59 protein-coding genes and 1 other annotated feature (1 of these 60 cut by a window edge) are annotated in these 57,671 nt (G+C 28.4%); of the genes, 46 read left to right on the forward strand and 13 right to left on the reverse strand.

Features of this window, described 5'->3' with window-relative positions:
• Nucleotides 1–316 precede the first annotated feature (316 nt).
• From helD to BR69_RS0113820, 16 genes are all read left to right on the forward strand, one after another.
• The gene (gene helD, locus BR69_RS0113745; protein ID WP_027633687.1) at nt 317–2,593 is read left to right on the forward strand and encodes an RNA polymerase recycling motor HelD; all 2,277 of its coding nucleotides are present in this window, start codon (nt 317–319) and stop codon (nt 2,591–2,593) included.
• A 124-nt stretch (nt 2,594–2,717) separates the two neighbouring features.
• Entirely contained in the window at nt 2,718–3,278 is a 561-nt protein-coding gene (locus BR69_RS20585) for a histidine phosphatase family protein (protein ID WP_051623625.1), read from the forward strand.
• A gap of 223 nt (nt 3,279–3,501) precedes the next feature.
• Nucleotides 3,502–3,879, forward strand: a complete 378-nt coding sequence (locus BR69_RS0113755; protein ID WP_027633688.1) for a PH domain-containing protein — start codon at nt 3,502–3,504, stop codon at nt 3,877–3,879.
• Between the two features lie 263 nt (nt 3,880–4,142).
• Nucleotides 4,143–4,568, forward strand: coding sequence for a hypothetical protein (locus BR69_RS0113760; protein WP_027633689.1), 426 nt, complete (start codon nt 4,143–4,145; stop codon nt 4,566–4,568).
• Between the two features lie 247 nt (nt 4,569–4,815).
• Entirely contained in the window at nt 4,816–5,157 is a 342-nt protein-coding gene (locus BR69_RS0113765) for a PadR family transcriptional regulator (protein ID WP_027633690.1), read from the forward strand.
• Nucleotides 5,141–6,319: a DUF2812 domain-containing protein gene (locus BR69_RS0113770; RefSeq protein ID WP_027633691.1), complete on the forward strand. Its 1,179-nt coding sequence runs from the start codon at nt 5,141–5,143 to the stop codon at nt 6,317–6,319. Before BR69_RS0113765 ends, BR69_RS0113770 begins: the two co-directional genes overlap by 17 nt.
• Nucleotides 6,320–6,615: 296 nt before the next feature.
• Nucleotides 6,616–8,106, forward strand: a complete 1,491-nt coding sequence (locus tag BR69_RS0113775; protein ID WP_027633692.1) for a DUF1538 domain-containing protein — start codon at nt 6,616–6,618, stop codon at nt 8,104–8,106.
• A complete protein-coding gene (locus BR69_RS0113780; protein ID WP_027633693.1) occupies nt 8,096–8,794 on the forward strand; it encodes a P-II family nitrogen regulator in 699 nt (232 codons plus the stop codon). Before BR69_RS0113775 ends, BR69_RS0113780 begins: the two co-directional genes overlap by 11 nt.
• A gap of 89 nt (nt 8,795–8,883) precedes the next feature.
• Nucleotides 8,884–9,477, forward strand: a complete 594-nt coding sequence (locus tag BR69_RS0113785) for a GNAT family N-acetyltransferase (RefSeq protein WP_027633694.1) — start codon at nt 8,884–8,886, stop codon at nt 9,475–9,477.
• 503 nt (nt 9,478–9,980) lie between these two features.
• On the forward strand, nt 9,981–11,489 hold the full coding sequence (locus BR69_RS0113790; RefSeq protein ID WP_027633695.1) for a DUF1846 domain-containing protein: 1,509 nt from the start codon (nt 9,981–9,983) through the stop codon (nt 11,487–11,489).
• A gap of 482 nt (nt 11,490–11,971) precedes the next feature.
• Complete coding sequence (locus BR69_RS0113795; protein ID WP_027633696.1) at nt 11,972–12,502, forward strand: GNAT family N-acetyltransferase; 531 nt, start codon at nt 11,972–11,974, stop codon at nt 12,500–12,502.
• A 203-nt stretch (nt 12,503–12,705) separates the two neighbouring features.
• Nucleotides 12,706–13,272, forward strand: coding sequence for a GNAT family N-acetyltransferase (locus BR69_RS0113800; protein WP_027633697.1), 567 nt, complete (start codon nt 12,706–12,708; stop codon nt 13,270–13,272).
• A gap of 42 nt (nt 13,273–13,314) precedes the next feature.
• Nucleotides 13,315–14,016, forward strand: a complete 702-nt coding sequence (locus tag BR69_RS0113805) for a cadmium resistance transporter (RefSeq protein ID WP_027633698.1) — start codon at nt 13,315–13,317, stop codon at nt 14,014–14,016.
• A 167-nt stretch (nt 14,017–14,183) separates the two neighbouring features.
• Nucleotides 14,184–15,035, forward strand: coding sequence for a GNAT family N-acetyltransferase (locus BR69_RS0113810; RefSeq protein WP_027633699.1), 852 nt, complete (start codon nt 14,184–14,186; stop codon nt 15,033–15,035).
• 84 nt (nt 15,036–15,119) lie between these two features.
• Nucleotides 15,120–16,040 carry a helix-turn-helix transcriptional regulator gene (locus BR69_RS0113815; protein ID WP_027633700.1) on the forward strand — a complete coding sequence of 307 codons (921 nt, stop codon included), beginning with the start codon at nt 15,120–15,122 and terminating at the stop codon, nt 16,038–16,040.
• Nucleotides 16,041–16,095: 55 nt separating this feature from the next.
• Nucleotides 16,096–16,563, forward strand: coding sequence for a GyrI-like domain-containing protein (locus tag BR69_RS0113820; protein ID WP_027633701.1), 468 nt, complete (start codon nt 16,096–16,098; stop codon nt 16,561–16,563).
• 188 nt (nt 16,564–16,751) lie between these two features.
• On the opposite strand, the gene BR69_RS0113825 is transcribed toward BR69_RS0113820, so the two are convergent.
• The gene (locus BR69_RS0113825; protein WP_027633702.1) at nt 16,752–17,621 is read right to left on the reverse strand and encodes an AraC family transcriptional regulator; all 870 of its coding nucleotides are present in this window, start codon (nt 17,619–17,621) and stop codon (nt 16,752–16,754) included.
• A gap of 252 nt (nt 17,622–17,873) precedes the next feature.
• On the opposite strand from BR69_RS0113825, the gene BR69_RS21725 reads away from it, so the two are divergent.
• Entirely contained in the window at nt 17,874–18,062 is a 189-nt protein-coding gene (locus BR69_RS21725; RefSeq protein ID WP_278246104.1) for an effector binding domain-containing protein, read from the forward strand.
• 400 nt (nt 18,063–18,462) lie between these two features.
• On the opposite strand, the gene BR69_RS0113835 is transcribed toward BR69_RS21725, so the two are convergent.
• The gene (locus BR69_RS0113835) at nt 18,463–18,885 is read right to left on the reverse strand and encodes a VOC family protein (RefSeq protein WP_027633703.1); all 423 of its coding nucleotides are present in this window, start codon (nt 18,883–18,885) and stop codon (nt 18,463–18,465) included.
• Between the two features lie 401 nt (nt 18,886–19,286).
• Here BR69_RS0113835 and BR69_RS20590 point away from each other — a divergent pair, with 401 nt between their 5' ends.
• The 5 genes from BR69_RS20590 to BR69_RS20595 all read left to right on the forward strand — a co-directional run bounded on the left by BR69_RS20590 (nt 19,287) and on the right by BR69_RS20595 (nt 24,294).
• Nucleotides 19,287–20,099 (forward strand): creatininase family protein, encoded by an 813-nt coding sequence (locus BR69_RS20590; RefSeq protein WP_051623626.1) that lies wholly within the window; start codon nt 19,287–19,289, stop codon nt 20,097–20,099.
• 383 nt (nt 20,100–20,482) lie between these two features.
• Complete coding sequence (locus BR69_RS0113845) at nt 20,483–21,298, forward strand: TrmB family transcriptional regulator (protein ID WP_027633704.1); 816 nt, start codon at nt 20,483–20,485, stop codon at nt 21,296–21,298.
• A gap of 174 nt (nt 21,299–21,472) precedes the next feature.
• Entirely contained in the window at nt 21,473–22,462 is a 990-nt protein-coding gene (locus BR69_RS0113850; protein WP_027633705.1) for an ornithine cyclodeaminase family protein, read from the forward strand.
• A 417-nt stretch (nt 22,463–22,879) separates the two neighbouring features.
• Nucleotides 22,880–23,821 carry a hypothetical protein gene (locus tag BR69_RS0113855; protein WP_027633706.1) on the forward strand — a complete coding sequence of 314 codons (942 nt, stop codon included), beginning with the start codon at nt 22,880–22,882 and terminating at the stop codon, nt 23,819–23,821.
• A gap of 176 nt (nt 23,822–23,997) precedes the next feature.
• On the forward strand, nt 23,998–24,294 hold the full coding sequence (locus BR69_RS20595) for a hypothetical protein (RefSeq protein ID WP_051623627.1): 297 nt from the start codon (nt 23,998–24,000) through the stop codon (nt 24,292–24,294).
• Between the two features lie 45 nt (nt 24,295–24,339).
• Nucleotides 24,340–24,593: a binding site (T-box leader), on the forward strand.
• Between the two features lie 36 nt (nt 24,594–24,629).
• On the opposite strand, the gene BR69_RS0113865 is transcribed toward BR69_RS20595, so the two are convergent.
• The gene (locus BR69_RS0113865; protein WP_027633707.1) at nt 24,630–25,544 is read right to left on the reverse strand and encodes a DMT family transporter; all 915 of its coding nucleotides are present in this window, start codon (nt 25,542–25,544) and stop codon (nt 24,630–24,632) included.
• 133 nt (nt 25,545–25,677) lie between these two features.
• Between BR69_RS0113865 and BR69_RS0113870 the strand changes: the two genes are divergently transcribed.
• The 3 genes from BR69_RS0113870 to BR69_RS0113880 all read left to right on the forward strand — a co-directional run bounded on the left by BR69_RS0113870 (nt 25,678) and on the right by BR69_RS0113880 (nt 30,023).
• A complete protein-coding gene (locus BR69_RS0113870) occupies nt 25,678–27,024 on the forward strand; it encodes an aminotransferase-like domain-containing protein (protein ID WP_027633708.1) in 1,347 nt (448 codons plus the stop codon).
• 390 nt (nt 27,025–27,414) lie between these two features.
• On the forward strand, nt 27,415–27,918 hold the full coding sequence (locus BR69_RS0113875) for a GNAT family N-acetyltransferase (protein WP_027633709.1): 504 nt from the start codon (nt 27,415–27,417) through the stop codon (nt 27,916–27,918).
• Between the two features lie 449 nt (nt 27,919–28,367).
• Complete coding sequence (locus BR69_RS0113880) at nt 28,368–30,023, forward strand: glutamine--tRNA ligase/YqeY domain fusion protein (RefSeq protein WP_027633710.1); 1,656 nt, start codon at nt 28,368–28,370, stop codon at nt 30,021–30,023.
• 138 nt (nt 30,024–30,161) lie between these two features.
• Here BR69_RS0113880 and BR69_RS0113885 read toward each other — a convergent pair whose 3' ends face one another.
• Complete coding sequence (locus BR69_RS0113885) at nt 30,162–30,416, reverse strand: TfoX/Sxy family protein (RefSeq protein ID WP_027633711.1); 255 nt, start codon at nt 30,414–30,416, stop codon at nt 30,162–30,164.
• A 23-nt stretch (nt 30,417–30,439) separates the two neighbouring features.
• The gene (locus BR69_RS0113890) at nt 30,440–31,057 is read right to left on the reverse strand and encodes a lactate utilization protein (protein WP_027633712.1); all 618 of its coding nucleotides are present in this window, start codon (nt 31,055–31,057) and stop codon (nt 30,440–30,442) included.
• Nucleotides 31,058–31,347: 290 nt separating this feature from the next.
• On the opposite strand from BR69_RS0113890, the gene BR69_RS22080 reads away from it, so the two are divergent.
• Both BR69_RS22080 and BR69_RS0113900 read left to right on the forward strand, forming a co-directional pair.
• Nucleotides 31,348–31,509, forward strand: coding sequence for an HIT domain-containing protein (locus BR69_RS22080; RefSeq protein ID WP_207640775.1), 162 nt, complete (start codon nt 31,348–31,350; stop codon nt 31,507–31,509).
• A gap of 303 nt (nt 31,510–31,812) precedes the next feature.
• Nucleotides 31,813–32,328 carry a GNAT family N-acetyltransferase gene (locus tag BR69_RS0113900; protein WP_034849941.1) on the forward strand — a complete coding sequence of 172 codons (516 nt, stop codon included), beginning with the start codon at nt 31,813–31,815 and terminating at the stop codon, nt 32,326–32,328.
• A gap of 106 nt (nt 32,329–32,434) precedes the next feature.
• Here the strand turns inward: BR69_RS0113900 and BR69_RS20605 are convergent, their stop codons facing one another.
• Nucleotides 32,435–33,277 carry a tetratricopeptide repeat protein gene (locus BR69_RS20605; RefSeq protein WP_051623628.1) on the reverse strand — a complete coding sequence of 281 codons (843 nt, stop codon included), beginning with the start codon at nt 33,275–33,277 and terminating at the stop codon, nt 32,435–32,437.
• A 593-nt stretch (nt 33,278–33,870) separates the two neighbouring features.
• Between BR69_RS20605 and BR69_RS21860 the strand changes: the two genes are divergently transcribed.
• The 6 genes from BR69_RS21860 to BR69_RS0113935 all read left to right on the forward strand — a co-directional run bounded on the left by BR69_RS21860 (nt 33,871) and on the right by BR69_RS0113935 (nt 37,755).
• Nucleotides 33,871–34,029, forward strand: coding sequence for a hypothetical protein (locus tag BR69_RS21860; RefSeq protein WP_160169955.1), 159 nt, complete (start codon nt 33,871–33,873; stop codon nt 34,027–34,029).
• 55 nt (nt 34,030–34,084) lie between these two features.
• A complete protein-coding gene (locus tag BR69_RS0113915) occupies nt 34,085–34,276 on the forward strand; it encodes a hypothetical protein (protein WP_027633714.1) in 192 nt (63 codons plus the stop codon).
• A gap of 252 nt (nt 34,277–34,528) precedes the next feature.
• On the forward strand, nt 34,529–35,035 hold the full coding sequence (locus tag BR69_RS0113920; RefSeq protein WP_027633715.1) for a GNAT family N-acetyltransferase: 507 nt from the start codon (nt 34,529–34,531) through the stop codon (nt 35,033–35,035).
• Nucleotides 35,036–35,096: 61 nt separating this feature from the next.
• Nucleotides 35,097–35,792, forward strand: a complete 696-nt coding sequence (locus tag BR69_RS0113925; RefSeq protein WP_027633716.1) for a class I SAM-dependent methyltransferase — start codon at nt 35,097–35,099, stop codon at nt 35,790–35,792.
• A 167-nt stretch (nt 35,793–35,959) separates the two neighbouring features.
• Complete coding sequence (locus tag BR69_RS21245; protein ID WP_051623629.1) at nt 35,960–37,132, forward strand: GNAT family N-acetyltransferase; 1,173 nt, start codon at nt 35,960–35,962, stop codon at nt 37,130–37,132.
• 101 nt (nt 37,133–37,233) lie between these two features.
• Nucleotides 37,234–37,755, forward strand: coding sequence for a GNAT family N-acetyltransferase (locus BR69_RS0113935; RefSeq protein WP_027633717.1), 522 nt, complete (start codon nt 37,234–37,236; stop codon nt 37,753–37,755).
• Between the two features lie 207 nt (nt 37,756–37,962).
• On the opposite strand, the gene BR69_RS0113940 is transcribed toward BR69_RS0113935, so the two are convergent.
• The 6 genes from BR69_RS0113940 to vanR form a co-directional block, all read right to left on the reverse strand.
• Nucleotides 37,963–38,748: an ABC transporter permease gene (locus BR69_RS0113940; RefSeq protein WP_027633718.1), complete on the reverse strand. Its 786-nt coding sequence runs from the start codon at nt 38,746–38,748 to the stop codon at nt 37,963–37,965.
• Nucleotides 38,735–39,505 (reverse strand): ABC transporter ATP-binding protein, encoded by a 771-nt coding sequence (locus BR69_RS0113945; RefSeq protein WP_027633719.1) that lies wholly within the window; start codon nt 39,503–39,505, stop codon nt 38,735–38,737. Before BR69_RS0113945 ends, BR69_RS0113940 begins: the two co-directional genes overlap by 14 nt.
• Nucleotides 39,506–39,508: 3 nt before the next feature.
• Nucleotides 39,509–40,522, reverse strand: a complete 1,014-nt coding sequence (locus BR69_RS0113950; protein ID WP_027633720.1) for an ABC transporter substrate-binding protein — start codon at nt 40,520–40,522, stop codon at nt 39,509–39,511.
• A 400-nt stretch (nt 40,523–40,922) separates the two neighbouring features.
• On the reverse strand, nt 40,923–41,888 hold the full coding sequence (locus tag BR69_RS0113955; protein WP_027633721.1) for a D-alanyl-D-alanine carboxypeptidase family protein: 966 nt from the start codon (nt 41,886–41,888) through the stop codon (nt 40,923–40,925).
• A 207-nt stretch (nt 41,889–42,095) separates the two neighbouring features.
• Nucleotides 42,096–43,235 carry a sensor histidine kinase gene (locus BR69_RS0113960; protein ID WP_034849943.1) on the reverse strand — a complete coding sequence of 380 codons (1,140 nt, stop codon included), beginning with the start codon at nt 43,233–43,235 and terminating at the stop codon, nt 42,096–42,098.
• On the reverse strand, nt 43,213–43,911 hold the full coding sequence (gene vanR, locus BR69_RS0113965; protein WP_027633723.1) for a VanR-ABDEGLN family response regulator transcription factor: 699 nt from the start codon (nt 43,909–43,911) through the stop codon (nt 43,213–43,215). Before vanR ends, BR69_RS0113960 begins: the two co-directional genes overlap by 23 nt.
• Before the next feature lie 482 nt (nt 43,912–44,393).
• Here vanR and BR69_RS0113970 point away from each other — a divergent pair, with 482 nt between their 5' ends.
• Nucleotides 44,394–45,020, forward strand: coding sequence for a TetR/AcrR family transcriptional regulator (locus tag BR69_RS0113970; RefSeq protein WP_027633724.1), 627 nt, complete (start codon nt 44,394–44,396; stop codon nt 45,018–45,020).
• Complete coding sequence (locus tag BR69_RS0113975; RefSeq protein ID WP_027633725.1) at nt 45,020–46,267, forward strand: cation:proton antiporter; 1,248 nt, start codon at nt 45,020–45,022, stop codon at nt 46,265–46,267. The genes BR69_RS0113970 and BR69_RS0113975 overlap by 1 nt, the downstream gene beginning before the upstream one ends.
• Before the next feature lie 52 nt (nt 46,268–46,319).
• Here BR69_RS0113975 and BR69_RS0113980 read toward each other — a convergent pair whose 3' ends face one another.
• Nucleotides 46,320–47,840: a thiol-activated cytolysin family protein gene (locus tag BR69_RS0113980; RefSeq protein ID WP_027633726.1), complete on the reverse strand. Its 1,521-nt coding sequence runs from the start codon at nt 47,838–47,840 to the stop codon at nt 46,320–46,322.
• 782 nt (nt 47,841–48,622) lie between these two features.
• Between BR69_RS0113980 and BR69_RS0113985 the strand changes: the two genes are divergently transcribed.
• The 11 genes from BR69_RS0113985 to BR69_RS0114035 all read left to right on the forward strand — a co-directional run.
• Nucleotides 48,623–49,261 (forward strand): Vat family streptogramin A O-acetyltransferase, encoded by a 639-nt coding sequence (locus BR69_RS0113985; RefSeq protein WP_027633727.1) that lies wholly within the window; start codon nt 48,623–48,625, stop codon nt 49,259–49,261.
• Between the two features lie 176 nt (nt 49,262–49,437).
• A complete protein-coding gene (locus tag BR69_RS0113990; RefSeq protein ID WP_027633728.1) occupies nt 49,438–50,013 on the forward strand; it encodes a TetR/AcrR family transcriptional regulator in 576 nt (191 codons plus the stop codon).
• A gap of 130 nt (nt 50,014–50,143) precedes the next feature.
• Complete coding sequence (locus BR69_RS0113995) at nt 50,144–51,124, forward strand: DUF5692 family protein (RefSeq protein WP_027633729.1); 981 nt, start codon at nt 50,144–50,146, stop codon at nt 51,122–51,124.
• A gap of 126 nt (nt 51,125–51,250) precedes the next feature.
• A complete protein-coding gene (gene hypB, locus BR69_RS0114000) occupies nt 51,251–51,919 on the forward strand; it encodes a hydrogenase nickel incorporation protein HypB (RefSeq protein ID WP_027633730.1) in 669 nt (222 codons plus the stop codon).
• 39 nt (nt 51,920–51,958) lie between these two features.
• Nucleotides 51,959–54,655: an FAD-dependent oxidoreductase gene (locus tag BR69_RS0114005; protein WP_027633731.1), complete on the forward strand. Its 2,697-nt coding sequence runs from the start codon at nt 51,959–51,961 to the stop codon at nt 54,653–54,655.
• 81 nt (nt 54,656–54,736) lie between these two features.
• Complete coding sequence (locus BR69_RS0114010) at nt 54,737–55,078, forward strand: hydrogenase maturation nickel metallochaperone HypA/HybF (RefSeq protein WP_027633732.1); 342 nt, start codon at nt 54,737–54,739, stop codon at nt 55,076–55,078.
• A 378-nt stretch (nt 55,079–55,456) separates the two neighbouring features.
• Nucleotides 55,457–55,741, forward strand: coding sequence for a CD3324 family protein (locus BR69_RS0114015; RefSeq protein ID WP_027633733.1), 285 nt, complete (start codon nt 55,457–55,459; stop codon nt 55,739–55,741).
• Between the two features lie 129 nt (nt 55,742–55,870).
• Entirely contained in the window at nt 55,871–56,278 is a 408-nt protein-coding gene (locus BR69_RS0114020; protein ID WP_034849945.1) for a RidA family protein, read from the forward strand.
• 176 nt (nt 56,279–56,454) lie between these two features.
• Nucleotides 56,455–56,832 (forward strand): cytidine deaminase family protein, encoded by a 378-nt coding sequence (locus BR69_RS0114025; RefSeq protein ID WP_027633735.1) that lies wholly within the window; start codon nt 56,455–56,457, stop codon nt 56,830–56,832.
• Between the two features lie 41 nt (nt 56,833–56,873).
• A complete protein-coding gene (locus BR69_RS0114030; RefSeq protein ID WP_027633736.1) occupies nt 56,874–57,329 on the forward strand; it encodes a GNAT family N-acetyltransferase in 456 nt (151 codons plus the stop codon).
• Nucleotides 57,330–57,359: 30 nt separating this feature from the next.
• Nucleotides 57,360–57,671: the 5' portion of a dihydrofolate reductase family protein gene (locus BR69_RS0114035; protein WP_027633737.1), read on the forward strand. It continues 213 nt past the right edge of the window; only the first 312 of its 525 coding nucleotides appear in the window; it begins with the start codon at nt 57,360–57,362; its stop codon lies beyond the right edge, outside the window.

A 57,671-nucleotide genomic window follows, 5' to 3' on the forward strand; every position in this document is an offset into this window, starting at 1 on the left:
ATTATGAAAAATTATAGAAAAGCATAGAGAAATGTTAAAATTGGGCATAAAAAAACACCCTTTTAGGGTTGAAGACTATTTTTAGCATAAAGGCAGTATTTTAAATCTAACATTAACTTATATTAATATCTTATGATAAAAACCTTAAGTTGTCAAGAGAAAGTTAGAAAATAAATGAAATTCAAATAATTAGCGTTGTAACTCATAATGGGAATATGGGTACATCCTTAAATCATCTATAGAGAGTTTTATTTTTATAAATATTTCCTATAGAATATAGTAACTGACAAAAGAATGAATATATAGGAGGTGTACCATGTCTGTATTAGATCATCCAGATTATAATAAGGAAGTTGAAAAATTAAATTATACCCTTGAATATATGAAGATTTATAATAAAAGAGTATTTGAAGAAAAACTAAGAGTGGACGAAGATGTTGAATATGGATTAAAACATTATAACTCTGATAATGCCGAACAATTTAATGAATTGATAATTAATAAGGTAATTAAGGATTCTTTAAATCAAAGACTTAAAAATCTAAACAAAAGTTTAAGTAAACCTTATTTTTCAAGAGTAGACTTTATTGAAAAAGAAGGGAATAGGTTAGAAGAATTATATATTGGAAAAGTGTCTTTACTTAGAGAAACAGATCAAGAACTTATTATAGTAGACTGGAGAGCGCCAATAGCCACTCTTTATTATGAAGGTCGTATTGGAGAGGCTAGTTTTGAAAGTCCGAGTGGTGCAATACAAGGAGAAATAAAATTAAAAAGGCAATATACCATTGAAAAATCGGAATTAAAAGAGATTCATGATATAGATATAACAACTAATGATGAGTTTCTCCAAGCAGCATTAGGTTCTAGTAAGGATAAGAGACTTAAAGATATTGTTTCAACTATTCAAGCAGAACAAAATAGGGTAATAAGAGCAGATATGTGGAAACCTCTTGTAGTCCAAGGGGCGGCAGGAGGAGGGAAAACCACCATAGCTCTTCATAGAATTGCTTATCTTTTATATAATCATGAAAAAACTTTAAGTCCTAAAAATTTTATGATAATAGCTCCAAATAGATTTTTCCTAAATTATATTTCAGAAGTGCTTCCAGACCTAGGTGTAGAAAATGTAGTTCAAACTACCTTTGAGGACTTTGCATTAGAAGTTATAGGGAAAAAGTTTAAGATTGAAAATACTAGTGAAAAACTTTCTTTTCTTATAAATAATAATTCAATGGATAGAAAACATAAAGTTGAAAATATATCTTCATTTAAATCATCCTTTAAATTTAAAAAAATACTAGATAAATACATTAAAATTATTGAGAAAAATTTCATACCTAAAGAAGATTTTAAAATAGAGTCATTTCTATTGCTAAAATACGAAGAAATAAATGACCTTTTCATAAAGGATTATAGTTATCTCCCCATGAAAGAAAGAATAAATGAGATTAAAAAAAATCTAACTAATATTTTAAAACAAAATAAGGATAGAATAATTGAAGATATAGAGCATACCTATGATAGGAAAATAGAAAAAGTTAAAGAGAAGATGGATGACTGTGTAGAGAGAAGAAGTATAATAATAAACCTTGCAGATACTAGAGACTTAATGCTGACTAAGGTGAAAAAAACCTATAAAAGTGTAATAAGAGAGTATATAAAGAAAATTTTAGTTCTATCTCCTATGGAGTATTATAAAAAATTATTAGAGGATAAACTTTTATTTAAGGAACTATCTTATGAATATGTGGAAGAAACTATAGCAGAAGAAATAAGATTGGAAACCTTGAAAAATATAAAATCCAATACAATAGAAGTAGAGGATTTAGCACCACTTATGTATTTAAAGGTCGTAGTAAATGGATTAGATGATAGGATTAACGTTAGGCATGTAGTAATAGACGAGGCACAGGACTTTAGTGTGTTTCAGTTAATTGTTCTTAAAAAAATTATTGGGGGAAATTCTTTTACAGTTCTAGGTGATTTATGTCAAGGGATTTATTCTTATAGAGGTATAAATCATTGGGAGGAAGCTTCAAGATTGGTGTTTGGAGAAGATAACTTCTCTATGGTTACCTTAAAGCAAAGTTATAGAACCACTATAGAAATAATGAAAGCTGCCAACATTGTTATAAAATCATTGAATGATCCTAGTCTTATAGAGGCAGAGCCAGTTATAAGGCACGGGGAAGAGGTTAAAGTAGTAGAAAAATATAATTTTAAAGATATCATAGAATGTATAAAAAATGATATTTCTAATATTCAAGTGGATGGATTTAAGTCAGCAGCTATTATATGTAAGACTGTGGAAGAATGTATAGAATTTAAAAAAGAGTTAAAGAAATTAGGGATAGATATAAAAATAATAAATGAAGGTGAGAATGAATATTCAGGAGGCATGGTATTAATTCCATGTCACTTAGCTAAAGGCCTTGAATTTGATGTAGTTATTATTGCTAATGGGAGCAAGAAAATGTATCCTAAAACTGAGCTTAATGTAAAGCTTTTATATATTGCTATGACAAGACCCATTCATAAGTTATATATATATTCTCTTGGTGAGATGGCAGAGATGCTAAAGCTAATTTAAAGTTTAATAGTAAGAGTATAATTCTTAATGAAGAGTATACACTTTATATAAGAATATACTAGTAAATGGATGTATATAACTGTAAAATATAGATACATCCATTTTATAACTAGGAGGAATGAATATGAAGGTTGTATTAGTGCGTCATGGAGAACCAGATTATACATTGGTTACAGAAAGAGGCTTTAAAGGTCATGGAAGAGATCTAGCCCAGCTTACAGAAGAAGGAATAGGCCAAGCTATAAGAGTATCACGGGATAGTAGATTAGATGGGGCAGAGCTTATAGTTTTTTCACCTTATACTAGAGCACTTCAAACCGCAGCAATTATATCTAGAAAAAGAGACTTAGATATAAGTATAGAACTAGACTTACATGAGTGGCTACCAGATTTAACTTTTAGTTATAGTAATGACTCTGAGGTTATTAAAGCGGGTAAAGAATTAGAAATGCATAAGGGTGTATATAAAGAAAATGAGAAAAAGAACTGGGAAGAGTTAAGTACTGTAGGAAATAGAGCGATAAATTCCCTAAAAAAATATATGGATTATAATAAAATAATAGTAGTATGCCATGGTATTGTTATGAGGCAATTTAAATTTAAGAAACATATAGATTATTGTGGTATTTTAGAAATAGATTTTCATGAAGGATATACTTGGGGTGGATGGGTAGAAGATAAGTAGAGTGAATTATATTAATCTTAATTTTAAGTTAATTTTAAGCTAATAATTACACTAGAATGATTTATCTTATAGTATAATTATAATAAAAATACTTTTATTATAATTATAGTGATATATTATAGTAGATTGTCACTGTATTAAGATTAAGGACAACATATTAGACTAAATTAGTAAATAAGTCATTTTAGTATGGAATTAAATTTTAAAATTAAGGAGAGAGGTTATGGGAATTTTCAGTGGATTAGTAGGAAATGCATCAGAAAGTAATATGGAGAAGATTCATGAAAAGTATTCAAAACTTTTAGGACCATCAGAGACAATAGAAAGAGCTTATAGCATTATAAGAGATCTTATGATATTTACAAATAAAAGACTTATAATAGTTGATATACAAGGAATTACAGGAAAGAAGGTAAGTTATCACTCAGTACCATATAAGAGTATAACTCATTTTCAGGTTGAAACTGCTGGGCATTTTGACTTAGATGCAGAGCTTAAAATTTGGATATCAAGCACAGCTGAACCTGTTGGGCTTCAATTTAATAAAAGTTCAAGCATTTATGAAATTCAAGGAATATTAGCTGAATACATTTCAAGGTAGTAGTTTTATAATATATATTATAAAGAGTAAATTAAATATTTTAAAGCTATAACAAAATAATGTAAGAAATATAAAGTTTCCCCTATGAGGAGCTCTTTAAAAGGAGTTATTTCATAGGGGTTTGTTTTTAGTATACAATTAATTAAAACTTTAGCTAAAAAATTAGAAAAAAAATATTAAAAGTCATGTAAAAATATGTTAAGGTATAATAGGGATATAAATACAATATAAGGATAGGAGATAAAGTAAGGGGATGATTTAATATGACCGTCTACTATAACTTAGACTCAAATGACTTAGAATCAACATATGGTAAAGATATATTATGCAGAGTAGATGAATACATAGAAGGAGGGATATTAGTTAAAGATCTTCCTTCATCACAGCTAATTGCTATGGAAAATGGAACAATTATTTTAAAACCTAATGAAATTAAATCCATTAATTTAAATAATGATAAATTTTTAAATTTTATGGAGGAGGTATATATATATTCTAAAGCTTTAAAAACCTTTACTGGAGCATTAAAGATAAACCATGAAATTTATGGGGATAACATAGGGGAGTTATATATAGGATTATTTCCTCAGTATAATAAATCTATGGATAAGACTAGCGATATTAAGAGGACAGGGGAGTTTATTTATAGTATAGATGAACTTGAAAAGTTTTTAATGAATATAATATAAGTGCAAAATATAGCAATTTATTAATAATTTAAATAGGTTTTAGGAATAAAAATAAGGCTAAACTACTAGGGAAATTAGGTTCACTGGTAGTTTAGCCTTATTTAATATGTTTTAGTATTTATAATAAGTAGATATGTGAAAATACTTGTATGGATAATATTTACATATATGTCACGGTGTGATATAGTATTCATAACATATGTCACACTGCGACATATATTAAGAATAGAATATAGAGGTGGAAGTTGTGAGCTTAGAAAAAGAAATAAGAAATTTTATTCCTATGACGGAAACAGCTTATTATATTCTTCTTTCTCTAAATAAGCCAAGACATGGATATGGAATAATACAGCATGTAGAGAAAATTACTGAAGGAAGAATTAGACTTGGATCTGGAACAGTATATGGTACTCTATCAAAGATGCAGAAAAATAAAATTATTTCAATTTATGCAGATGAAGATAGAAAAACAATATATGAAATAACTGATTTAGGAAAGATATTAATAAGGGAAGAGATAAATAGAATAAAGGAATTATATAATAATGGGGTTGAATATGGGGAGGATTTCTATGATTCGGATAATTAAGTTATTTTGGAGCTTTAATATCATTAAAATAGAAAAATGGTTAAGAGAAAAGGCATTAGAGGGGTATATATTAAAAGATGTAAATATAAATACTAGGGTATTTACATTTAATCGGGGGGATAAAAAGGATATAACCTATAGAATTTGTTATGGAGATAAAGGTATAGATCATATTGAAAATGGGCTTAAGAGAAATGGGTGGTATAAGCTATTTAGCACGGGGAAATGGACTTTTATAGCTAATGAGAATAAATTGGAAGAAATAAGGGTGCAGCCTTTAAGGGAGAATTTATTAAAAAGGATTAGAGTATCAAAGGTTATATTATCATGCTTACTGTTATACTATGTTATTACAAGAGGAATGTTTTCATTATTACTAATATCTATGATTTTTTCAGGAAGTATGGAAGTATATAATTCAAATAATTTAAGAGTGGAGTATGGGATTTTAGACTATGGTTTTATTAGTATAAAATTAATTTTTCCTATAATAGTGTTTATAATTTTATTTGCTATACTGAAAAATGAAGAAAAACAATTAAAAGGGTGTTTTTATGAGGGATTAGATAATAAGATTTTTAAAGAGGAATTAGAATGTGAGAATAAGTTAGAGTTAATAAAGATATTTAAACTTGGATGGGTTTACTCACCGGATAAATTAGAACAATGGCTTCAAGAGATGGAGAGAAAAGGCTTAAATTTGTATAAGATAAGTAAGAACGGATGTAAGTTTTATTTTTTTAAGGGTAAACCAAGAAAGATAAAATATGTAGCTGATTTAAAGAAATTACCTAATGAAATATGTTATGAAATATATAAAGAAGATAACTGGGACTTAGCTTTCCGTAGTAGTAGCAGTATATTTCAATGGACTATATGGAAAAAAGAATATAAGGGTAAAAAACCAGAAATATATTCAGATAGGGAGGAAGGGATTAAATATGCTAGAAGGGTTCTACTAGTAAACTTATTAACAATAGTACCACTTATGTCTACTTGTGTTTTTATGATTATAATGGAAACATTATGGATTAATAGCAGAATCCATAATATATATATTTTACTAATATTTATACTAATATTTTTTCAGCAATCTTATTTATTTTTTAAAACATTATTATGCTATAGTAGATTAAAAAGGGATATTTATAAATTATCATAAATAAAAACCATGTATAGAAAAAAATTTTTTATGCATGGTTTTTAATTTTTATGATATTTAATATTAGAATAGAAAATAGAATATTAAGGTTAGATTGTTAAAAATTATAGCTATAGATTAACATTTTAATAAAAAGATAAAATTGAAGGAATATTCAGAAATAATAGGGGATATTAAGTATTTTAACTTTATAATGAGAAACTAAAAAGTATATAGGAATATTCAGTAGATAAACTTCTATATAATAATACTATAAGTATTATATGAAATATAAATAGAAGGGATGTTGATATTATTTGAAAGAACTTATTAAAAAGTTAAAAGAAGTGACCTTAGCTGTACTACCAATTACAATTATTGTACTGATCCTTAATTTCACCATAGCACCTATAGAAAGAGATCTAATATATAGATTTATAATAGGGGCAATATTTATAATATTAGGACTGGGGATATTCTTATTTGGTGCAGACATTGGGATTCAGCCACTAGGTTCTTTAATGGGATCTACTCTTACTAAGAAGAAGAATATAGGGTTAATAGTTATATTTGGATTTATTCTAGGTTTTCTTATAACTATAGCAGAGCCAGATCTTCAAGTATTGGCAGCACAGGTAAGTGGAGTTACTTCAGGAGACATATCAAAGCTTAGCTTGTTAATTATTGTTTCCATAGGGGTAGGAGTACTACTCGTAGTAGGATTAATGAGAATAATTTTTAATATATCATTATCTAAACTTTTAACAATATTGTATGGAATAATATTGTTATTATCAATATTTACCTCATCAGGGTTTTTAGCTATATCCTTTGATGCATCTGGGGCCACCACAGGCTCTATGACTGTACCTTTTATACTGGCCTTTGGACTTGGAGTATCCTCAATTAAAGGGGGGAAGGAGTCAGAAGATGACAGTTTTGGTATGGTTGGTATAGCATCAACAGGTCCTATAATTTCAGTGCTTATAATGAGTATAGTGTCTAAAGTAGAGGCTTCAACAGGAAGTTTAAATTATGATTCTATAGTAACTAAAGGAATTCTTGGTCCTTATCTAAAAGAAATACCTAAGATAACACTTGAGATAACTATTGCATTGTTACCTCTTTTTCTCATGTTTTGCTTTTTTCAAATAAAATTTTTAAAAGTGTCAAAGAAGAAGTTTAAGAGAATATTAAAGGGAATAGGATATACATTTATAGGATTGGTTTTGTTTTTAACAGGAGTAAATGCAGGATTTATGGAAGCTGGAAGCGCTATAGGACATGCTGTTGCATCCTTAGAGAATAATTGGGTGCTTATACCAATAGGTTTTATGTTAGGATTTACAGTTATTTTTGCAGAACCAGCAGTGTATGTTTTAAATGAACAGGTGGAGAATGTAACAAGTGGTCATATAAGAAAGAAGGTAATATTGTATACCTTATCCATAGGGGTTGCCTTTGCAGTAGCTCTTTCTATGATTAGAATAATGGTTCCATGGATTAATTTATGGTACTATCTTCTACCAGGATATATCTTATCACTAATCATGTCTTATTTTGTTCCAAAGATATTTGTGGGAATAGCCTTTGATTCAGGGGGAGTTGCTTCAGGACCAATGACTGCTACATTTATTTTAGCTTTCGCTCAGGGAGCAGCCGAGGCTATTGATGGAGCTAATGTATTAATTGACGGCTTTGGAATTATTTCTTTGGTAGCATTAACACCATTAATTGCCATACAAGTTCTTGGATTAGTTTATAAACATAAGTCTATAAAGAGGGGAGTAGAGGAGATTGGATTGTAAGACAGCAGGAGAGAATAAATATACAATGTTTTTTGTAGTTGTAAACTTTGGAGTTGGAAGTGAAGTTTTAGAGGAAGCTAAGAAAAATGGAGTCCTTGATGGAACAATTTTTCTTGGAAAAGGAACTGCTAAAAGTCATATTTTAGAGATATTGGGCTTAGAGGAAATAAAAAAGGAAATAGTCTTAATGGTTACGGAAAAAGAAATTGAAGAGAGACTTTATAAAATTTTAGAAGAAAAGTTTTATTTAAGTAAGCCTAATAAAGGAATAGCTTTTTCTATTAATGTAGATAAAATTTTTGGAGCAAGAAGGTGTATGGGCATAGATATGGTTAAAAATGAAGGGAGTATGGGTGCTATGGAAGAGAATAAAGGATATGAAGTAATTTTTACAATAGTAGATAGAGGAATGGCTGAAGAAGTAGTGGATGCAGCAGTATTAGGGGGAGCAGAAGGCGGAACTATAGTTAATGGAAGAGGTTCAAGTATACATGAAAATAGTAAGTTCTTTGGAATGTCTCTAGAACCAGAGAAGGAAATAGTTATGATTCTTATTGAAAAAACTAAAATAGAAACTGTAGTAAATTCTATAAGAAAAAATATACAAATTGATACTCCAGGGAAGGGAATAATGTTTTCTATGGGGGTCAATAATACATCAGGAATATTTAATAGTAGTAAAGAATAACAGTTAAAAAATAGAAAAAATTCTATTAGTAATTAAATTATTATATTAAAGTTATTGAAATATTTATCTTTTTTACTGAGGTGATATTTATGGAAGTATTTAAAATAGAAAAGTTATGGAACTTAGATGAAAACTATAAAACTAAAGCTATTGAATTATTTGTTGATGGATTTTATAATATATTTTCCTTTTCAAAAGATAAAAAAATATTACAAGAATTATTTATACAGTCATTAGATTTTTCAATAATTTATGTTTGTTTACATGAAACTAATGTGGTTGGTTTTTTAGGGATTGGGAATAATAAGAAACGTCCAGCTTGTTTTGATAAGTCTGTTTGTCAAAAGCTTTTAGGAAAGGTAAAAGGGTTCATAGTATATAATCAACTAAGTGTTATTATGGAAAAGCCAGCTGTAAAAGGGGAAAAAGATTTATATATTGATTATTTGACTACAGATAAAAAATATGGAAGAAAAGGGATAGCTACAAAATTAATTAATTTTGTTTGTGATGAACTTGATTTCAATGAGTGTTATATAGAAGTGTTATCTAAGAATGAAAATGCCAAAAGACTATATGAGAAGATTGGATTTAAAGAATATAAAAGAATATATAATCCTTTTATTATGATGCAAGGACTTGGGGTAGCTATAAAAATGAAAAGGCAAATAAAGAAGCTTTAATTTGTTTATATGTTAAGGATTATATATTAAAAATAAAAGAAGTTTTAAGAGATATGATAGTCAGGATAAAAGATTTGTATTTAAAAACTATTTTATCTTTATTAAGAGTAGTAAGCTAAAAATGCTACTCTTTTTTTCTTGATTTTATTGCCATAAGTTAAAATGGGGTCTTTCGTACAAATAATATAATATCAATAATTAGGATTAATGTCCATAGAATTAGTATAAGTTAGAAAATAAAAATAAATCCCATAGATAATAAGGTAAATTGAAACTTAGGTTGGTTTTACTTTACTATAAATCTATGTGATAATATGAAAATATGTTTAGTATTGATTATAGATATAACCTTAAAGCAGAAGTTTTAAGGTTAAATTTTATTAATGATATAGTTCATAACATCTGTTAACCCTAAGACTTCATTTTACATGGAATAAAGAATTAGGGCTAATGTCTGTGGAATAAATTAAAAAAAATTAATATAGTATAAGTGAGGCGATAAAATGAAAATAGGATTTGATCACAAGAAATACCTTGAAGAACAGTCAAAGTATATTTTAGAGAGAGTTAATGATTATGATAAGCTTTATTTAGAATTTGGTGGAAAGCTTATAGGGGATATGCATGCTAAAAGAGTCTTACCAGGATTTGATGAAAATGCAAAAATTAAATTATTACATAAATTAAAGGAAAATGTTGAAATAGTTATATGTGTATATGCAGGGGATATAGAGAGAAATAAAATAAGAGGAGATTATGGAATAACCTATGATATGGATGTTCTAAGACTAATAGATGATTTAAGAGACTATGACTTATTAGTTAACAGTGTTGTAATTACAAGATATGATGATCAGCCATCAGCTACTGTATTTATAAACAAACTTGAGCGTAGGGGAATAAAAGTTTATAAGCATAGAGCTACTAAAGGATATCCTACAGATGTAGATACCATAGTTAGTGATGAAGGATATGGAAAAAATCCATATATAGAAACAAGTAAGCCTATAGTAGTAGTTACAGCTCCAGGACCAGGAAGTGGAAAGCTAGCAACTTGTCTTAGTCAATTATATCATGAGCAAAAACAAGGAAAGGTAGCAGGATATTCTAAATTTGAAACCTTCCCAGTTTGGAATGTACCACTAAAGCATCCTTTGAACATAGCTTATGAAGCAGCAACAGTAGATCTTAAGGATGTAAATATGATAGATTCATTCCATATGGATGCTTATAATAAGGTGGCAGTAAACTATAATCGTGATATAGAAAGCTTCCCTGTACTTAGAAGAATAATTGAGAAAATAACAGGGGAAGAATCTATCTATAAATCTCCAACAGATATGGGAGTTAATAGAGTAGGCTTTGGCATTATAGATGATGAGGTAGTACAAGAGGCATCTAAGCAAGAAATAATAAGAAGATACTTTAAAACCGGTTGTGAGTATAAAAAGGGATATGTAGATAAAGAAACCTTCCAAAGATCAAGGCTTATAATGGAAGAGCTTAGCTTAAAAGAAAGTGATAGAGCTGTAGTTATGCCTGCAAGGGAATATTCATTAAAGCTTAGAGAAAAGTGTAATAATAGTGAAGTGTGCCCAGTGGTAACTTTAGAGCTTCATGATGGAACTATATTAACAGGAAGAAGCTCAGAGGTAATGGATTCAACAGCAGCAGTAATGTTAAATTCAGTTAAGCATCTAGCTAATATATCAGATAATATACATCTTATATCTCCTGTTATTCTGCAGCCAATTAGAAATCTAAAAGCTAAAACTTTAGGAAATAAGAATGCAGCATTAACTTGTGAGGAAGTGTTGATTGCCCTTAGCATATGTGCAGCAACAAATCCAACAGCTCAAGTTGCTATGGAGAAACTAGTTATGTTAAAGGGATGTAAAGCTCATTCAACAACTATTTTAAGAAAAAGTGATGAACAAACCTTTGGAAAATTAGATATAGATATAACTTGTGATCCTGAATATCCAACTGAAAATCTTTTCTATAATAATTAGTATTTTATAGATATTGATTTTTAGAGAATATAAAAAAATATAAATTTTAAAAGACACTTTCAATGATTTTATAAGTTATTGAAGGTGTCTTTTGTTTTATTTTAGATTAATAATGCTATAGGGTTTTAATATTTATACATTGAAATATCATTGATTTGTCTTGCTTTACTCATATAGATAAATTAACTTTGAAACTTATCTTATGTACTACTTAAGATTTAAAATTTTAAAGGATTTAAGTGTATGTATAAGTTAAAATTCAAGCTAAAAACCTATATATAGATATGTATCACTAAAGAAGAGATTTATAATTAAATATTACTTTAAGTTTATAGTAAAATATTGTAAGTAGATGCTATAATGTATTTATGAATTATAATTGTAATAAGGAAATATTAAATAAGTCTTAAGAAATAAAAGTTTATGTATAAAAAGAATAGATATTTAGATAGATTAAAATCTAATTTTATTGGGGGACACATATGGAGATGAGATTTGAGTTAGGAAAATTAAATGATGTTGATGAATTAGAAAGACTTTATAATGATTTAAATGACTACCTAGAAAAAGGAGAAAATTATCCAGGGTGGAAAAAAGGTGTATATCCTGTTCGTAAAAATGCAATTGATGGAATTAAAAATGGTAATCTTTATGTATTAAGGCATGATGGAAAAATAATAGCATCTGTTATTTTAAGTCATAAACCTGAACCAGCATACTATAAAGCGAAATGGAATATTGATTCTAATTACTCAGGTATTTTTGTCATATATACCTTTGTAGTTCATCCAAAGTTTTTTAAATGTGGTGTGGGTAAAGCATTAATGGACTTCTCTACTGATTATAGTATTAAGTCAAAAGCTAAATCAATTAGATTGGATGTTTATGAGGGAAACATACCTGCTATTAGGCTGTATGAAAAGTGTGGGTTTAAGTATGTGGATACAGTTGATCTAGGACTTGGAAGTTATGGATTAAACTGGTTTAAATTATATGAAAAGTTACTATTATAATTAGAGCAAATATTAACTATAATTTATTACATAATTGTAAAATTAGCCGAAACAACTAAATTAAAAATGGAGTTTTTTTAATTCAGAAAAATGTTTGAGGTTGTTGTACTAATATACAAAATAATACAATTTAAATATAGTTTGCATAAAATGGCTTCATATGAAGATATAAAAAATAATTGTTTATATGAGAGGAGAGAATAATGAATACAGTAAAAGAAATGAGAATTGAAACAGATAGATTAATAATTAGACCTTTTATTCAGAATGATTTATTAGAGTGTTATGAATTAATGCAAGATGAAGAACTATTTAATTACTTGGATTGGAAAGTTACATCTATTGAGAAATTTAAAAGAACATTTAAGTGGTGGATTGATTTATATGAAACTACTTATGATGGCGATTTTAAATATAATTTTGCAGTTTTCCTAAAGGATAACAAGAAATTTATTGGTTGGGGTGGTTTTGGTATTATTGACTGCTTTTATCCTGATAAAGAAATATACTATTTAATTGGAAAAAAGTATTGGGGAAAAGGATATGCTACTGAAATGATGAATGCTTTAATAGATTATTATTTCAATATAATAGGAATGAATAAAATTATTGCTTTAGCAAAACCCGAAAATATTGCGTCAAATAGAGTAATACAAAAATTGGGATTTAAGTTTCAATATTTTGTTAGTGGATTACCAAAAAAATTTGATTTTTATAATGGGGAGCCTTATTATTCCCTAACTAAAGAGGAATACTTACAAAAAATATAATATAGTCATTAATTTTGATAGCTACTGTGAATGGAGGATATAATGATCGCTACAATAGTTACAGCCTTTATTTCTTTTGTTAGTACGAATATTGATGATATATTTATACTTATGATACTTTTTTCTCAAAGAAATAATGAAATGAAAAAACAACATATTATTATTGGACAATACTTAGGTATAGGAATCTTAGTTTTAATAAGTATCATAGGAGCATTAGGCTTTTCAGTAATTCCAAAAGAATATGTTGGGGTTCTTGGGTTAATGCCTATATACTTAGGAGTAAAATCATATTTAGGTCATGAAAAAGTGGATGAAGGAAACAGGAGTGAAGTTTATAAGGATTTTCAAAAGAAGGATAGTCATGCATTTGAGGAATCTATTAATACTAAAAAACACCATATAATAAAATTTATTAAAAATTTAATTAACCCAAATATCCTAAAAGTAATTGGGGTAACCATTGCTAATGGTGCAGATAATATTGGAATTTATATTCCTCTTTTCACAAGTATGGATTTAGTTAATACTTTTTTAACAGTAATAGTATTTATGATTTTAACAGCATTTTGGTGTTTTGTTGGGTTAAGATTGTCAGAACATCCTTTGGTAGAAAAAAATATTAAAAAGTATGATTATATTTTTGTTCCTATAATATTTATAGGACTAGGGATTTTTATTTTAATTAAGAGTGGAACTATAAAATTATTAATAAATAGCCTTATTAATACCTTGAATATTTAATTTTATTAGAATATTACTTATGGATAATTTATTTTAAAAACTATACATAAGTAATAAAAAATATATAAACAAGTTTAGGCAGTATTGCTTATATTTAGTCTAGGTATAAAATATTATAAATATTTATTTTATGTAGTTATTACAGAGATATTTTAGGGGGAATATATATGATTACTTATAAAAGATGCAATGAGGTAGAGGAAGATTTAATATATGAAGGGTTTTCTCTAGGGTTTTCAGATTATATTGTTAAATTTAATATGCAAAAGAAAGTCTTCTTTAATCATTTCTTTGGACCAGAAGGAAATAGTAAGGAACACTCTTTTATAGCATTAGATAATAATAAGCCTATAGGAGTTATTTTTGGAGGAATAAAGGTTTATGAGGGAATAAAGACCATTAGATGTGGAACTCTAGCAGTAATTCCAGAGTATAGAGGAAAAGGGGTAAGTCATGAATTATTTAACCTTCATAAAAATGAGGGGATAAACAATGATTGTACTCAGCTCTTTTTAGAGGTAATTACTGAAAATTATAGAGCTGTAAGATTTTATGAAAGTCTAGGATATGAAAAAGTTTATGACTTATCTTACTATAATATAGATGACTTTAAATTAGATGATAATATTTTATTGCAAGGTATAGAATTAAAGAGAATAACAGTTGAAGAATTTGAAAAAGTAATAGAAAATATAAGATATTTCCATGTTAATTGGCAAAATGATATAGATTATATGAAAAAGTCTTCTAATATAACTTATTATGGAGCTTATATAGGAGAAAAAATAGTTGGATTCAGTGCTATTAAATCTAATGGGAGTATTATGGTTTTAATGGTGGATCCTAAGTTTAGAGGATTGAAAGTAGGAACATCTATTTTAAATAATGCATCACAAGACTTAAGTATTTCAAAATTTAGAGCATCATTTTCTAATAATAATTTATTAGAAGGATTCTATAAGCATTTAGGATTTAAGAAGGAAAAATTATCTCAATATGAAATGTATTTAACTTTATAATTTTGTAACTTATACTTAATATATAATTTATTTGAATTAGTTGTTAGTACACCATATAAAATGAATTTATAATAGGAGAAGAGAATGAAGATAGATAGATTATTTTCAATACTATTAATATTACTAAATAATGAAAAAGTTACAGCTGAATATTTAGCCGAGCATTTTGAAGTTTCCAAAAGGACAATATATAGGGATATAGAATCCTTAACTATTGCAGGGGTTCCTATTATAACTTACTTTGGTAAAAATGGAGGGGTAGGGCTAAGTAGTAGATATAAATTAGATAAATATATGTTTACAGATAAGGAAAAAGGCATTATTTTAGATTGCTTAGAGGCAAGGGAAGAAATATTAAAAGAGAATAATATACAAGACCTTAAAGAAAAAATTAAAGGAATTATTACTAATAATGAGAAAAGCTTTATAAATAATAAGATAAGATATAAAAGTATTCAAAGGGAAGAAATACAAGAGTTAGTTAATGAAAAAATAAAAATCATTAATAAAGCAATAGATGAGAAAAAGTCTATTGTTTTTACATATACAAAATATGATGGGGATACAAGAAAAAGAGAAGTAGATCCAATAAATATTAGGTTTAACTATGGTAGTTGGTATTTATATGGATTTTGTCATAAAAGAAATGATTTTAGAGTCTTTAAGTTAACCCGAATTAATCATATGAATATTACTGATAATCATATTAGTAACTCTTATGAAAACTTTCTTAGTGAGACTAAAGTTGAAAAAAATAACCAAGTCTTAGTTAAATTAAGATTTAATAAAAGTGAGCTTGGAAAAATATATGATTATTTTACAAAAGATGAGATTTTAGAAATAAATGAAGAACATATTATAGTGTATTTCACCTATTACTTTGACTTTAATATTATTAACTTTATATTAAGTTTTGGAAATAAGGTTACTGTTTTAGAGCCACTCTCCATTAAGATGGAAGTAATAAATACTATAAAAAATATAATTTCAAACTATGACATATAGATGTCAACTTTCAAATGGTAAGATTAATTTATATTAATTAAAGGAGTGGTAAAGTATGAAATATGAAGTAGTTAATTTAGAAGAAAAGACATTGGTGGGGATAGGAGTAAGAACCACCAATGAAAATATGAAGGCTATGGAAGACATAGGAATAGTATGGGGAAGATTCATAGGAGAAGATATAATAGGAAATATTAAAAATAGAGTAAATGAAATGGCCATAGGATTATACACAGAATATGAAGGAGATTTTACAAAACCTTATAAATTCTATGCAGGAGTAGAGGTAGAAGAAGCTCAGGACTTAGACTTAAATGAGAGGTTAGATGTAAAGACTATTCATGGTGGAAAGTATGCTAAATTTACCGTAAAAGGACACATGCAACAGGCTGTAGGAGAAGCGTGGGGAAAGATATGGGAAATGGATTTAGATAGAAAGTATGATTGTGATTTTGAAGTATATCATAATGACTCAGAGGACATGAATAATCAAACCATAGATATTTATATAGCATTAAAATAATAAAGGTAAGTAGTATGTGGTAAAGTACATGTACTACTTACCTTTGTTTTAGCAACATTTTAGAACAGTGTTGAAAATTTATGAATTAAGAGAAGTCCACAAAACCATATACTTTTAATTCATTTTTTCGAAAGATTACGTATTTTAAGTTAAGAAAAACTTATTCTAATAATCTGTAATAATATTAATTATTCATGTGTCTTTTTCTCAATGGGAATCCATATTTCACAAAAGCAGTCTGTTTTAATATCTTCTGAGTATAATTCAAAATCAGTATCATCAATCATGATATACTCTGAACCGGGAAGAAATTCTGAAAAAATCTTACTCCATGTTTCACCTATGCAATCCCCAGTTTCACCAATACATTTAAAAACGGCCCATAATGTAGGGGTTACCTCCCATATAGTATATCCTTCTGGTACACTACCACCGGTATATTCCATACATATACCATAGTCAAAGTGTGTGCTCTCTTTTGATATTGGGGCACAAGATCCGTAAATATCATGATTACTAGCATTTTGTTTTAAAACATCAAATGTACCATTTTCACCACATTCTTTCCAAAAGTCTGGAATTTCAGTATTTCCCTCTTCTGAAATTGATTCATTTCTAAAATTTGCAACTTTAGCCAACAATTTAAACTTTTCTCGTTTTTCGATTCTATAGTCCATAACAGTACCACCTTCCAATTTTATTTTAATGAGAAGGCGATTAAATGATTTTAATTTCATACCTGCACGCCTAGCTACATTGGGTGGAATGCCGTGAAATCTGGTAAATGCCTTTGTAAAACTTTCTGGTGAATCATACCCATATTTTAAAGCAATATCAATTACTTTTGAAGCAGACATAGAGATTTCTTGACCAGCCATAGATAATCTTCTATTCCTAATATACTCATTTGCTGTAATGCCAGTGACTAAACTAAACGTCCTATGAAAATGATAGTTTGACATGAAAACATGATTTGCAACATCTTCATAGGTAATCCTTTCTAATATATGCTCTTCTATAAAATCGATTGCTCTCTGCAAGTTTTGAATAAAATCCATTTTTCTCACCTCCATGTAAAAATTGTACTAAAATATAACTGTTATTTCCTATCCTAGCTTGCTTTCATTTGTCTATATAGAAATATATAAATATTATTTCGTATAAATTTACTATTGTGTTACAACTATAGTTTGAGTATATATGTTAATTATAGTATTATTTCCAATATGATGTATATAGATAAACAAATATCAGTTCTCTTTATTTAAAGTCTATTATCTTTCTACATAGGAGAAGATATAATAGGAACTATTAAGAATAGAGTAAATGAAATGGCCATAGGATTATACACAGAATATGAAGGAGATTTTACAAAACCTTACAAATTCTATGCAGGAGTAGAGGTAGAAGAAGCTCAGGACTTAAATGAGGGATTAGAGGTAAAGACTATTCATGGTGGAAAGTATGATTGTGATTTTGAAGTATATCATAATGACTAAGAGGACATGAATAATCAAACCATAGATATTTATATAGCATTAAAATAATAGAAGAGAGGTAGCATTATTAAATTATCTTTGAGTTAATTGGTTTTATTCTTATATCATGAGTAAATTTATCTGGTGGTTAGGAGCTGTAATACCCACATCCTATAAAGGGAGGTGATAACAGTTGCGGCAACCCTAGATTAACTAATCTAACCTTTAGATGGTGGAAAGAACACCATCTGAAGGAAGATTCCTTCTATAAAAGCCATAAAAACAATACTTCTAACATAATGTATATGTATAGTATATTAGATTAAAAAGTCCAGCAATAAATTTGCTGGACTTTAGTTATTTCTAATTATTAAAAAGTGTTGCTATAAACTTAAATTAGTTTATTAGATAAACTTAAAATTTATTTAACTCTTTTGAACATTGGATGATTTTCATTGAATTCAACCAAGTCCCATAAGTTTCCATATAAATCTTTAAATACTGCAACCGTTCCATAATCCTGTTCTTTAGGTTCTCTAACAAATTCTATTCCTATTTTTCTCATTTCATTATAATCACGCCAAAAATCATCAGTTCCTAAGAAAAGAAAAACTCTTCCCCCTGCTTGATTTCCTATGAAAGGCTCTTGTTCTGGCTTAGATGCTCTTGCAAGTAATATTGTTGTTCCATTTGAACCAGGTGGAGATACTACCACCCATCTTTTTTCTTGCTCAGGTTGATATGTATCTTCTACTAATGTAAAATGAAGTTTCTTTGTGTAAAACTCGATTGCTTCATCATAGTCTTTTACCACTAAAGCAATATGTACAACTGATTGAATCATTATTTTTCCCCCTTATTGTAGTAAAATTAATACGCTAATTAACTAACAGATAAATTACTATTTATATTACTCAAATTTAAATTTCTATTTATATTATCTATTATACCTTAATTTATACAATGTTATAATTGTTTACATATGGCGGCGTAATGAACCTTAAGTTCATTATTTTTTCATTCAGTCCTTTTAATTTTTCTTTTCGAACTTGTTATGATAGTGTGTTTCTTATTATCAAAGGATATTTGGAGGGATAAGCTCTATATAATGGACTTTAAAGAAAGAGAAATAATATTTATTTAGCTATATACATTATATTGGAAATAATACTATAATTAACATATGATTGTGACACAATAGTAATATGATGTAAACTTTTTTATAATATAGGGAGGATAAAAGAAATGTTGGATGGTATTTTTAAAGACACAATGGCAAACATGAAGTGGACAGATATTCAAAATTACGTTGACAAAAATGCAATTGTATTGCTTCCATTAGGTGTTATAGAAGAACATGGTCCACAATTATGTTTAGGTACGGATATTTATACTTCTCATATATACTGCCTATCTATAAAAGAAAAACTTGAAGAAAAGGGACATACAGTTGTTATTGCACCGCCTTTTTATTGGGGAGTTTGCCAATCAACAGGTGGCTTTATAGGTTCTTTTAATATACGAAAAGAGACTGCAAGAGCATTAATTTCAGATATTTTAGTATCACTATGTGAGTTTGGTTTCAATAATATTTTTGGTGTTAATGCACATGGAGATATTGATCATAATATTGCTATAATGGAAGCATTTAGGGAAGTTCATGAACAAAAGCATATCAATGTTTGTTATACTTTTGATGAGAGTAGGTTTTCAAACTTTGGACTGGGATTGAATGAGCCTTATTTATGTCCAATAAAACCACAAAGAATTAATGTAAGTAAGGCAGAGGTCTCTGATGTTCATGGTGGAGATATTGAAACTGCTATGATATATGAGTTTTATCCAACTCTAGTTGATGTTGAAAAAGCCAAGTCTTTACCTGCCATTGCTTTAGATGAAAGTAATGGGGACGCATGGTTATGGGGAGGTCATATAAAAGAGCTTTCATCCCAAGGGTATCTAGGTTCTCCTGCTGACTTTGAACATGTTGAAGTTCAAAAAAATGTTGATGATTATGCTTATAGGATATCTGAAGCAATACTAAGACGAATAGTATAGTAAGAATACTAAGGTAAGTTATTTCTTATTATTTTTAAATTACAAAATAAAACCCCAACAATTTTATTTGTTGGGGTTTTTATTAACACAATATACTATACATATATAGTCTGCTAAAAGTTTTATGTTTTATATCCATAATAAATATTACTACTTAAAAATTAACTTCTGTAATCCTTAAGTTTATGAATTATATTGAGAAAGGTTATATATAACTTAACCTTAAAGATGTATAAATATTTTTGATAATCACATAAATATAGTATTTAACCTAGAGTAAGTAAGAAATAATAATTTTTTAAATTTGACACTAAAGCAACTTTAGAACTATAATAGTTACTAAGGGTAACTACTAATATATAAGCTGGAATTGGAGAAAAGTTTTGGATAAAATAATTAATTTGTTAAAAAAATTTAATTTTACTGAGTCAGAATCTAAGGTATATATTGCCTTATTAAAAAATGGGTTAGGAACAGGATATGAAATAAGTAAAAATTCATCAGTGCCAAGATCAAAGGTATATAACATAATAGAAACCCTTATTGGAAAAGGGTGCATAGTAGTGTGTAAAGAGACTACTCCTTTAAAGTATAGTGCAGTGCCTATAGAGGAATTTATAGATAATATAAAAAATAATGTAAATAAAGATTTAGAAGAGGTTAAAAAAGAACTTGTAAGTTATAATACAACAATGGATCTTGATAGTATGTGGCATATAAATGGTTATGACAATATATTTAATAAATGCAGACATTTACTTAAAGAAGCTAAAAAGGAAGTATTTATCCAGATTTGGAAGGAGGATATTCATAATTTATATGAGGAATTAAAGATTATAGAAGACACCTTAGATAAGGTAATTATAATTCTTTATAGTCTAGATGGAAATTATGAGGTTGGACTCAAAAATTATTATAACCATGGATTTGAAAAAGATAAGCTTAAAGAAAGTGGAGGAAGATGGATAAGTATTGTAGCGGATTCTAAGGAAGTAGTTTTTGGACATATACAAAATGAAAAAAATGCAGAAGTTGTATGGACTCAAAGCACTCCTATGATTTTTCTTGCTAAGGAGAACATTATCCATGATGCTTATTGTTTAAAAATAATTGAAACTTTTGGAGAAGATGCAAAAGATAAGTTTGGAGAAGAATTACAGGGCATAAGAGAAGTTTTTAAAAGGTTCAATCATAGTTAATAGTAAACTATAAGGGTTATATTAAAACCCTATATTATTTATTTAAATAGCTTATTATTTTTAGGGTGATTAGGAGAATGTATCACTTATAAGAATATATTTGAATTTAAAGATTAAATTATTTTATAAATTAAATAAATATTATACTAGAGAAATATACTGGAGGGATAGAATATGTTAATTTTAAACAAAGAAGATATAAAAAGTGTATTTACAATGAAGGAAGCTATTGAGGCTGATAAAGAGGCTCTAAGAATATATTCAGAAGGAAAGAGTATTACCCCTTTAAGGGTAAATATAGATATTAAAAAAGAGCAAGGACAAAGCTTATTTATGCCATCTTATGTAGAAGATTTAGATGCTACTGGAATAAAGATAGTTTCTGTTTTTCCAAAGAATATAGAAAAAGGAAAGCCTTCAGTTCCAGCTCAGATGATTTTATTAGATGGAACTACTGGAGAGGTAGTGGCTATAATGGATGGAACATATTTAACTCAATTAAGAACAGGAGCAGTTCAAGGGGCAGCTACAGACATACTTTCAAGAGAAGATTCTAAAATTGGGGTTTTATTTGGAACAGGAGGGCAGGCAGCTACCCAGCTTGAGGCAATGATGTGTACAAGAAATTTAGAAGAGGTTAGGGTATTTGATATAAATATTGAAAGAGCAGAAGCTTTTGTAGAAAATATGAGAAAGGAATTATCTAACTATAATACTAAGTTAATAGCAGTAAAAGATGGAAATGAAGCAGTAAGGGATGCAGATATTATAACTGTAGTTACCACGTCAAAGAAACCAGTTTTTGATGGAAGCTTAGTTAAAAAAGGAGTTCATATTAATGGGGTAGGAGCATACACTAGAGAAATGCAAGAACTTCATGAGGTATTAATTACAGATGCTGATAAGATATATTTTGATACTAAAGAAGGTGTACTTAGTGAGGCTGGAGACTTTATAATTCCTATGGAAAAAGGCTTAGTTTCAGAAAAAGATTTTACTGGAGAGCTGGGAGAAGTTATTCTTAAGAAAATAAAGGGTAGGGAAAACGAAAATGAAATTACATTATTTAAAACTGTAGGAGTAGCAGTTTTAGATGTAGTTACTGCCCATAAAATATATAAAAAGGCTTTAGAAAATAATGTAGGAACTAAGGTGGAAATATAATTTAATATTAATAGAAAAATATTGAATAAAGAATTTGAGTATAAAACCTAAGAAGATAATTTGCTTTTTAAATTATCTTCTTAGGTTTTTATTAAGTTATGAAAGATAGATATGATTGACTAATAATACCTAAGATTTAACTACTAAAATAGATTAAGTTAGAAATTTGTTAATATTAATAAGGGAGTCTTAGACTAAGAGTATATATTAGGGTATAGAGTATATATTAGGGTATAGAGTATATATTAGGGTATAGAGTATATAAATAAAATCACCTTATAATTTCAATATAATGGTTTATTTGGATTTTACTATATGATAATATGAGAATATATTAAATGTACATTAAATATTGAAAGGAGGATAGATTTAGTGAGAGTTAGGCACTTATAATGCCTTCCTCATTAAAGATAAATTATGAGAAAAGTTTCAAGGGAAATGGTAGATAATATTTACAACTGGATATTAGATAATGGAAGAAAATTAGAGGTGGAGAGATTTAAGTATCAATTTAAGCAAGGGAAAGTAAATGATGTATTAAATGAACTTAGTAATTATAAGAATGAAGATGGAGGTTTTGGTCATGGAATAGAATCAGACTGCTGGACACCATACTCATCACCATTAGCTTCTTCAGTAGCATGTAAAATATTATGGGAAATAGGATTTAAAGAAAACCATAAAGTTATTGAAGATTCATTAGGATATTTTGAAAATAATAAATTTAATATGGAAAATGGAACATGGCAAACTGTAATAGAGGAAAATAATAATTATCCTCATGCTCCTTGGTGGAGCTATAGTGAGGAGGGAGATAACACTTGGGGATTTAATCCATCCATAGATATAGCCTCCTTTATGTTCTACCATAGTCATGAAGGTTCAAAGGCAAGAGAAATAGCAAACCTATCATTAAAAAAGGCAGAAGATAATTTATTAAACTCAAAAGAGATGAATTTCCATGAACTAATATGTTATATAAACGGAATAACTTTAATTAAAGACTCAAAAAAACAGGCTAATGTTGATATGAAAAATATGGAAGAGAAGATTGTAGAACTTGTTAGGAGTTCTATGTGTTTGGATAAGTCAAAATGGGGCAAAGAATATGTGGCTGAACCTTTGGATTTTATAGACTGCATTAATGGGGAGCATATTCTTTTATACCCTTATTTTAAGGAGGCTATAATGGAGAATTCACAGGTTTTAATAGAAAACCTTCATAATAATATATGGGATATTACTTGGAATTGGGGAGAAAGTTATAATGACAGCTTCCAGATAGCGAGAAATCACTGGAGGGGAGTGCTTGCTGTTCAAAGACTTATAAAATTAAAGAGACTAGGATTAATAGAGTAATACATATGTAAATAAGTATGTAAATATTTTGTAATTTAAAATAGAATAAAAAATATTATAATTCCTATAGACTAATGAGTATGTAAATAATTAGTTTATAGGGATTTTTTATAGGATAATAAAGTTATTTTATTTAATCTGTCATTAGTATATTCAAAAATCTAGGGGGAGTATTTATGGAAAAAGATAAGTATGTAGAGGGAATAAAAGAGCTTAGAGCTTTGATTAAATCAGGTAAATACAATAAGTGTCCTTGTCCTAAAGTAAAATGTGAGTGGCATGGAAACTGTTTTGAGTGTGTTATGATACATAGGGTTAGACAAGAACATGTGCCTAATTGTATGCAACCTATGCTACAAAAGAAAATTAAAGAAATTGCAAAGATAGCAGAAATGGTAGCGGAACCAAAGCCACTTACACCAGGAGAATATTGGGATTATGTAAGAGAAGTTGCTCCAAAAGAAGAAGATTAGAAAAAATATATTTACAAATAAAAACAAAAATGGTAGTGTATATAATTAAATGCGATGAAAAGGAAAGTACCTTTAAAAATACTTTTACAGAGAGCTTTGGAGGATGAGAAGAAGCAAAGGATATTAAAGGGAAAATGGCCTTGGAGCGGTGCACCGAAACTAATACAGTTAGGCTGCAACGGGTTCACCCGTTATAGTGATAGAGTATAATCACATTTGTGACGTACTTAATGAGGTTTATATGGCAACATATAAGTAAAATAGGATGGTAACAGTAAGCTTTGGCTCTCCTTCCTAAGATTTTGGTCTTAGGAAGGAGAGCTTTTAATCTTACATTACATTTTTTTATCTCTTATGGCATAAAGGTTTGTACCAATTACTCCAACTAGGATTATTAGCCCTCCAAGAATATGAAAATACTCTAGTTTTTCATTTAGAAATATTATTCCTGAAATAACAGTTATTAAAGTTGCAAAATTACTAAAGACACTAACCTCTGCTGCTCCTATTTTAAATAGGGAATAGTTAGAAAGTAATGATGCTATAAGGGAAGAGATTAGTCCTAAGTAAAGTATTGAAACTAAAAACATAGAATTAGTTAGAGGGTTAAAATAAGTACTTACAGTACCAGATATAATATGATTGGTAAGGTTTAGAAAATTAAAACTTATAAACCCTACAAAGGTAATCATATAGGTTAAATCTAATGGTTTATATTTTCTAGTTGTTTTTCTTGCTAATATATTATAAATAGCAGAGGAGATTGTAGATAGAAGAATTAGTAAACAGCCTTTAAGGCTAGAAACATTGAAGCTTGTACCTTTCATAAAGAAAATATATATTACGCCTAAGGTAGAGAGGAAAAGAAATGACTTTTGAAACCTACTACAATTTTCTTTTAAGATAAATTTTGATAGTACCATTGTGAATATTGGGAGTGTTGCTTGTATAATACCAGCCTCAGAGGATGATATATATACTAATCCTAGAGCTTGAAAGGTGAAAAATATTACTGGATAAAATAATGCAACAGGAATAATATTAATAATATCTTTTACTTTTATATCTAATTTAACCCATCCAAAAATCATAGGTATAGATGCAAATATTATTGATACTGTGAATCTATGAGCAAGAATATCAAGTGGCGTTGTTATAGATAAGGTAATTTTTACAAATAAAAATGATAATCCTATTATAAAAGCATACAATGTTGCTGAAATATAAGCTAGTGTACTTTCTTTTTTCATATGATTAACCTCCTAATAATTTTAAATTCTAAAATAATATTGAACATACTTATATATTACTTAAGAGGAAACAATGGTACAATAGAAAGAAACTGTAACTATACCGGTATAGTTATTACTGTAGAGGTGTGCTATGTACAAATATTTAGATATATTAAATAAAATTGAAGACTTAATTTATAAGGATGTACATAAGGCAGGAGAGAAGCTTCCATCCATAAAAAAGCTCAGTGAACATTATAAGTGTAATAAGAGTACTGTAATAAGAGCCTTAGAAGAGTTAGAAAAGAATCATATGATTTATTCAATACCTAAAAGTGGGTATTATGTTGTTAAAAACAAAAATGTATTAACAGTAGATAGCAAAAATAATTCTATTTGGGATTTTGTATCTTCATCACCAGACCCTAATATTTTTCCATATATAGATTTTCAACACTGTATTAACAAGGCTATTGATATATATAAGAATGATTTATTTATATATGGGACTCCCAAAGGCCTTCCATCATTGATTAAGGTTGTAAAAAAGCAATTGGAAGATTATCAGGTCTTTGCAAAGGAAGAGAATATATGTATTACATCGGGAGTACAGCAAAGCTTAGCTATACTAACATCTATGTCCTTTAAAAATAATAAAAAAACTATTTTAATAGAGCAGCCTAGTTATCATTTATTTATTAATTATTTAGAGACTCATAATATACCTGTAAAGGGAATTAAAAGAGATGATAGGGGCATAGATTTAATGGAATTAGAAGATATATTTAAAAGTGGAGAGGTAAAGTTTTTCTATACTATGCCAAGGTTTCATAATCCTTTAGGAACATCTTATTCAGAGAAAGAGAAAAAGGCAATTGCAGCATTAGGAAAAAAGTATGATGTATATATTGTGGAGGATGATTATTTGGCTGATTTAGAGTCAAACTCAAAGGCAGATCCTATATATTCCTATGATTCTTCAGGTCATGTTATTTATATGAAAAGTTATTCTAAAATAATATTTCCAGGACTTAGGGTAGGGGTTGCAGTATTACCTAAAAATCTAGTTGAAGATTTTAGTAAACACAAAATATTGATGGATGTAGATACATCAATGCTTTCTCAAGGAGCTCTAGAAATTTATATAAAAAGTGGAATGTTTCATAGGCATAAAGAAAAAATTAAGGAATCCTATTTAAGAAGAAGTAGGAATTTATCATCTGCATTAAGAAGCAATATGGCATGTTCAAAAAATGTAATTGGATATACAGAAATAAAAAATCCATGTATTCATAGATGTATAACTATAGATAATAAAATAAATAGTAACAGAATTATAAATAGCTTAAAAAAGAAATCAATTTTAGTGAGTTCACCTAATGATAACTATATAACTGGATTTCAAAAAGAAAATCTTCTTAAAGTAAATGTTTCTAATGTAAAAGAGGAAAAGATTGAAGAAGGAATCAATATTATATTTAAAGAAATAGAAATGTAACCATAAAATATATAAATACAGTAGGTATTGGTTATCATATTATATAGGAAGATAGAATTATATTATAGTCCAAAATAATAGGAATAAACTTCATATAAATAATTAAATTGCAAATAAAGTAAGGTTTTATGGAGAAAAAAAGGAATTTAATTCAATTAAATTCATAAAAATTGGAAATTTACATTTTAATAACATGACCATGGAAAAGTCAGTAATATGAAGCTTTCTCGACTAATATAAGGGCAAAACTTGTTGGTATCTGATTTACATAAATTACAACATTTTACTATAATTCTAACCTGGGGTATAATCAACATGTCTTCATTGAGAGCTATTATAGATATAGCAAATATCTATAATAGTTTTTTATTTTATAGAGGAGGGAATGTTTTGGACACTAATATAAAACTTCGTCAAGAAGTTTATAGGAATGATGCATTAAAGATTATCGACTGGTTAGATGATAGTGAGGTTACTAAATACTTAAATGAAAAAGATGGAATTAGTAAGAGTGTTAGTAATGTAATTGAAAGCGTTAATATGCCTATATTAACTCACTTATTTAATCAGAATGGAAGTTTTTTTATAATATTAGATAATAACGATCCAATAGGATTTTTAAGACTTGTCCATAAAGGAAGTAAGGCAGAAATGGTTTTAGCCATTGGAGATAGAGAAAAATGGGGAAAGGGTCTAGGACCTACAGCTATTAAGGAAGGATTAAAAACAGCCTTTTTTAATTGGAGAGTAGATGAAGTTATTGCAAAAATCAACTTTAAAAATCATAGATCTAAAAAAGCTTTTACTAAGGTTGGGTTTGAAGAAGATATTAAGCTGCAAAGAGAAATGCAATATTCTATGTCTTGGAAGAACTTCATAGCTTTAGCTGCATAGAATAGAAAATATTATAATATTTACAATAAAATAAAACAATGATATAATCCTATAAAATAAAGTAAGCTTAATTTTTTTTATAGTTCAATAAACTAGATTAAGTCTTAATTAATGAGATAACCTTACAATTCTTATTTCCATAAATACATGGATTAAGTAATAGAATTGTAAGGTTATTTAATAAATAGGAAAGAAGTGATTAGATTGGGGCAAAGGAATATAAGTTAACTGGTTCTGTAACTCTTCAAATTTACCAGAGAAGCACTAATATTATTCATTAAAAGTATAGTTTAAGTAATATTAGCATAGTGAAATAAACAATTTAAAAGCTTGTTTATAATTAATAGTGTAGTATCTCTAAATGAATTTTATTTAGAAGATTTAACTAGACAATAAATAAGCTTATTTAAAAGTTTTTAGCTATGACTTAAATAAAGGAGAATGATATTATGTGTAATGAAGAGAAGGTTTTAAACTTTATAGATAGAATTATAGGAGAAGAATTAGAAGAGGGTATAGTAAAAGAGGTTCATACAAGGTTTCCACCAGAGCCTAATGGATACCTTCATATAGGAAGTGTTTATGCCATTAATGTAAGCCATTCTTTAGCAAAAAAGCATAAGGGTAAATTTAACTTAAGATTTGATGATACTAATCCAGCTAAAGAGGATGTAGAATATGAAAGGTCAATAATAGAAGATATGGATTGGCTTGGGGTTGACTATGGAAAAGAACCTTATTATGGTTCTGATTATAGTGAAAGCATATTTAATTATGCTAAGTATTTAATTAATAAGGGAAAAGCTTATGTTTGTGACTTATCCCCAGAGGAAATTAGAGAATACAAAGGAAGCTTAACTACAAAAGGAAAAGATAGTCCTTTTAGAAATAGATCCATAGAAGAAAACTTAGATCTTTTTAACAGAATGAAAGATGGTGAGTTTAAAGAGGGAGAAAGAGTCTTAAGGGCAAAAATAGATATGGAAAGCCCTAATATAAGTCTTAGAGATCCTGTTATATATAGAATACTTCATTTAAGTCATTATAGGACAGGAGATAAGTGGTGTATATATCCTATGTATGATTTTGCTCATCCTATTCAAGATTATATAGAAGGAATAACTCATTCCTTATGTTCAGATGAATTTAAAAATCATAGACCATTGTATGAATGGGTGTTAAAGGAATTAGATTTAAAGGGAAGTATCCCAAGACAAATAGAGTTTGGAAGAATGAACTTAAGTGGAGTTGTTACAAGTAAAAGATATCTTAAACAATTAGTTTTTAATGGATATGTTGATGGATGGGATGATCCAAGACTACCGACCTTAAAGGGATTAAGAAGAAGGGGATATACTAAAGAATCCATTTTTAGTTTTTTAAATGAAATTGGAGTATCTAAAATAGAGAATACTTTTAATGTAAGCATTCTTGAAAATTCCCTAAGACAAGATTTAAAGGATAAAGTTAAAGGGATAATGGCAATTATTAATCCACTAAAGGTTGTAATAACTAATTTAGATGAAGATCATTTAGAGTATTTAGATGCTGAAAATAATACAGGTAACAAGTCTTTAGGAAGCAGAAAAATGCCTTTTACAAGGGAATTATATATAGAAAGAGAAGATTTTAGTGATAATCCACCTAAGGGATATAAAAGATTGGTTTTAGGTGGAGAGGTAAGGTTAAAACATGGATATTTTATAAAATGCAATGAAGTTATAAAAGATAATCATGGAGAGGTAGTAGAGCTTAGATGTACCTATGACCCAGAAACTAAAAGTGGTAGTGGATTTACAGCACGTAAGGTAAAGGGGACTATTCACTGGGTGAGTAAGGATAAATCTATTCCATGTAAAGTGAAACTATATGAAGATTTATTTTTAGAGGAACCTTCTGAAGAAAATCTTTTTGAGAGTATCAATAAAAAATCTTTAAAAGTAATAGAAAATGCCTTTATTGAACCAGCAGTGAAAGAATTAATAAATGAAGAAAGATTTCAATTTATAAGACATGGATATTTTATTTTAGATAATAAGGACTCTAAGGTAGATAGCCTTGTATTTAATAGGATTGTAAGTTTAAAGTCTTCTTATAACAAATAGTATAAGGTAATATTTATAAAGCATTATAGAATTTAAATTAATTAATTCTATAGTGCTTATATTATTGTTTTTAATTATTAAAATTGTTTTAGAAAATAATTTTTTATAATCAAAAGATTTTAAGATTATTTTTAAAAACTAGTTCATATCTTGAAAAAACTTTTTCAAATCTTTCTTTTTATGATCAGATAGATTATGCCATCTTATACCTTCAATAGCTCCTTCAAGAGCACAAAGCATATTATAACAAGCGCTTTCATCTATATTTTTTATTTTTAAAAATGCTTCTTTACTCCCCAATTTTTTCAAGTCATCTGGAGTTTTCACTCTAGCCTCTATTAGTTTCTTTTCTAGTATAGGTCCTATATTAGGTAGGTTACTTAACTTTTCCAAATGTATTTATCTCCTCATAAGATTTAAAATCCACTTTCCTCATTAACTATAAAAAGGGATATTCTATTTTTATCTATTTGGCCTTCTACAATTGATAAGATATTACAAACTCTTTCTTTTGAAGTACAATCTACGCACTTATTTAATTCTACACATGGAGGATTATAACCAGCACGTTTAGCATTTAATGGACAAGAAATATTCTTAACTCTTTTAATAGCATTTTCTAAGGTATCTACAATTTTATTTTTACCAACCACTATTATGACCTTATCAGGACCAAAAGATATAGCAGAAACCCTGTTACCACTATGATCTACATTTACAATTCTGCCATCAATGGATATAGCATTAGACCCTGTAATATACCAATCAGAAGTAAGAGCTTTTTTCTTAATGGAAGTACCTTCTATCTTATCTTTTGATAGCTCCTTATCATATACAGTATATCCTTTTTCAATTAATGATGATGTAAGAGATATTTTTTCAAGAGTCGTTGAGTGACCAATTCCAACAGTAGAATTTAAGGGGATTAATTCTAAAATATAGGATTTAACTGAGTCTAAGGTTTCAAAGAATTTTACTTCTATATTTCTTTTGTTAAAATTATGGGTTAAGTCTAATAAAGAGTTTTTATCCATATAATTACCTCACAATTTTAATTTGGGATTATAATTTATGAAAATTATTTTACTAAAAGGGGAAAAGGTGTAGATAAGAAATTAAATTTTGTATGGCTTTACAATTTATATATAGATTATAACATTAATTTACAAAAAAATTATAGATAAATGTATCTTAAGAACTTTTGCAATTAAAAAGTTACACATAAAATAATAATAAATTATATAAATTTTGAAATTAATAGTATACAATATTTGTAAGTGATATAATTCTAATATTAAGAGTGGATTCTAAAAGGGGGATCAGAATGAGCGATTTTTATTGTGAGGAAGTATTAAGTGGGAATACAAAGGTTATAAAAGTATTAGAAACAGAAAATATTCTTGCATATTACCATACAAAACCAGCCTATGAAGAGCATATTGTTGTAATTCCTAAGAAGCATATATCTTCATTAATAACTTTATAGGATGAAGATAGTCAGTTAATTTTAGAACTAATCAATGTAGTAAAAAGAGTTTCAGAAGATGTTGTTAAAAAATATGGGGCCTGTAGGGTTATAACCAATCTAGGAAATTACCAGGATTCAAAGCATTTACATTTTCATTTAGTATATGGTAAAAGAGTATAGCTTTGTGGCATATGAATATTAGCAAGTTATATACTTCCACAGATTAATAATATTTATTTATAAATATTGGAGGAAGTATAAACATATATATTCCTAATAAAGAGGTTAGAAGTTAAGAAAAAATATAAGAGGAGTGGGAATATGATAAACATAATAGGGGATGAGATTTATACTGAAAGGCTTATAATGAGAAAGCTTACTTTAAAGGATCTTGATGAATATTATGAGATTGCAAGGAAAGATGAAGTAGGAAAGTGGTTATCAACATCTAGGGGAAGAACTTACGAAGAAACCAAAAGGACCATTGAGTATTTTTTAGAGCATTGGGATAAAAAAGGCTTTGGGACTTGGGGAGTAATTAATAAAGACAGTGGAGAACTTTTAGGTCATTGTGGGTTAAACTACATTGGGGATACAAGAGAAGTGGAAGTTCTATATGCCTTTGACCCTAAAGCTTGGGGGAAGGGATATGGAAAAGAATCAGCTAAGGCATCCATTGAATATGGATTTAGTAAGACAAACTTAGAGAGGTTAATTGCTGTTGCAAAAACAGATAATGTTAGATCTAAGGGTGTTATAGAAGGCTGTGGATTTAAATATATAGGAAACAAGGAATATTTTAAGCTTAATCTAGATTGCTATGAGATCCTAAAGTAAAAAAATATAATAAAGTTAATACAATATACAATAAAAACAGTAAAACAATTTAAGTTTTACTGTTTTTATATATCTTCATAAATCTTCTTGTATAAAGTTATATATGTTATTCAAGATTTTTATCAGAAGCAGTTTCATCTTCTGATAAAGTATCCCTAAAGTAATTAAGCTCATTCTCTATGGTAGATTTATCAAGGGCAGTTAAGAAGGATTCAGGACAGCTTAATGCCTTTAAGAATAAGTCCTTTGCTTCTTCTAACTCTCCCTTTTCTTTTAGTATAAGACCATAATAGTAGTAAGGATCAGCAAATGTTAAATTGTTTTTAGTGATATCCGTATATATTTCTTCAGCTTCCTTAATTTTTCCAAGGTTATAATAGCTTTGAGCTAAGTTGTCTAATATAATACTACTTGTACTATCATATTCATTAGCCTCTAGGTTAAGATCTAAAGCTTTTTCATAATCCCCTTTAATTAGTAATAAGTATCCAAGAGACTCATAAAGGGTTACACTTTTATTTTCTTTTAAAAGATTTTCTAATATGTTTATAGATTCATCTAGATTATCCTTTTTCCATTCAATAAGAGCCAGAGTTATTTTAGCATTTAAATTTTCCCTACCATAAAGTTTAAATTTTGCTGCATAACCTAAGACTCTTTCAGCATCATTTATTTTACCTTCTACAAGCAAAAGATAAGCATAGCTTATATGTATTCTAGGTTTACATGTAGATATTTTACTTGCTTTTTCAAAATATTTAATAGCTTCTTCTTTATTTCCGTTTCTATAAAACTTACTTCCTTTTATAGAATAAAATACATATCGCTTAGTAATAAGTTTATAAAACAAGTAGGTGAAAAGTATGAACTTTCCGAAGAATGCATTTACACTAGATATAGCTATGAAAAGAAAGAATATAACACCTATTTCAATAAAAACTGCTCTCATAAGTTACCCCCAAAATAGAATTTAATTATATCTATTATACAATGATTTCTGATAACTATAAAGTTAATATTAATACATTAAAAATAACATTAAAGAATTTTTATGTGACTAAATTTATGTAAGATTTAAGGTTGAAATATATTTATACAATAGAATAAATGAGGTAAAATATAAACTAAATAGTAAACTTGAAGAAAATTACTATTTTATTTATTAAAATGCTAGTAATATTGAATATAATTTAATATTTGACTATGTGGTAAAAAGGTCACAATAATGTTAAAATAAGTTAAAAGATGTTGTGAAAACACACTTCATATAAATATATAAACTTAAAGAATAATAAAATCTAAATTCAATTTACAGAAGATTAGAAAAGTTAAATTAGTAATTTTAAGTTTTATTATATATGGTTTTAACATTAAACTTATAACTTTAACATTGTTTTAATGAAAAGAGTTAACTAATAGGAAACCTTTCCTTAAAGAAGAATTTAATTTAAAAGAAAAATAAGGGTTTTAGAAATAGGAAGTTATGTTAATTAATATATAAACTTCAATTTAAGAATCCACAGCTAATAAGGAGAGATGACTATGGAGGAGATTTTTAAGTATTACGAAGAGAATTATAATGAGGATGGTAGATTAGTAAGAGATAAAAGTCATAGTATTGAGTATCTAACAACAATAAGATATTTTGAGGAAATATTTAATAAAGATTCTAGAATAATTGATCCTTGTGAGGGAACATAGGAGAGGATGTGACGCTTTATTTTATGGGATAGCATAAAAGGATTTAAGAAAAAGTATGAAAGATTTAAGGGTTAAACCTATATTTAATATTGCTACAGATGGAGTAGGATATATAGTGAGGGATAAAGTAAATTCTTTTAATGACGAGGATTTTAATAAGTGGCTTTATTACCATTTTGAAAATTGTGAAGATGAGAGCTTACTTGGATACAGTATTCATAGATTATATTTTGGAGTAAAGATTTAATATATACTAAATCAATATAAATTTTTATAAATATAGGGCGAAAATTAATATAAGAATATTTCTTATATTAGGAAAGCTATTTAGTGAAACAATAAGTTGATTTAGAAATAGTTTATATAGGGTATTAGAGTTTTAAATATTTTAGGTAAGTATAGAATGAATTTATGTTTTTAGAATAGATTCTATTATATAAGAAATTAATTAATAAAAAAGAATATGGGTAATTAGAGAAAATGGGAGGGGGAATTATAGATGCTTTATATTCGTTATGCAACTGTGGATGATGCGAGAGAACTAGGAAGAATACATTGTTCTTCATGGAAAGACGCATATAAAAATATAGTTCCAAGTAATTTATTAGAGAAGATAAATGAGGAAAAGAGATATGAGAGATTTAAAAAAGCATTAACTGAAGGCGTAGAAGAGGATGCTATTTTATTTGAAGAAAACATTGCAGTTGGATTTATTTGTATAGGAAAATGTAGGGATAAAGATATGGATGATACCTGTGGAGAAGTCTGGGGAATATATTTACTTCCAAGCTGTACTAGAAAAGGTATGGGATATGAACTTATGAAATGGGGCTTGGAGGAGATTAAAAAGAAAGGATATAAAAAAGCTACTCTTTGGGTTCTTGAAGAGAACCATGATGCTATAGAGTTTTATAAGAAGATGGGATTTAAGTATGAAGGCACCACCAATAATATAACAATAGGAAAGGTATTAAAAGAGTGTAGATATATAAAAGATCTTAATTAAAAATAGTTTATGGTAGGAAAAAGTTTAAAGACTTGATAATAGGGGATAAAGGTAATTTATAATGAATAAAGAAAAATATGATGAATATAAAACAACAAAAGTTTATTGGCGGAATATATTTAGAAATTATGAGATATATGACCCTTTTGAGGAGATAAAGGTAGATACAGTACCAGAAAGAATTTTAGAAGAAGTTATAGATAGTATGATACTAGGAGAAGGACAGGTATTAGATTTTGGATGTGGTACAGGAAGATTAGGTTTTAGAGCTTTATGTAAGGGTGGAAAAGAAATAACATTTATTGATATATGTGAGGAAGCTATAAAGCTTGTAAGAAATGTAGCACTAGACAATGGGATTTTAAATAAGTGTAATATAGTATTAGGTGGAGTAGAAAAGCTTAAAGAGCTTAAAAAAGAAAGTTTCGATGGAATAATCCTAAGTAACGTAATTGATAATATAACGCCTTTAGATAGAGAGGAGTTAATAAATGAAGCTACAAGACTGCTTAAACCTAGAGGAAGACTTTTTATTAAGTTAAATTCTTATATATGTAGTGAAAAAAGAACTCAATGGGAATTTAAGAAATTAGATGAGGATTTTTATGAAGAGAAAAGCGGTTTATATTTTTGGAATGTAACTAAGGATAAATCAGATAACTTCTTTAAAAAAAGATTCAAGATTTTAAGATATGAGGAAGTATATTATAAAGAGTATGATCAGTATAATAGAGTTTATATCTTAGAAAAACTATAGTAGCAAGGAATTACTTTTATGTTATTTAAGCTGAATTGTTTAAGAAACATCTTCTGAGTTATATGTATTGGTTCAAATAGATTGAGTTGTTTAAAACTGAAGAAGATACCCTATTGATTTTTAATTTGAAAAAAGTTCTAAATTAAATAGAAATGGAGATTATAAACATGGAACAATTAAATTTACGTCTAGCTGAGATAGAGGATGCAGAAAAACTTTTATTGCTAGAAGAAAAAAACCAAGACAAGAACTTTGCTATTAATATGACTACTAGAAAGCTTCCAAGGGAAATTACTTTAGAACTTATTGAAAATAAAATTAGGAGAGTAAGTGATATTAAAGGAGTATATGTAATTGAAACAGCTAACAAAGATATAATTGCTAGTTGCTCCTTTGATTTTACATTTCATAGGAATGGATATACTTTTTTGAACTTCAATACCCTTAGTGAGAACACAGATACATTAAATGTAGAAGCGTTGAATATGATAGTAAATTTTTGTTTTCAAAATTTAAATTTCAATAAATTAAATGTATATGTAAGAAGTAGTAGAATAAGAGATATGGATACTTTTTTTAAATGTGGATTTAGTGTAGAAGTGTGTTCTCGTCAGCGTCTTTTCATAAATGGAAATTATGAAGATATATATCATCTAGGAATTACAAAGTATGATTATTTAAATAAAACATTTACCGTAAATGATATAAATGAATTTTTAAAAAAAGAGTGTTTTAATATAGATAAAGATTATATGATTAAGACCAATGTACCTCCAAATAAAAAGCTCTTAATTGGAGAGAAGGTAGATTTAACATTAATTACTTCTGAGGATGCAGAAAAAATTTATGGATTAAGCTTAAATTCAGATGATAAGAACTATGCATCTATTGGTGCAGCTGCACCAATAAGTTTAAATTCAATTCTAGAAAGTTCTAAAAATGAGAATGATTTATATTTTTTAAAGGAAAGAATATCTTTTGGAATAAAGAAAAAAGATGGTGAAATTATTGGAACCATCGATGCTGATACAATTGATCATAGAAATAGAAATCTTATGATAGGCATATCAATTTATGATATAGGGGAAAGAGGAAAGGGATATGGTAGGGAAGCCATAGAGCTTTTTACAGACTTTGTATTTTTAGAAATGAATATGCATAGGGTTTACTTAGGAGGATTTGCTTTTAATAGAAATAGTATTAATTTGTATGAACGAATTGGATTTAAATTAGAAGGAGTAAATCGATCATTTGTTTATAGGAATGGTAATTATTATGATGAATATGTGTTGGGTGTTCTAAGACAGGAGTGGCTCACCTTAAGGAAATACATAGTATAGGATTCTATAGCTTATTATAATTTATAAATATATGAAAATATATTGAAGCTAAGAATAATAATGTATATTTCATTCACGAAAGATTAATAGGAGGGGATTAGATGAATATTAAATTAAGAAATTTAAAAGTCTCAGATAAAGAACATTTCTTCTTATGGGTAAAGGATAAAGAGGTTATAAGGTATTCTTTATCTATATTCCAGAAAATGAAAAGTGATGAGGAAATATCACATTGGTTTGATATGCTTTTATTAGAAGAATCTTCGTACAATAAAGCAATTATAGATAAGGATACGGAAAAATTAATTGGATATGCTGGAATAGCAGGAATTAGTGAGACAAATTTATCTGGGGAATATTTTATATTCATTGGTGATAAATCCTATTATAGAAAAGGTATTGGAACATTTGTAACTAAAGAAATTGTTAAAAGAGGTTTTAAAGAATTAGGACTTAATAGAATTATGCTTACTGTTTCAGAAGAAAATATAGGAGCAGTTAAGGCATACACTAATGCAAGCTTCAAAACAGAAGGAGTTATGAGACAAGCATCTTACAGAGATGGAAAATTTCATAATAAAATTATTATGGCAATCTTAAAAGAAGAATGGCTTAATGAATAATTAAAGATAAAAAACTATGCTAAATATATAATGTACCTTATATGATAGACAGTAATAAAAAAAGCCTATCTTAGAGGGTACATTATATATATTAAAATTAGCATAGTTTTTTATTATAGAAAGTATGGCATAAACGACTTTAATATTTAGAGCTATATATTTAAAGTAAATTAACTAATAAAATAATAGTGATTTTTTTATTGTTATTTAAGATACTTTTTTCTCAATCCATGCCACTAACACATACATTAAATAAGCTATTACAGATAGTATAACTATGCTCATCATAACCATGTCTAATTGAGAAATTTGGCCACCATATACAATGATAAAGCCTAGGCCCTCTTTAGCTACTAAGAATTCTCCCATAATAACTCCAACCCAAGATAAACCTACATTTATTTTTAGGGCAGACATTAGAGTTGGGATAGATGCTGGAATTATTAAGTGATTTAATGTTTGAAGTTTATTAGCACCAAAGGTTTTAAGAAGCTTTATTTTATCTTCACTTACTTCGTTAAATCCAGAGAGTACAGAAATTATAGTAACTACAATGGATATAAGAAGAGCGATTATAATTATAGAAGAAGTTCCATTACCAGCCCAGAAAATTATAATTGGAGCTAAGGCTACCTTTGGAAGAGCATTTAAAACTACTAAATAGGGTTCAAGAACTTTAGAGATAAACTTAGACCACCAAAGAACTATGGCTACCAGAGTTCCTAAGATAGTACCTAATATAAAGCCTAAGACAGTTTCATAGCAGGTAATAAATATATGTCTAAATAGGGTACCATCATTATAAAAGGAAACTAGAGATTTCACCATTCTAGAAGGGCTAGAGAAAAGGAAAGGATCTATCCATTTAAAATAAGCAGATATTTCCCAAAGAGCTATAAATATTACTAGTATTCCAATCCTAGTTAAGGTTACAAGAAGCTTATTTCTTTTAACTTCCTTTAAATAAGCCTCATGGGTACTACTTACCTTCATTTAAATCAAGCTCCTTCCAAATAGTGTTAAAGTAAGCTCTAAACTCTGGAGCTTCTCTTCTTTTTAGTGGAGTGGAATACTCTTTGGAAAACCTAATATTTATTACTTCTTTTATAGTAGCAGGCCGTTTTGATAATATTATAACTTTAGATGATATAGAAACTGCTTCTGATATATCATGGGTAACCATAATAGCTGTTTTATTTTCAAGTTTTATAATGTTATATATTTCATCACTAACCTTTAGCCTGCTTTGGTAATCAAGAGCAGAAAAGGGTTCATCTAAAAGTAGAATAGATGGATTTAAAGCAAGAGTTCTAATTAAGGCAACCCTTTGCCTCATACCACCAGAAAGCTCTGATGGTTTATGATGTTTAAAATTCTTTAAACCATAATTATTTAAAAGGGCATGAAGCATTTCTTCCTTTTCTTTGTTTAATTTCTTTTGAATTTTTAGACCTAAGGATACATTTTGAAAAACATCAAGCCAAGGGAAAAGGTGATCCTTTTGAAACATATATCCAAGATTTTCATTAGGACCATGAATTTCTTTACCTTTAAGAAGTAAGCTTCCCTTAGATGGTTTAATAAGACCACATATTATATTAAGAAGAGTAGATTTACCACAACCAGATGGCCCAACTATGGATATAAATTCACCCTCTTTAATGGAGAAAGAAATATCCTTTAAAGCTTCTACTTCCCCTTTTTCAGAGTGATAATTCATAGATATATTATTAATATTCATTAAATCCATAGCTTATTTAACTACCTTTTCAGAGAATTTGTTGGTAACTAATTTATCAAAGGATGGTTTATTTGGAATTAGTGTATTATCATAAGAACTTATTATATCCATAAGTCTATTCATCTCTTCTTCTTTAATAACTGGGGTTTTAGAAAAGGCATCTATATCCTTGTAGTTTTTAATAACACTTACTATTATATCTCTATCTGTTCCAGGGAAAAAACTTTCAATAGCCTTTGCTATTTCTTCATTAGAGGTTTTAAGAACCCAAGTTTGACCTTTATATATTGCCCTTGTAAAAGCTTCTAATAAGTCACTATTTTTATCTATATAGCTTTCTGTTGCAAAGAAGCTAGTGTAAGGCATATTACCAGCAGACTTACCAATAGATCCTACAATATAACCTGACTTATCTTTCTCTAGCATAGAAGCTGTAGGCTCAAATAATGCGACATAATCTCCAGTTCCAGATTTGAAAGCTCCAGCTGTAGCAGTAAATGCAAGGTTAGTAATTATATCAACATTCTTTTTATTTTCAACACCATTATTTTTTAAAACATATTCAAGAGACATTTCAGGCATACCACCAGGTCTTCCCCCTATAATAGTCTTGCCATTAAGATCACTCCACTTAAAGTCTTTATTTTCCTTTCTTCCAACTAAGAAGGAACCATCCTTTTGAGTTAACTGAGCAAACACTATAGGAAGGTTATCTTTCTTTTGATTGTGAATGTAAATAACTTGTTCAGGGCCACAAAAACCTATGTCTGCACTTCCACTTATTACTTGTTGCATAGTTTTGTCAGCTCCTTGTCCAGTAGAAAGCTCTATGTCTATACCTTCATCTTTAAAATATCCATTATTAATAGCCGCATACATAGGGGCATAGAATACAGAACGAACTACTTCATTAAGCCTAACTTTTTTTAATTCTTTATTGTCCTTAGTTTTACATGCAGCAAAGGATAAGGTTATTATTAGAACAAGTCCTAAAGATATTAAGGACTTTAAAGTTTTTCTTTTCATTTACTTTCCTCCTTTGGTTAATTAATAAATATAAGTATTCTGTTGTAAAAATTGTTTCAATCTATAATATGAAGGAATAAGGATTTGTGTTAAGAATAAGTTTTTAACAATAGTTATTTTAATGGTAGAACGTAATTAAGTATGATTATAAATATGTTATAAGTTTTGATATTTTAAACTAATAGTCAGTAAGGAAGAATTATTTGGAGAGTAAGGTAATAGTGTATATGATTTTATATATGTAGGTAATAAATAAGTAATCAATAGATTTAAGAAAAATAATAAAAATCCCCATTAAATCCATAATGGAGATTTTTATACTGTAATTAGATAGTTATATACATATAAGGAAAGACTTAAGACTATTTAGTTTACTATTAATAATTTAGATAAGTGCTTTTTATGGAATTTTATTGTATACAGCAAATGCATCTAAGATATTTAATTGTTCTGTATTAGGGCTTCCATTTGCATTAGTAGTTACTAGAATATACTCTTTTCCATCTACTTTAGCTAGACTTGCAAGACAGAGTTTAGCCTCTTCTGTATAACCAGTTTTTCCACCTAGGATAGTACCCTTATTTACAGTTGATTTGTCCATATGTTTAAACATTGTACTTTGAAAAGTGATACCATTTGGATGAAGATTAGTTGCTTTTGTAGTATGCTGTTTTGAGGTGTATATCTTTCGAAAAGTATCATTTTTAAGTGCGTATTTTAGTAACTTTGAAATATCTTTCACAGTACTATAATGTTTTTTATCATGTAATCCTGTGGTATTAGTAAAATTAGTATCATTCATTTCTAGTTCTTTAGCTTTTTCATTCATTAGTTTTACATATTTTTTTTCAGAACCTGAAATTGAATTTGCAAGGCTAATAGAACTTTCTGCTCCAGAAGGAAGTAATACACCATAAATCAAGTCTATTGCCTCCACTTTTTCATTAGGTAAAAATCCTGCCATTGAAGCATTTTTAGAATATAATTGTTTAAACATAGATTTTGGAAGCAGAATCAGCTTGTTTAAATCTGGTGAATTTTCAATTGCAAGTATTGCTGTCATAATCTTAGTAAGTGATGCTGGATAGATTTTTTCATTAGAGGATATATCTAATAATATTTCATTATTATCTAATGAAATAAGTATAGCGTTTGAACTATATAATGAGTTGGTATTTAAAGTTTTATTAATATTATTAGATATTACGGGATCTTGAGATTTTATAGGTGATTTTATTTTAGTAATATCTTCATCCATTATATTTTTTAGTAAAAATATAGCTGATATACATACGAGCAATGAAGATAGTACTAAAACAAAATATTTTATATTTTTCTTTTTTCCTTTTTGTTTATAATATGTCATATTAATATTCCTCCCTAAAGGTAAATTACAATGTTTCTTACAAGACAATTTTAATAAAAGTGAATATTTTTTGTATAAATAATGGCTTATAGACTTCTTAAGATTCTCTTAAGGACTGCTTATTATTTTCATAAGTTTTAAAATATAGAGTAAATAAAAAAACACCATTCCTCTATGAATTTTCATATCATAAAGGAATAGTGCTTTTTAGTTATTGATTATCCCAGGGATTTTTATATGGAATATTGTATAATCATCATTGCTTTCTGCATAAATTTCACCTTCATGTAAAATTATAATTTCTTTAGCGATAGCAAGTCCTAGACCAGCATTGCCAGTTTCCGTACCTCTAGACTCATCAAGTCTATAAAATTTTTCAAATATACTATTTAACTTTTGAAGTGGAATACTATTTCCATAATTTTTGAAAGTTATAATGGCATTAGTATCTTCTCTAATGACATCTATGGTAATTTTACTATTTTCATAACCATATGCAATTGCATTTTTAAATACATTATTAAATACTCTTGCAAGCTTATCAGGATCACCACAAAACATAGTATTATCGTCTGCATTTACAACAGATTCTTGATTTTTCTCAGAAAGCATTGGATAAAATTCATCTGCCATTTGAAATAACATATAGGATAAATTAAAATTCTTTTTCTCTAATACAATGGTTTGAAGATTATATCTGGTAATTTCAAAAAACTCATTTATGAGTCTTTCAAGTCTATTAGCTTTTTCTAAAGTAATATCCATATATTTTGCCCTTTGTTCTACAGGCATATCAGGTACTTCTGACATTAAATCTAAGTATCCAATAACTGAAGTTAGAGGAGTCTTTATATCATGGGCTAGATAAACAACTAAATCATTTTTTCTTTGCTCTGCCTGTTTTGCGTCTCTCTCCCTCTTCTCTAGAATATGTTTAAACATATTTAACTTGGTTTCCATAAAGTTCATTTCTGGAGATAACTGAATTTCTTTATCAGAACCTTTCATTAAATTATCCATACCATTGATGATTTCATCAAAGTACTTTGTAAACCAAGAAATAGCAACTTTAAAAATAATTAAGAAAAAAATAGCACTAGAAAGTAACAGAATTATATCTTTGTTATTACGAAAGATATAATGGTTAATAGTAAATGCATCTGGCTCAGATAAATAAAACTTATTCATTAAGAATGTTACAATCCAATTACCAAAACGACCTTGTAATAAGGAAGCTAGTAACATTAGAAATCCAGCACTTGCTAACACAAGTAATAATACTTTAAAGAAGATTTTTCTTTTAAATGCTAAATAATCATTTTTTCTAGTTTTCAATTTTATAACCAACTCCCCATACTGTTTTAATGTATTTTGGATTTTCAGCAGGATCATTCATTTTTTCTCTTAAATGTCTTATATGAACCATAATAGTGTTATTACTATTAGTAAAGTATTTATCTCCCCAAACTTTCTTAAATAAATCTTCAGAGTTTACAACTTGACCTTTATTTTCACATAAAACCCATAGAATTGAAAATTCAGTAGGGGTTAAAGACAATGGCTTTTCATTTAAAAAACACTGATGAGTATTTTTATCTACTACTAGCCCTCCTATAGAAATTATGTCTTCTTTTGGATAAGTATTTGATTGGTTGTATTTTGTAAATCTTCTTAACTGTGCCTTAACTCTTGCAATTAGTTCAAGGGGTCTAAATGGCTTGGTAATATAGTCATCTGCTCCTAATGTTAAACCTGTAATTTTATCAACTTCTTCATCCTTTGCAGTCAACATAATAATTGGAAAGTTATAGGATTCGCGTATTTTTTGACAAATAGAGAATCCATCTATATCTGGAAGCATAATGTCTAAAATAGCTATATCTAACTTTTCAGTTTCTATAACCCTTATTGCTTCTGCGCCTGTATAACATTTGAAAACTGTAAAGTTTTCATTTTTTAAATATAATTCAATCAAATTAGCGATTGATTTCTCATCTTCAACTACTAAAATTTTAGTAGGCATACATCCACCTTCCTTATTATATTAAGTAATAAAATTACTTAACTCTTATAGATACTTGCTTTTTTATTTAAGTATATATTTCCATAAATTCATATCATTATATTAAGTTAAAGAGAAGCTATAGTCAATATTCTATATATTGGATATTTACTAAATTAATATATAGTGCATTAAGTAATTTACATTTCACTGATTGATGACTCAATAAGTTTCAACTGAATTGAATGTAGTTTTAATATTAGAACTTATATATATTAAAAAGTACTTATACTAATGTATATATTGCTACCAATAAATCGATTCTCTAGTATAAGTATTTATGTACAATTAAGTTTAAAAAATAAAAATAATATAGAAAGCAGATTTTATATTTAACTTATTGACTAGGTGGTCTGTTTTTGATAATCTAAATATAGACCACTTGGTTTGTTTTTGTGTTATAAGTATATATTCTGATAGATATTTTTTATGGAGGAGAAGAAATGAATCAAAAAGAAAAAAATAAGATTAGTAAAGAGAAGATATTAAATGCAGCTATTATAGAGTTTGGTACTAAAAATTATGGGGATGCATCTCTAAATAATATTTGTAGTGATAATAATATTTCAAAAGGTCTTATATATCACTATTATAAAAATAAGGATGATTTATTTTTAAGCACTGTGGACCATTGTTTTAATAAATTTGTAGATTATCTTAAAAGAGAAGAATTTAAAGATGATGATTTTCAAAGAATTATAAAAAAGTGCTTAGATTTAAGATATAGTTTTTTTAGGGAAAATATTTATTTAAGCAATATATTTGTTAATGCTGTTTTACAACCACCTACACATTTAAGAGAAGAAATTAAACTTATAAGAAAGAAATTTGATCATATTAATATGGAGATTTATAGATATGCATTAAGCAAAATAACTCTAAGAGAAGAAATAAAAGAAGAAGAGGCAATGGAGTATTTTTGGATTCTTCAGGAAATGTTTAATGGATATTTTGAAAGTGAGAAATATGAAAGTTGTGACTTTAATACTTTAATTAAAGATCATGAAATAAAACTTGAAAAAATATTAAATATTATGCTTTATGGTATTGCTAAGGAGGAGGGAAAATAATGATACAACTAATATTAAGATTATTATCAGCAGTTGTAATAGCTTTTTTTGTTGGTAAACTAGTGTCAAAAATTAAGCTACCTGCTATTTTAGGATGGTTAATTACAGGGATGATACTTGGACCTCATGCATTAGGCCTTGTAAATGAAGCTATTTTAAGTGCAGAATGGTATAAAGTTATTATAGAAATTTTGGAGTGCGTAGTAGGACTTTTAATTGGAACTGAACTAGTTTGGAATAAAATTAAGAAGTCAGGAAAGCAAATTATAATAACAACTTTAACACAATCACTAGGAGCATTTTTAGTAGTTACCTTGGTGTTTGCAGGGATATTCTATTTCACAGGTGTTCCAATATATCTTTCTTTTATTTTTGGAGGTATTGCTCTTGCAACAGCACCAGCACCAGCCTTATCTATTGTCAGAGAGTTTAAAACAGATGGGCCTGTAACTAAAACATTAATCCCTATGGCAGCCCTTGATGATATGGTGGCTGTTGTCGTATTTTTTTCAACCATATCAATTATAGCTGCTAATATTTCAGAACAAAAGATCCCAATGTATATGATTCTAGTAATTGTTTTATTGCCAATTATTATTGGAGTTGTTACAGGAGTTTTAGCAGGGTATGTACTTAAAAAACATAATACATTACCAAAAACTATGGGACTATTAATTATCACTATATTAATAGCAGCAGGTGTAGGGCTTATATTTAATAATACAGTGTTACCTAAACCAGTGTTAAATTTCATGTTAATTGGAATGGCTTTTTCAGCTACCTTCTCTAATATGATTTCAGAAGAAAGATTAAATGAAATCATGAGTGGATTTAATCCTGTTTTAGGTATATCTATGATAATAGTAATATTAAATTTAGGTACTCCACTTGATTATCATCTAATTTTAGGTGCAGGATTATTTACTGTAATTTATATTGTTTCAAGAGCAGTAGGAAAATATGGTGGAGCATTTATTGGGGCAACTGTTACTAATTCACCGGAGACTGTAAAGAAATATCTAGGACTTACCTTATTACCACATTCAGGGGTTTCACTAGTATTTACTGGAATAGCAGTTTCTACTTTAATTGGTAGTGATCCAGAAAGCGCAAAAATTATACAAGGTACAATTGCAGCGGCAGCAGTAATAAATGAAGTTATAGCAGTAATTGTTGCTAAGAAAGCTTTTGAATTGGCTGGAGAGTTCAATAAAAAAGATTATGTTGAACTTTGTGAAAGTAAGTAAAATAAATATAAAGAAAGAGTAACCTAGTTTATAGGTTACTCTTTTTTTATAACTAATATTTAATTTCAGCTCTTGGATATAATGTAGTTCCCCAAATTGAAACTTTTATTTCATTTGTTAAAGGTACGTTATATTCGTCAATTATTGTTCTCCACCACTCCCAAGCAAGGCCTGTACATTCTCTTGCGAAAATTCTTATATTCTTTGCATTGGCTGGAGTAGGTATTGTTGTAGAGTAATGAGCAGTTTTATCTTCATAGTTTCCTCCCCATGTTTTATGGAAGAGAACCTCTTTTCCATTTTTATCATATGCAAATTCATCCCATGATACCTCAAATTGAGCAACATATGCACCAGAGTGATCAAGAAGTATTTTACCCTTAGAATATTCTCTAGATGTAGTTTCAATATAATCTGTTTTGTTATGAACAGCTGCAATTGAATTATCTTTTAAGAAAACACTGGTATATGAAATTGGATATGCAGGATTTTTAGGACTAAACTCTGCATTGTTTTTAATTATATTTCGTATTTTATTAAAGTCTTTTGTTACAACTTTATTATGCTCTTTTGCATCTCCACCTAATACAACGGCAGTAAATGAACTTTCTTCAAAGATATCCTTGTACTGATTATTAGATTCTACGTTAGTATTTTTAAGTAAGGCTTTAAAGGCAGCTTGTACATCTTTACTCTTAGATGTTGTTTCTAATTTAACATAAATTGTTCTACCATAGGCTACATTCGATACCATAACAGGAGGAGCAGTATTACTTACTCCTTTACGAGTGAGCTCTTGAAAAGTAACACTATCATCAAAAAGATCTGATGGGTTATTAGGTAGTTCTGAGCTTACTGTATAAAATATTTGTTTGTATGCAGCAACCATTACTTTTTTCTCTCCATTTGCTATAGCATTAAAGTCAATTCCTAGAGAGTTATTTATAACCTTGGAATTAACATTAAGAGCACTAGAAATTTGAGATTTACTATATACCATAGATTCTGAGTATTGTGTCCTAGCAGGTAGAGTATGTGTTGATGAATACTTTTCACTCCAAGTAGATGTTAATTCATCTATTGCTCCTGAGACATTGCTATATGTTGGGTTTTCAACAGTTATTTTATTTTCTCTTTTCATACCTGGTAAGTCTATACTAATATTTAAAGGTTTTCTTTTACACATTAGTAAAGTAGGTTGATTTTCTACAAAAGAATCGTTTGCAAGTTGTATTGCTCCAGGGTATGTGCGATCATTCATAGAATCAATGATTGAGATATCTACTGGTGAAGTTGTAAGGGATTTTTTATTACGTTCAACAACTATAAATTTTCCATTTGAATGTAAGCCCTCTTTTGGAACAAAACTTTCTATGTTATCACCAGGTGTTGCTAAAATTGCATTTTTATTATAGTTTAACCCTGCGATGCCTGTATCAATATCATCAGAATTGCTTGTTTCTTTTGCTGTATTTGATTCAGCAAGTGAAATAACTGGATATTGGATAATGCCTAAACTAAGAAATATACATATTAGTAGTTTTGTCAGTTTAAAGTTTTTTAGCCTTTTCAAAGAAATCCCCCCTTCTTTATATGTAAATTATACCATAATTCTACATATAAAGCAAATCAATTGATAGAATATTCGAATAAATAGGAAATTATGGATATATTTATGACTTATGTTTTGTGTTATTTATTATATAATTTAATATCGTTTATAAGTTGGGTATTCTAAAGTATTTAATAATCTTTAATAGGATGAGGTTTGAATTTTAAATTTATAATACTAAATGGATAGAGGAAATGGTTATGTATTTCTTATATAAATAAATAAAATTAAAGTTATTATATAAAGGTATAGTTCTTAAAATGTTGTAAATAATTAATTTAAAGCCATACATAAACACAGAATATATAAGAATCTAGCGTGATTTTAATTTAATGATATAAATAGCTGACTAAATATTAAAGTGTGTTGACAGTATTAATAAGAAATTATATACTGAAATAAAATTATAATTATATAAAAAGGAGATTTAAGGAGATGAATATAACAGTTCTTAACTAAACTATTATAATTAAATAGTTTAAAATGCTTTTAGGGTTCTATAATAGAGCTTTATTTAATTATGCATTTTAAGAACAATATCATCTATTAAATTCTTTTATATAAAAATAAAATAACTACAAATACACATATTAAGAATAGATATGTTTCTTTATAGTACAATGAAATATTTCTGTGTATTAAGTTTAATTTGATTATAATAAAAGAGCTTTATATAAAAAAATCCCTATGGATGATATTGTTCATCCATAGGGATTTTTTATTTTTATGTAAGGAGGATATATATGAATAAACTTGGACCAAATCCAAATAGTATTTACCCTAATGAACATATAAAGGAAATTTGTTATATAAAAAATGTTATAAAAAATAATAATATTAAGGTTGGTGATTATACCTATTATCATGATATAGATGGTGCAGAAAACTTTGAAGAACATGTTACCCATCATTATGAATTTATAGGTGATAAGCTAATTATAGGAAAGTTCTGTGCAATAGCAAAAGGAATAGAATTTGTTATGAACGGTGCAAATCATAGAATGACCTCTGTAACCACATATCCATTTAATATTATGGGTAATGGATGGGAAGAAGTTACACCTAATATTGAAGATTTGACCATGAAAGGTGATACCATAGTTGGAAATGATGTATGGATTGGACAAAATGTTACAGTGATGCCTGGAGTTAATATTGGGGATGGGGCAATTATTGCTGCTAATTCTGTGGTAACAAAGGATGTGCCTCCATATCATATTGCAGGAGGTAATCCATGTAGAATTATAAGAAAGAGGTTTGATGATGAACTAATTGATTATCTACTAAAGTTAAAATGGTGGGATTGGCCAAAGGAAAAGATTTTTCAAAACCTTCAGGTACTTTGTAGCCCAGATTTAGATAAAATTAAGTCTATAAAATAAATCTTAATGAAACTTGCCTTTTCAACAATGAATAAGTAAAATACTAATTAAAATGGTACAAAAAGGGTATTTGGTCATTTATAGTTGTTTTGTCAAAAGCAATGAATAAAGAATTTCTTAATATATAAATTGGATTAAAAGACAAAATATCTATTTATATTATGGAGGAAAAGTTTATGAAACAGCAGGGGAAGTTTATAATAATTGATTCATTTAAGGATTTATTGAACCAAAAATCCATAGATAAAATTACAGTAAAAGATATTTGTGCACAAGGGGGAGTAAATAGACAAACCTTTTATTATTACTTCAAGGATATTATGGACATACTTAGTTTTACAATATTCAAAGAGTTATCTGTGGAGATTGCGCAAAATAGAACCTTTGAAACCTGGGAGGAAGGGTTCATAGCAACAATGAATTATATGAAAAAAAATTCAAAAATGATTTTGCATATATATAATTCTTCTTATTGGGATGAAGCTAAGACATACTTTGTAGATTTTTCAAATAATCTACTCTACAATGTGGTTAAAGAATGTGTAAATAGTATGGGAGTAAAATTACAGGATAAAAATAAAGTTTTCATTGTTAATTTTTATAGACATATATTTAATGGCTTAATGCTAGATTGGGTAAGTGAAGGTATGAAAGAGGAGCCAGAGATTATTCTTAGAAAACTTTTGCTTATGATAACTGGAAGTATTCCTAGATCAGTTACTGCTTTTGCAGAGTATGAAATAAAAGAATAAAGTTTGTAGATACATTAATATTTCTTAACCATACACTTTAGAGAATGTGTCTATTGAATACTGTCTTACAAAAATTGTATGATTTAATTAAAAAGAACATAGAAATTTTCTACTAAGGGGGAAGGAGAATATGTTTGCTTTTAATTATTCAGAAGGGGCAACAGTATTAAGTGTTTGGGGGATTTGGATACTAGTTTTTGCAATACTATTTAGATTAAATGAAATAACTCGTAAAAGGAAGTATGTTGGATTTTTCTGTTTTGTCATTTTACCTATAATTCTTTCTGTAATATGGTTCACAGTGCTTAGAGATACAACTTATAGAGATTGGTTTCATTTAGCTAAAGTGTATTCTGCTACAGCAGGGTGTATAGGTTTCTGGTGCATAAGGCATGTTAAGGGAAAAAATAAAGTTACAGGTAAGGAATGGAGACTATCAGAAATGAAGTGGGCTTTATATTTTCCACCTTTAATACTTGCTATTAATATATTAGAAGCTGTAGTTCGTGATTTTCAGGTTGGAATGCAATATAGAGGCGGTGGAGTATTAGCTGATGAGGCAATGTATGTACTTGGTGGTCCATGGAACTTTATCAATGGTATTGCTGGTATTTTGAATATCATAACTATAACTGGATGGCTTGGAATATGTATAAGGAAAGATACATTAAAGGATAAAAGTAGAGATATGCTCTGGCCCGATATGATGTGGTTTTGGATTATAGCTTATGATCTTTGGAATTTTGCTTATACTTATAACTGTCTTCCAGGTCATGCTTGGTATTGTGGATTCGCATTACTTTTAGCTCCTACAATTTGTGCTTTTACAGTAGGAAAAGGTGCATGGTTACAGCATCGTGCCCAAACTTTAGCATTATGGTGTATGTTTGCACAAACATTCCCAGGATTTATTGATAAAGGTGCTTTTGCAGTTACCTCCACTTATAATACAGTTCCACTCTTCTTATTTAGTTTGGTATCATTACTTTTTAATATAGGTGTGTTTATTTATATGATTTATAAAAAAATTAAGACACAAAGAAATCCTTATTCTAGTGAACTTTATACAAACTTATATAAGTATAAGGAAGTTAAAGGGCTTTCAGAGTAGAAATCAATAATCTAATTAGTCTATAAGAAGACAATAAATTAATAAGGATATTAGTAATCACTAGGTGATTTTAATAAATCTACTTTTAAAATAAGAAATTTAAAGTAAAATGGGGGTAATAATAAAATGGATACTTATAAAATTATTGAAGTTAAACAAAGTGTTTTTGAGGATAATGATAGACAGGCAGATTTACTTAGAGAAGAATTGAAAAGAGATAAGACGTTTTTAGTGAATTTAATGTCATCACCAGGTTCAGGTAAAACTACTACTGTTTTAAGAATAATTGAAGCATTAAAGGATGAAATGAAAATTGGAGTTTTAGAGGCAGATATTGACTCTGATGTGGATGCTCATACTGTTTCAAAGACAGGAGCAAAAGTCATTCAATTACACACAGGGGGAATGTGTCACCTTGATGCAGATATGACTAAGCAAGGTATATTAGAGCTAGGAACAGAGGAAATTGATTTTGCTATTTTAGAGAATGTAGGCAATTTGGTATGTCCAGCAGAGTTTGATACTGGAGCATCAAAAAACGTAATGATTTTAAGTGTACCAGAGGGTGATGATAAGCCACTAAAATATCCTCTAATGTTTTCTATTGTTGATGTTTTACTAATTAATAAGATGGACACAATAAATATTTTTGATTTTGACTTAGAGGCAGTTAAGGAAAGAGTAAAGAAAATAAATCCTAATATAAAAGTTATACCAATTTGCGCTAAAACAGGTGAAGGGGTTGAGGAATGGGCAAATTGGATAAGAAGTGAAGTGAAAAGTTGGAATGAATAATAAAACCATAATGAAACTTTATGTTGGGGGGAATCATATATGGTAAAAGAAAAGGTATTAGATCTTGCAAATAAGATTAGTAGGACAAAACGTGGTTCAAAATCAGAAATTAAGCCAGAAGATCCTGAATATAAAATTTTAGAACCTATTGTTACAGAAGAAATGGCAGAGGTAGCACTTTGTCTTGAATTACGTAAGCCAAAGAGTGCAGAAGAAGTTGCTGCTTTGTGTGATAAATCTGTAGAAGACACAAGAGGAATTTTATGGAAATTGGCTGTAGATGGAGTTTGTTTTGTCAATGAAATTGATGGAGTTGATAAATATTGGCATGATCTTTGGATTCCAGGGCATATGGAGATGATTGTTAATAACAAAGAGAATGTAAAAAAATACCCTCAAATTGCTGAGGCCTTTGAAGCATATGGAAGAGTAAGGGGACCTAAAACAGCAGGTAATTTTCCAGTAGGTTTAGGATTAATGCGTGTTATACCTATAGAAGAATCTATTATGGGAGAAACTAGGAAGGCATCTTATGAAGAGGTTTCTAAATACTTAAATGAAAATAGTATTTTTTCAGTTTCTGATTGCTCTTGTCGTACAGCAAGAGAAGTTATGGGAGAAGGCTGTGGCCATTTGAAGGAAGATATGTGCATTCAAATGGGACATGCTGCTGAATACTATATACGCACAGGTAGAGGACGCAAAATTACTAAGGATGAAGCTTTTGAAATTATTAAAAAAGCTGAAGAAAACGGTTTGATGCATCAGATACCTAATACAGATGGTCCAGGGAAAACTCATGCCATTTGTAATTGTTGTGGATGCTCATGCTTATCTTTAAGAACTGCAGGTATGTTTTTAAACTCTGATATGGTTCGTTCAAACTATGTCTCACATGTAGATAAAGATAAATGTGTGGCTTGTGGGGAATGTGTTGAAAATTGTCCTGTCAATGCATTAAAATTAGGTCAGAAAATATGCACTAAAACACCTATAAAGGAAAAGGAGCGTCCTCTTCCTTATGATACAGAATGGGGACCAGATAAATGGAATCCAGATTATCGTATTAATAGGCAAGTTGTAGTTGACACAGGAACAAGTCCATGTAAAGCAGAATGCCCTGCTCATATAGGGATTCAAGGGTATATAAAGTTAGCATCTCAAGGAAGATATACTGAAGCTCTTAAACTTATTAAATATGAAAATCCATTTCCAGCAGTATGTGGACGTATTTGTCCTAGAAAATGTGAGTCTGCATGTACTAGGGGAGATATAGATGATCCAATTGCTATTGATGATATTAAAAAATTTATTGCAGAACAAGATTTGAACATGGAGTATCGATATATACCTAAAATAAAACATCAGTATAGGAATAAAATCGCTGTTATTGGTTCTGGTCCTTGTGGACTTTCTTGTGCTTTTTATTTAGCCATCGATGGTTACAAGGTAACAGTATTTGAAAAACAAAAAGCACTTGGTGGTATGTTAACACTCGGGATTCCTTCCTTTAGACTAGAAAAAAATGTGGTCAATGCAGAAATTGATATTTTAAAGGAATTGGGTGTTGAGTTTAAGACAGAGATTGAAGTTGGTAAAGACGTGAGTATTAATGACTTAAGAAAGGAAGGATTTGAAGCATTTTATATTGCAATTGGTGCTCAGTCAGGTAGAATGCTTGGCATAGAAGGTGAAGAGGCTGAAGGGGTCATTACTGGTGTTGATTTCTTACGTAAGGTTAATCTTAATGAAAATATAAAAGTTCAAGGAAAAACAATTGTTATTGGCGGGGGAAATGTTGCTATTGATGTTGCACGAACTGCCGAAAGAATTGGAGCTTTAAAAGTAGATATGTACTGTTTAGAAAGTAGAAAAGAAATGCCAGCTCTTAATGAAGAGATTGAAGAGGCTTTAGTAGAAGGAATTAATATAAATAACTCTTGGGGACCAAAAAGAATTTGTACAGAAAACGGACATGTTACAGGTGTAGAGTTTAAAAAGTGTATTTCGGTATTAGATGAGAATGGTAGATTTAACCCTAAATTTGATGAGAATGAAACAAAGATTGTTGAAGCAGATAATGTTTTAATTTCAGTAGGACAGGCAATGAACTGGGGGAATTTAGTTATAGATAGTAAAGTAGAATTGAACCCTAATAAAACAATTAAAGCAAATCTTGATACTTATCAGACTCATGAAGAGGATATATTTGCTGGTGGAGATGCATTAACAGGACCTAGATTTGCTATAGATGCTATTGCCCTTGGAAAAGAAGGAGCAATTTCAATTCATCGTTATGTGCAACCAGGGCAAAGCTTAACTCTTGGACGTACTAAGAGATCATATCGTGCTTTTGATAAAGAAAATCTTAATCTGGAAGGATATGATCATATTCCAAGACAGAAGTTAAGTCATGTTGATGGAAACAGATCTAAAGAAACCTTTAGGGACTTACGTAATACTTTTACAGAAGAACAGATTAAAAAAGAAACGGAACGTTGTCTTGGCTGTGGAGCAACAGTAGTGGATGAGTATTTATGTGTAGGTTGTGGAGCTTGTGTGACAAAATGTAAGTTCGATGCAATTTCATTAGTTAGGAAATATGATGCTGAAAATGTTGAACTTAGTGATCTTAAACCTATGATTATGAAACATGTAGTAAAAAGAAAGGTTAAAATCTCAGCTAAAAAGGTAACTAATACTTTTAAATCAATTTTTATGGGGAATAAACTATAAACAATAAAGATTTATAAAGTATAAAAGATGAGGGAGAGAGTGACTAAAGATCTTAAACCTTAATAAGAGAGGTGTTTTAATTTGCATGAGTTGGGGGTTGTAATTGAAGTAATTAAAACTGTTGAAAATTTTGCAAGAAAAAATGCTTTAACAAAGATAGATACATTAGTTCTGCAGATTGGGGAACTTTCATCTATGATACCAAGATATATTGAAGCATGCTATCCAGCAGCAGTGGACGGAACCTTATTAAAAGATACGAAATTAAAAATTGAGATATTACCTGGAAACGCTATCTGTAAAAAGTGCAATAAAGTTTTTAATCTTCTTGAGAATAATGGTAATTGTCCAAATTGTGAAAGCAAAGAGTGGGACTTATTATGTGGAAAAGAGTTTATGATTAAGGAAATAATTGCTTTTTAAAATAAAATTTAAAAGATGTATTTTAAAAATGTGATATAAACCAAAATCAAATATATAGATCTAAAGAAGATAATATATAGACACCCTTTTAGTTGGAATTTAAGGATTAAACTAAGAGGGTGTCTTAAGTTATAATTAAATGAATGATGTAAACTACAAATAAGTGTAATTATAGCTTACAATTGTTATAAACTATAAATTAAAATGGAGGAAGCACATGTTATATTTAATACTATTTATTGAATTAAGCTCCAAGCAAAGACTGTAATATACATGAAAACATGATTTGTTTGGGGCGCATACCCAATTAATATGATGGATGTTTTGTGCAGTTTTTGCTTAACTATTTACCCTAAAATGTATATAGGAGCGCAAAATATGAAACATGAAAAAGCACAAGATATATTACCTAAAGATCTCATAGAACTGATTCAGAAATATATTGATGGTGGTTATTTATATATACCAAGAAAATCTAATAATAAAAAATCTTGGGGAGAATCAAGTGGTTTAAAACATGAGATAAAAAAGAGAAATATTGAAATATATAATAGATATAGAAAAAGCATATCAATTAAGCAGCTCTCTAAAGAATATTATTTATCTGAGAGTAGTATAAGAAGGATAATATACCAATGTAGAAGTGGTAAGATTGATATTTAATGTAAAAAGTATAGATTTTTTTAGATAATCTATTACTAAAATCCTTACAGATATATTTTTGAACTACTTGTAAGTAAAGGCTAAATGTTAAAATACAGGTAAATAAAATATAAAGTGAGGTATTAAAAAATGATAGATAGACAAGATAATATAAAAATTGAAAGAATAAATCCTACAAACGTCCCAGCGCCAGTGGGAAAATATAGCCATGTAACAAAGATACCTAAAAATGCTGATATTTATGCTTTTTCTGGTCAGATAGGAGTTGATTCAGAAGGAAATCTTCCAACAGATTTTAGTGAGCAAATAGTTAATACTATGTCTAATATATCTGGATTACTATCCAGTGAAGAGATGACTCCAGATAACATTATAAAAGTTAATATTTGGGCAACTAAAGAGCTTGATTGGGATTTCTTTGATGAAGAATGGGATAAGTTTTTTGGAGAGCAATCACCATCTATGACAGTTGGTTATATAACAGAATTAGGACTGCCAGAGATAAAAATTGAGATAGAAATATGGGCAGCAAAATAATTAAGCAAAGTCAACTATACACCAAATTTTATTCAAGGTATAGTATGCAATTTATTCTATTAAATATTAACACTATAATACAGTTATAGCCTATAGTTGGCATAAATTGTAGACAAGGGGGATAGATTTAGTGAGGAATTAATACTTATTATACGATTTCTCACTAAAGATACATTATGAATTTTGATGAATTATATAACATTGCCAAAGATACATTAAATCCTAGAGAATTATCTAAAAATTCCTATGCTGGTTCTGTTGCAGCAGCTATTTTGAGTGAAAGTGGAAAAATATATACTGGAGTATGCATAGATACACCTTGTTCTATGGGATTTTGTGCAGAGCATGCTGCTATTGCAGCCATGATTACTGCCGGAGAAAATAGAATAATAAAGGTAATTGCAGTATGTTCAGATGGTAGAATTGTTCCACCATGTGGAAGGTGTAGAGAATTCATTTGCCAAATCCATGATGAAAATTATAAATGTGAGGTAATGTTTGAAAAGGATAGGATACTTACTATTAATGAATTATTACCTAATAGGTGGGAGTAAAATTAATTTATGAATTCACAAAAGAAGGAAGAAGACTTATTATGAGCTATGAAGGAATTTTTAAAATAAAAGAAATAACATTAGAAGAATGTGATGAGATGTTAGATTTATGGGAATCATCAGTGAGAGCAACACACGATTTTTTAACAGAAGAAGATATTAATTCTCTTAAACCACTAGTTAGAAGTGGATTATTAGAAATGCAGTATGTAATTTGCATGAAAGAAGATAATGGTATGATTAAGGGATTCATGGGTATTATTAGAAATAAAATTGAGATGCTATTTGTAAAAGATAAATTTATGGGGAGTGGTATTGGTAAATTACTAATAACATATGCTATAGATAAATTAAATGCAAGATATGTGGATGTAAATGAACAAAATAAAAAGGCAGTAGGATTTTATACCCACTTAGGATTTAAGGAATTTAGTAAATCTAAAGTAGATAGTCAAGGTAATCCATTTCCTATATTACATATGAAATTAGGAAAGTAATAATGAAGTATAAAAAGCGAGGAAAAAGATATGAGAAGAAAAATAATACTAAATTTAGCAATAAGTATTGATGGATATATAGCATCAGAAGATGGTGGATTTGACTGGATAGTTGGGGATGGGGATAATAAATTAGATACTGAAAAGAAATGGAATTATGATGAATTTCTAAAGGGAATAGATACTGTAGTTATGGGAAAAAGTTGCTATGATCAAAACTTTCATAAGGATTTTAAGAATAAAAAAGTATATGTAGCAACATCAAAGGTATTAGAAAATCATGATAATGTACATTTTATAAGTGGAGATATATGTAAGGTAATAGAAGAGGAAAGAAAAAAA

The organism is Clostridium hydrogeniformans DSM 21757, from assembly GCF_000686705.1.
Classification (GTDB): Bacteria; Bacillota; Clostridia; order Clostridiales; family Clostridiaceae; genus Clostridium_Z; species Clostridium_Z hydrogeniformans.

Bases quoted from the DNA above. Each gene is read 5' to 3' on its own strand.
- BR69_RS0113815 (WP_027633700.1), top strand. From the start codon at position 15,120: ATGAAGATAGATAGATTATTTTCAATACTATTAATATTACTAAATAAT.
- BR69_RS0113850 (WP_027633705.1), top strand. From the start codon at position 21,473: ATGTTAATTTTAAACAAAGAAGATATAAAAAGTGTATTTACAATGAAG.
- helD (WP_027633687.1), top strand. From the start codon at position 317: ATGTCTGTATTAGATCATCCAGATTATAATAAGGAAGTTGAAAAATTA.
- BR69_RS20605 (WP_051623628.1), bottom strand. From the start codon at position 33,277: ATGAGAGCAGTTTTTATTGAAATAGGTGTTATATTCTTTCTTTTCATA.
- BR69_RS0113900 (WP_034849941.1), top strand. From the start codon at position 31,813: ATGATAAACATAATAGGGGATGAGATTTATACTGAAAGGCTTATAATG.
- BR69_RS0113805 (WP_027633698.1), top strand. From the start codon at position 13,315: ATGATCGCTACAATAGTTACAGCCTTTATTTCTTTTGTTAGTACGAAT.
- BR69_RS0113820 (WP_027633701.1), top strand. From the start codon at position 16,096: ATGAAATATGAAGTAGTTAATTTAGAAGAAAAGACATTGGTGGGGATA.
- BR69_RS0113915 (WP_027633714.1), top strand. From the start codon at position 34,085: ATGAAAGATTTAAGGGTTAAACCTATATTTAATATTGCTACAGATGGA.
- BR69_RS0113870 (WP_027633708.1), top strand. From the start codon at position 25,678: ATGTACAAATATTTAGATATATTAAATAAAATTGAAGACTTAATTTAT.
- BR69_RS21245 (WP_051623629.1), top strand. From the start codon at position 35,960: ATGGAACAATTAAATTTACGTCTAGCTGAGATAGAGGATGCAGAAAAA.
- BR69_RS0113920 (WP_027633715.1), top strand. From the start codon at position 34,529: ATGCTTTATATTCGTTATGCAACTGTGGATGATGCGAGAGAACTAGGA.
- BR69_RS0113890 (WP_027633712.1), bottom strand. From the start codon at position 31,057: ATGGATAAAAACTCTTTATTAGACTTAACCCATAATTTTAACAAAAGA.
- BR69_RS0113925 (WP_027633716.1), top strand. From the start codon at position 35,097: ATGAATAAAGAAAAATATGATGAATATAAAACAACAAAAGTTTATTGG.
- BR69_RS0114020 (WP_034849945.1), top strand. From the start codon at position 55,871: ATGATAGATAGACAAGATAATATAAAAATTGAAAGAATAAATCCTACA.
- BR69_RS0113855 (WP_027633706.1), top strand. From the start codon at position 22,880: ATGAGAAAAGTTTCAAGGGAAATGGTAGATAATATTTACAACTGGATA.
- BR69_RS0113940 (WP_027633718.1), bottom strand. From the start codon at position 38,748: ATGAAGGTAAGTAGTACCCATGAGGCTTATTTAAAGGAAGTTAAAAGA.
- BR69_RS0113955 (WP_027633721.1), bottom strand. From the start codon at position 41,888: ATGACATATTATAAACAAAAAGGAAAAAAGAAAAATATAAAATATTTT.
- BR69_RS0113985 (WP_027633727.1), top strand. From the start codon at position 48,623: ATGAATAAACTTGGACCAAATCCAAATAGTATTTACCCTAATGAACAT.
- BR69_RS0114005 (WP_027633731.1), top strand. From the start codon at position 51,959: ATGGTAAAAGAAAAGGTATTAGATCTTGCAAATAAGATTAGTAGGACA.
- BR69_RS0113795 (WP_027633696.1), top strand. From the start codon at position 11,972: ATGGAGATGAGATTTGAGTTAGGAAAATTAAATGATGTTGATGAATTA.
- BR69_RS0114030 (WP_027633736.1), top strand. From the start codon at position 56,874: ATGAGCTATGAAGGAATTTTTAAAATAAAAGAAATAACATTAGAAGAA.
- BR69_RS0113990 (WP_027633728.1), top strand. From the start codon at position 49,438: ATGAAACAGCAGGGGAAGTTTATAATAATTGATTCATTTAAGGATTTA.
- BR69_RS0113835 (WP_027633703.1), bottom strand. From the start codon at position 18,885: ATGATTCAATCAGTTGTACATATTGCTTTAGTGGTAAAAGACTATGAT.
- BR69_RS0113755 (WP_027633688.1), top strand. From the start codon at position 3,502: ATGGGAATTTTCAGTGGATTAGTAGGAAATGCATCAGAAAGTAATATG.
- BR69_RS0113975 (WP_027633725.1), top strand. From the start codon at position 45,020: ATGATACAACTAATATTAAGATTATTATCAGCAGTTGTAATAGCTTTT.
- hypB (WP_027633730.1), top strand. From the start codon at position 51,251: ATGGATACTTATAAAATTATTGAAGTTAAACAAAGTGTTTTTGAGGAT.
- BR69_RS0113880 (WP_027633710.1), top strand. From the start codon at position 28,368: ATGTGTAATGAAGAGAAGGTTTTAAACTTTATAGATAGAATTATAGGA.
- vanR (WP_027633723.1), bottom strand. From the start codon at position 43,911: ATGCCTACTAAAATTTTAGTAGTTGAAGATGAGAAATCAATCGCTAAT.
- BR69_RS0113865 (WP_027633707.1), bottom strand. From the start codon at position 25,544: ATGAAAAAAGAAAGTACACTAGCTTATATTTCAGCAACATTGTATGCT.
- BR69_RS0113790 (WP_027633695.1), top strand. From the start codon at position 9,981: ATGAAAATAGGATTTGATCACAAGAAATACCTTGAAGAACAGTCAAAG.
- BR69_RS0113800 (WP_027633697.1), top strand. From the start codon at position 12,706: ATGAATACAGTAAAAGAAATGAGAATTGAAACAGATAGATTAATAATT.
- BR69_RS0114025 (WP_027633735.1), top strand. From the start codon at position 56,455: ATGAATTTTGATGAATTATATAACATTGCCAAAGATACATTAAATCCT.
- BR69_RS0113950 (WP_027633720.1), bottom strand. From the start codon at position 40,522: ATGAAAAGAAAAACTTTAAAGTCCTTAATATCTTTAGGACTTGTTCTA.
- BR69_RS0113770 (WP_027633691.1), top strand. From the start codon at position 5,141: ATGATTCGGATAATTAAGTTATTTTGGAGCTTTAATATCATTAAAATA.
- BR69_RS20595 (WP_051623627.1), top strand. From the start codon at position 23,998: ATGGAAAAAGATAAGTATGTAGAGGGAATAAAAGAGCTTAGAGCTTTG.
- BR69_RS0113810 (WP_027633699.1), top strand. From the start codon at position 14,184: ATGATTACTTATAAAAGATGCAATGAGGTAGAGGAAGATTTAATATAT.
- BR69_RS21860 (WP_160169955.1), top strand. From the start codon at position 33,871: ATGGAGGAGATTTTTAAGTATTACGAAGAGAATTATAATGAGGATGGT.
- BR69_RS0113825 (WP_027633702.1), bottom strand. From the start codon at position 17,621: ATGGATTTTATTCAAAACTTGCAGAGAGCAATCGATTTTATAGAAGAG.
- BR69_RS20590 (WP_051623626.1), top strand. From the start codon at position 19,287: ATGTTGGATGGTATTTTTAAAGACACAATGGCAAACATGAAGTGGACA.
- BR69_RS0113970 (WP_027633724.1), top strand. From the start codon at position 44,394: ATGAATCAAAAAGAAAAAAATAAGATTAGTAAAGAGAAGATATTAAAT.
- BR69_RS0113935 (WP_027633717.1), top strand. From the start codon at position 37,234: ATGAATATTAAATTAAGAAATTTAAAAGTCTCAGATAAAGAACATTTC.
- BR69_RS0113760 (WP_027633689.1), top strand. From the start codon at position 4,143: ATGACCGTCTACTATAACTTAGACTCAAATGACTTAGAATCAACATAT.
- BR69_RS0113995 (WP_027633729.1), top strand. From the start codon at position 50,144: ATGTTTGCTTTTAATTATTCAGAAGGGGCAACAGTATTAAGTGTTTGG.
- BR69_RS0113945 (WP_027633719.1), bottom strand. From the start codon at position 39,505: ATGGATTTAATGAATATTAATAATATATCTATGAATTATCACTCTGAA.
- BR69_RS0114015 (WP_027633733.1), top strand. From the start codon at position 55,457: ATGAAACATGAAAAAGCACAAGATATATTACCTAAAGATCTCATAGAA.
- BR69_RS22080 (WP_207640775.1), top strand. From the start codon at position 31,348: ATGAGCGATTTTTATTGTGAGGAAGTATTAAGTGGGAATACAAAGGTT.
- BR69_RS20585 (WP_051623625.1), top strand. From the start codon at position 2,718: ATGAAGGTTGTATTAGTGCGTCATGGAGAACCAGATTATACATTGGTT.
- BR69_RS0113785 (WP_027633694.1), top strand. From the start codon at position 8,884: ATGGAAGTATTTAAAATAGAAAAGTTATGGAACTTAGATGAAAACTAT.